Source organism: Flavitalea flava, assembly GCF_054461575.1.
Map to the genome: position 1 here is coordinate 57,672 of NZ_JBTLQH010000013.1, position 57,671 is coordinate 115,342.

49 protein-coding genes (2 of these 49 cut by a window edge) are annotated in these 57,671 nt (G+C 45.8%); 13 read left to right on the top strand and 36 right to left on the bottom strand.

Annotated elements, in window-relative coordinates:
* From ACX0G9_RS13995 to ACX0G9_RS14025, 7 genes are all read right to left on the bottom strand, one after another.
* On the bottom strand, nucleotides 1-3,145 hold the 5' portion of the coding sequence (locus ACX0G9_RS13995) for a S41 family peptidase (RefSeq protein ID WP_459065540.1). The gene continues 221 nt to the left of window position 1, outside the view; 3,145 of the gene's 3,366 nt are visible here — the first part of the coding sequence; its start codon is at nucleotides 3,143-3,145; the stop codon falls past the left edge of the window.
* Between the two features lie 161 nt (nucleotides 3,146-3,306).
* The gene (locus ACX0G9_RS14000; protein ID WP_459065541.1) at nucleotides 3,307-3,672 is read right to left on the bottom strand and encodes a Rieske (2Fe-2S) protein; all 366 of its coding nucleotides are present in this window, start codon (nucleotides 3,670-3,672) and stop codon (nucleotides 3,307-3,309) included.
* A gap of 46 nt (nucleotides 3,673-3,718) precedes the next feature.
* A complete protein-coding gene (gene hflX / locus ACX0G9_RS14005; RefSeq protein ID WP_459065542.1) occupies nucleotides 3,719-4,909 on the bottom strand; it encodes a GTPase HflX in 1,191 nt (396 codons plus the stop codon).
* A gap of 40 nt (nucleotides 4,910-4,949) precedes the next feature.
* Nucleotides 4,950-5,846 (bottom strand): outer membrane beta-barrel protein, encoded by an 897-nt coding sequence (locus tag ACX0G9_RS14010; protein ID WP_459065543.1) that lies wholly within the window; start codon nucleotides 5,844-5,846, stop codon nucleotides 4,950-4,952.
* Nucleotides 5,847-6,323: 477 nt separating this feature from the next.
* A complete protein-coding gene (locus tag ACX0G9_RS14015) occupies nucleotides 6,324-7,196 on the bottom strand; it encodes a YihY/virulence factor BrkB family protein (RefSeq protein ID WP_459065544.1) in 873 nt (290 codons plus the stop codon).
* 15 nt (nucleotides 7,197-7,211) lie between these two features.
* Complete coding sequence (locus ACX0G9_RS14020; protein ID WP_459065545.1) at nucleotides 7,212-8,927, bottom strand: hypothetical protein; 1,716 nt, start codon at nucleotides 8,925-8,927, stop codon at nucleotides 7,212-7,214.
* Nucleotides 8,928-9,227: 300 nt separating this feature from the next.
* Nucleotides 9,228-9,497, bottom strand: coding sequence for an HU family DNA-binding protein (locus ACX0G9_RS14025; protein WP_459065546.1), 270 nt, complete (start codon nucleotides 9,495-9,497; stop codon nucleotides 9,228-9,230).
* Nucleotides 9,498-9,757: 260 nt separating this feature from the next.
* Here ACX0G9_RS14025 and ACX0G9_RS14030 point away from each other — a divergent pair, with 260 nt between their 5' ends.
* On the top strand, nucleotides 9,758-10,282 hold the full coding sequence (locus tag ACX0G9_RS14030; protein WP_459065547.1) for an SRPBCC family protein: 525 nt from the start codon (nucleotides 9,758-9,760) through the stop codon (nucleotides 10,280-10,282).
* Between the two features lie 113 nt (nucleotides 10,283-10,395).
* Here ACX0G9_RS14030 and ACX0G9_RS14035 read toward each other — a convergent pair whose 3' ends face one another.
* Both ACX0G9_RS14035 and ACX0G9_RS14040 read right to left on the bottom strand, forming a co-directional pair.
* Nucleotides 10,396-10,665: an HU family DNA-binding protein gene (locus ACX0G9_RS14035; protein WP_459065548.1), complete on the bottom strand. Its 270-nt coding sequence runs from the start codon at nucleotides 10,663-10,665 to the stop codon at nucleotides 10,396-10,398.
* A 16-nt stretch (nucleotides 10,666-10,681) separates the two neighbouring features.
* Nucleotides 10,682-11,155: an NUDIX domain-containing protein gene (locus ACX0G9_RS14040; protein WP_459065549.1), complete on the bottom strand. Its 474-nt coding sequence runs from the start codon at nucleotides 11,153-11,155 to the stop codon at nucleotides 10,682-10,684.
* A gap of 808 nt (nucleotides 11,156-11,963) precedes the next feature.
* Between ACX0G9_RS14040 and ACX0G9_RS14045 the strand changes: the two genes are divergently transcribed.
* Nucleotides 11,964-12,740 (top strand): carboxylesterase family protein, encoded by a 777-nt coding sequence (locus ACX0G9_RS14045; RefSeq protein WP_459065550.1) that lies wholly within the window; start codon nucleotides 11,964-11,966, stop codon nucleotides 12,738-12,740.
* A gap of 16 nt (nucleotides 12,741-12,756) precedes the next feature.
* Here ACX0G9_RS14045 and ACX0G9_RS14050 read toward each other — a convergent pair whose 3' ends face one another.
* From ACX0G9_RS14050 to ACX0G9_RS14075, 6 genes are all read right to left on the bottom strand, one after another.
* Nucleotides 12,757-13,203 carry a ThuA domain-containing protein gene (locus ACX0G9_RS14050; protein WP_459065607.1) on the bottom strand — a complete coding sequence of 149 codons (447 nt, stop codon included), beginning with the start codon at nucleotides 13,201-13,203 and terminating at the stop codon, nucleotides 12,757-12,759.
* An 86-nt stretch (nucleotides 13,204-13,289) separates the two neighbouring features.
* Entirely contained in the window at nucleotides 13,290-13,886 is a 597-nt protein-coding gene (locus ACX0G9_RS14055) for a carbohydrate-binding protein (RefSeq protein WP_459065551.1), read from the bottom strand.
* Nucleotides 13,883-15,001, bottom strand: coding sequence for a glycoside hydrolase family 5 protein (locus ACX0G9_RS14060; RefSeq protein ID WP_459065552.1), 1,119 nt, complete (start codon nucleotides 14,999-15,001; stop codon nucleotides 13,883-13,885). The genes ACX0G9_RS14055 and ACX0G9_RS14060 overlap by 4 nt, the downstream gene beginning before the upstream one ends.
* Nucleotides 15,002-15,134: 133 nt before the next feature.
* Nucleotides 15,135-16,562: a glycoside hydrolase family 30 protein gene (locus tag ACX0G9_RS14065; protein WP_459065553.1), complete on the bottom strand. Its 1,428-nt coding sequence runs from the start codon at nucleotides 16,560-16,562 to the stop codon at nucleotides 15,135-15,137.
* Nucleotides 16,563-16,593: 31 nt separating this feature from the next.
* The gene (locus ACX0G9_RS14070) at nucleotides 16,594-18,021 is read right to left on the bottom strand and encodes a glycoside hydrolase family 30 protein (RefSeq protein WP_459065554.1); all 1,428 of its coding nucleotides are present in this window, start codon (nucleotides 18,019-18,021) and stop codon (nucleotides 16,594-16,596) included.
* Between the two features lie 60 nt (nucleotides 18,022-18,081).
* Complete coding sequence (locus ACX0G9_RS14075) at nucleotides 18,082-19,701, bottom strand: TolB family protein (RefSeq protein WP_459065555.1); 1,620 nt, start codon at nucleotides 19,699-19,701, stop codon at nucleotides 18,082-18,084.
* A gap of 130 nt (nucleotides 19,702-19,831) precedes the next feature.
* Here ACX0G9_RS14075 and ACX0G9_RS14080 point away from each other — a divergent pair, with 130 nt between their 5' ends.
* Entirely contained in the window at nucleotides 19,832-21,277 is a 1,446-nt protein-coding gene (locus tag ACX0G9_RS14080; RefSeq protein ID WP_459065556.1) for a nicotinate phosphoribosyltransferase, read from the top strand.
* A 7-nt stretch (nucleotides 21,278-21,284) separates the two neighbouring features.
* On the opposite strand, the gene ACX0G9_RS14085 is transcribed toward ACX0G9_RS14080, so the two are convergent.
* From ACX0G9_RS14085 to ACX0G9_RS14115, 7 genes are all read right to left on the bottom strand, one after another.
* On the bottom strand, nucleotides 21,285-24,428 hold the full coding sequence (locus ACX0G9_RS14085; protein WP_459065557.1) for an AsmA family protein: 3,144 nt from the start codon (nucleotides 24,426-24,428) through the stop codon (nucleotides 21,285-21,287).
* Nucleotides 24,429-24,619: 191 nt separating this feature from the next.
* Complete coding sequence (locus ACX0G9_RS14090; protein WP_459065558.1) at nucleotides 24,620-25,414, bottom strand: polysaccharide deacetylase family protein; 795 nt, start codon at nucleotides 25,412-25,414, stop codon at nucleotides 24,620-24,622.
* 58 nt (nucleotides 25,415-25,472) lie between these two features.
* Nucleotides 25,473-26,342: a glycosyltransferase family 2 protein gene (locus ACX0G9_RS14095; protein ID WP_459065559.1), complete on the bottom strand. Its 870-nt coding sequence runs from the start codon at nucleotides 26,340-26,342 to the stop codon at nucleotides 25,473-25,475.
* Between the two features lie 196 nt (nucleotides 26,343-26,538).
* Nucleotides 26,539-27,633 carry a DUF4249 domain-containing protein gene (locus ACX0G9_RS14100; RefSeq protein ID WP_459065560.1) on the bottom strand — a complete coding sequence of 365 codons (1,095 nt, stop codon included), beginning with the start codon at nucleotides 27,631-27,633 and terminating at the stop codon, nucleotides 26,539-26,541.
* 6 nt (nucleotides 27,634-27,639) lie between these two features.
* Entirely contained in the window at nucleotides 27,640-30,252 is a 2,613-nt protein-coding gene (locus tag ACX0G9_RS14105) for a TonB-dependent receptor (protein WP_459065561.1), read from the bottom strand.
* On the bottom strand, nucleotides 30,249-31,295 hold the full coding sequence (locus ACX0G9_RS14110; protein WP_459065562.1) for a FecR family protein: 1,047 nt from the start codon (nucleotides 31,293-31,295) through the stop codon (nucleotides 30,249-30,251). Before ACX0G9_RS14110 ends, ACX0G9_RS14105 begins: the two co-directional genes overlap by 4 nt.
* A gap of 54 nt (nucleotides 31,296-31,349) precedes the next feature.
* On the bottom strand, nucleotides 31,350-31,901 hold the full coding sequence (locus tag ACX0G9_RS14115) for an RNA polymerase sigma-70 factor (protein WP_459065563.1): 552 nt from the start codon (nucleotides 31,899-31,901) through the stop codon (nucleotides 31,350-31,352).
* A gap of 148 nt (nucleotides 31,902-32,049) precedes the next feature.
* On the opposite strand from ACX0G9_RS14115, the gene ACX0G9_RS14120 reads away from it, so the two are divergent.
* Together ACX0G9_RS14120 and ACX0G9_RS14125 are read left to right on the top strand one after the other, a co-directional pair.
* Nucleotides 32,050-33,453 (top strand): MATE family efflux transporter, encoded by a 1,404-nt coding sequence (locus tag ACX0G9_RS14120; RefSeq protein WP_459065564.1) that lies wholly within the window; start codon nucleotides 32,050-32,052, stop codon nucleotides 33,451-33,453.
* A gap of 162 nt (nucleotides 33,454-33,615) precedes the next feature.
* Complete coding sequence (locus ACX0G9_RS14125) at nucleotides 33,616-34,347, top strand: murein L,D-transpeptidase catalytic domain family protein (protein ID WP_459065565.1); 732 nt, start codon at nucleotides 33,616-33,618, stop codon at nucleotides 34,345-34,347.
* A gap of 233 nt (nucleotides 34,348-34,580) precedes the next feature.
* Here the strand turns inward: ACX0G9_RS14125 and ACX0G9_RS14130 are convergent, their stop codons facing one another.
* Both ACX0G9_RS14130 and rpoN read right to left on the bottom strand, forming a co-directional pair.
* A complete protein-coding gene (locus ACX0G9_RS14130; protein ID WP_459065566.1) occupies nucleotides 34,581-35,243 on the bottom strand; it encodes a hypothetical protein in 663 nt (220 codons plus the stop codon).
* A gap of 80 nt (nucleotides 35,244-35,323) precedes the next feature.
* Nucleotides 35,324-36,811, bottom strand: coding sequence for an RNA polymerase factor sigma-54 (gene rpoN, locus ACX0G9_RS14135; RefSeq protein WP_459065567.1), 1,488 nt, complete (start codon nucleotides 36,809-36,811; stop codon nucleotides 35,324-35,326).
* A 100-nt stretch (nucleotides 36,812-36,911) separates the two neighbouring features.
* Between rpoN and ACX0G9_RS14140 the strand changes: the two genes are divergently transcribed.
* Nucleotides 36,912-37,382: a hypothetical protein gene (locus tag ACX0G9_RS14140; RefSeq protein WP_459065568.1), complete on the top strand. Its 471-nt coding sequence runs from the start codon at nucleotides 36,912-36,914 to the stop codon at nucleotides 37,380-37,382.
* 20 nt (nucleotides 37,383-37,402) lie between these two features.
* Here ACX0G9_RS14140 and ACX0G9_RS14145 read toward each other — a convergent pair whose 3' ends face one another.
* From ACX0G9_RS14145 to ACX0G9_RS14165, 5 genes are all read right to left on the bottom strand, one after another.
* Nucleotides 37,403-38,620, bottom strand: coding sequence for a DegT/DnrJ/EryC1/StrS family aminotransferase (locus ACX0G9_RS14145; RefSeq protein WP_459065569.1), 1,218 nt, complete (start codon nucleotides 38,618-38,620; stop codon nucleotides 37,403-37,405).
* A gap of 69 nt (nucleotides 38,621-38,689) precedes the next feature.
* Nucleotides 38,690-40,228 (bottom strand): glycoside hydrolase family 10 protein, encoded by a 1,539-nt coding sequence (locus tag ACX0G9_RS14150; RefSeq protein ID WP_459065570.1) that lies wholly within the window; start codon nucleotides 40,226-40,228, stop codon nucleotides 38,690-38,692.
* Nucleotides 40,229-40,267: 39 nt separating this feature from the next.
* Nucleotides 40,268-40,738 carry a MarR family winged helix-turn-helix transcriptional regulator gene (locus ACX0G9_RS14155; RefSeq protein ID WP_459065571.1) on the bottom strand — a complete coding sequence of 157 codons (471 nt, stop codon included), beginning with the start codon at nucleotides 40,736-40,738 and terminating at the stop codon, nucleotides 40,268-40,270.
* 276 nt (nucleotides 40,739-41,014) lie between these two features.
* Nucleotides 41,015-41,491 carry a DinB family protein gene (locus ACX0G9_RS14160; protein WP_459065572.1) on the bottom strand — a complete coding sequence of 159 codons (477 nt, stop codon included), beginning with the start codon at nucleotides 41,489-41,491 and terminating at the stop codon, nucleotides 41,015-41,017.
* A 157-nt stretch (nucleotides 41,492-41,648) separates the two neighbouring features.
* Nucleotides 41,649-42,680: a radical SAM/SPASM domain-containing protein gene (locus ACX0G9_RS14165; RefSeq protein WP_459065573.1), complete on the bottom strand. Its 1,032-nt coding sequence runs from the start codon at nucleotides 42,678-42,680 to the stop codon at nucleotides 41,649-41,651.
* 103 nt (nucleotides 42,681-42,783) lie between these two features.
* Here ACX0G9_RS14165 and ACX0G9_RS14170 point away from each other — a divergent pair, with 103 nt between their 5' ends.
* Both ACX0G9_RS14170 and ACX0G9_RS14175 read left to right on the top strand, forming a co-directional pair.
* Nucleotides 42,784-43,593 (top strand): glycoside hydrolase family 25 protein, encoded by an 810-nt coding sequence (locus ACX0G9_RS14170; RefSeq protein ID WP_459065574.1) that lies wholly within the window; start codon nucleotides 42,784-42,786, stop codon nucleotides 43,591-43,593.
* 63 nt (nucleotides 43,594-43,656) lie between these two features.
* On the top strand, nucleotides 43,657-43,893 hold the full coding sequence (locus ACX0G9_RS14175) for a hypothetical protein (protein ID WP_459065575.1): 237 nt from the start codon (nucleotides 43,657-43,659) through the stop codon (nucleotides 43,891-43,893).
* A 24-nt stretch (nucleotides 43,894-43,917) separates the two neighbouring features.
* Here ACX0G9_RS14175 and ACX0G9_RS14180 read toward each other — a convergent pair whose 3' ends face one another.
* Genes ACX0G9_RS14180 through ACX0G9_RS14190 form a run of 3 tightly spaced genes read right to left on the bottom strand, consistent with a single transcriptional unit; the run spans nucleotide 43,918 to nucleotide 45,579 of the window.
* Nucleotides 43,918-44,394 carry a YybH family protein gene (locus ACX0G9_RS14180; RefSeq protein ID WP_459065576.1) on the bottom strand — a complete coding sequence of 159 codons (477 nt, stop codon included), beginning with the start codon at nucleotides 44,392-44,394 and terminating at the stop codon, nucleotides 43,918-43,920.
* Between the two features lie 35 nt (nucleotides 44,395-44,429).
* The gene (locus ACX0G9_RS14185) at nucleotides 44,430-45,065 is read right to left on the bottom strand and encodes a hypothetical protein (RefSeq protein WP_459065577.1); all 636 of its coding nucleotides are present in this window, start codon (nucleotides 45,063-45,065) and stop codon (nucleotides 44,430-44,432) included.
* A complete protein-coding gene (locus ACX0G9_RS14190; RefSeq protein WP_459065578.1) occupies nucleotides 45,052-45,579 on the bottom strand; it encodes an RNA polymerase sigma factor in 528 nt (175 codons plus the stop codon). The genes ACX0G9_RS14185 and ACX0G9_RS14190 overlap by 14 nt, the downstream gene beginning before the upstream one ends.
* A 149-nt stretch (nucleotides 45,580-45,728) precedes the next feature.
* On the opposite strand from ACX0G9_RS14190, the gene ACX0G9_RS14195 reads away from it, so the two are divergent.
* Nucleotides 45,729-46,088 (top strand): arsenate reductase family protein, encoded by a 360-nt coding sequence (locus tag ACX0G9_RS14195; protein WP_459065579.1) that lies wholly within the window; start codon nucleotides 45,729-45,731, stop codon nucleotides 46,086-46,088.
* Nucleotides 46,089-46,123: 35 nt separating this feature from the next.
* Here ACX0G9_RS14195 and ACX0G9_RS14200 read toward each other — a convergent pair whose 3' ends face one another.
* Together ACX0G9_RS14200 and ACX0G9_RS14205 are read right to left on the bottom strand one after the other, a co-directional pair.
* Nucleotides 46,124-46,660 (bottom strand): transposase, encoded by a 537-nt coding sequence (locus ACX0G9_RS14200; protein WP_459065580.1) that lies wholly within the window; start codon nucleotides 46,658-46,660, stop codon nucleotides 46,124-46,126.
* 89 nt (nucleotides 46,661-46,749) lie between these two features.
* Nucleotides 46,750-49,107, bottom strand: coding sequence for an ATP-dependent helicase (locus ACX0G9_RS14205; RefSeq protein ID WP_459065581.1), 2,358 nt, complete (start codon nucleotides 49,105-49,107; stop codon nucleotides 46,750-46,752).
* 218 nt (nucleotides 49,108-49,325) lie between these two features.
* Between ACX0G9_RS14205 and ACX0G9_RS14210 the strand changes: the two genes are divergently transcribed.
* A complete protein-coding gene (locus tag ACX0G9_RS14210; protein ID WP_459065582.1) occupies nucleotides 49,326-50,519 on the top strand; it encodes a M48 family metalloprotease in 1,194 nt (397 codons plus the stop codon).
* 13 nt (nucleotides 50,520-50,532) lie between these two features.
* The gene (locus tag ACX0G9_RS14215; RefSeq protein ID WP_459065583.1) at nucleotides 50,533-56,052 is read left to right on the top strand and encodes an AAA domain-containing protein; all 5,520 of its coding nucleotides are present in this window, start codon (nucleotides 50,533-50,535) and stop codon (nucleotides 56,050-56,052) included.
* A gap of 6 nt (nucleotides 56,053-56,058) precedes the next feature.
* Here the strand turns inward: ACX0G9_RS14215 and ACX0G9_RS14220 are convergent, their stop codons facing one another.
* Entirely contained in the window at nucleotides 56,059-56,241 is a 183-nt protein-coding gene (locus ACX0G9_RS14220) for a hypothetical protein (protein ID WP_459065584.1), read from the bottom strand.
* A 76-nt stretch (nucleotides 56,242-56,317) separates the two neighbouring features.
* On the opposite strand from ACX0G9_RS14220, the gene ACX0G9_RS14225 reads away from it, so the two are divergent.
* Nucleotides 56,318-56,695 (top strand): hypothetical protein, encoded by a 378-nt coding sequence (locus ACX0G9_RS14225; RefSeq protein WP_459065585.1) that lies wholly within the window; start codon nucleotides 56,318-56,320, stop codon nucleotides 56,693-56,695.
* Between the two features lie 174 nt (nucleotides 56,696-56,869).
* Entirely contained in the window at nucleotides 56,870-57,577 is a 708-nt protein-coding gene (locus ACX0G9_RS14230) for a 3-keto-disaccharide hydrolase (protein ID WP_459065586.1), read from the top strand.
* Between the two features lie 8 nt (nucleotides 57,578-57,585).
* On the opposite strand, the gene ACX0G9_RS14235 is transcribed toward ACX0G9_RS14230, so the two are convergent.
* Nucleotides 57,586-57,671, bottom strand: partial view of an META domain-containing protein gene (locus tag ACX0G9_RS14235; protein WP_459065587.1) — the final stretch only. Its footprint extends 421 nt past the window's final position; only the last 86 of its 507 coding nucleotides appear in the window; its start codon lies beyond the right edge, outside the window; it ends in the stop codon at nucleotides 57,586-57,588.

Consider the following 57,671-nt stretch of genomic DNA (forward strand, 5'->3'; position numbering starts at 1 on the left):
CGGTTAGCGCACCGCCATCAACCAAGGCATAATGGACCGAGGACTTCACAAGACCACCCCAGGTCCTTGAACCGATCAGGGGCCCAACTTTTTGATGCCTGAAAACCCAGGGGAAGAAGTCGCCGCCGGAACCAGACAGTTCATTGATCAGCAATACTTTGGGCCCCAGAATGCCTGCCGGGAGACGCATGGGCCTTCCATCGGGTACTTCATTGGTAAGGGAAGCCCGTAATCGACGGACCATCAGATCGACCATATAATCGTCCAGTAATCCGCCTCCGTTAAACCTTTCATCGATCACGGCCCCTGCCTTATCCTGTTGGGCGAAATAATACCGGTTAAAAGAAATGAAACCCGGGCCTCCGGTATTCGGCACCCAGACATAACCCAGTTTCCCTTGGGATAATTCGTCTACTTTTCGCCGGTTATCCTCCACCCAGGCCCGTTGACGCAGCGCATTCTCATTTCCGGTGGGCTCGATGCGAATTTCACGGGCGCCTTCCAGAGAAGGTTTCGAGTTGATAGATAGAACGGTTTGCTGACCGGCCTTCCCATCCATTAGGGCATAGGGATCCGTATCAGCATTCAGATCGACACCATCGATACTCAGGATATAATCTCCTTCGTTCACCTTCAGTCCAGGTTTGGCCAGGGGAGCAGACAAACCCGGATTCCAGCTCTCCGTCGTCAGGATCCTTTTGATCTGCCATCGGCCTCCGTTCTGAACCAGATCGGCTCCCAATACCCCGACCCGGATTGTATCCAAGGCAGGAAAATCACCGCCGAAAACAAAACTATGACCCACGGATAACTCTCCTCCCAACTGATCCAACAGATAGGTAAGATCACTGCGATGCCGGATAAAGGGGATCTGCGGAGAATAATATTTCCAGACCTCATCCCAATCGCGGCCATGATGATCGCGGTCATAAAAATAATCCCGCTCGTATCTCCATGCCTCTGTATAAATCTGTTTCCATTCTTCGACCCGATTCAATTCCATCCGAAGGGTCATGGCCACAACTCCTTCGGCAGTCCCGGGTGGTTTGGCCGTGCTGACGACTCTCCAGCTTCCGGACGATTTAAACAATAGTTTTTCTCCATTGGCTGAAACAACGGCATCGGAGGCGTTTTTGACAAATTCATCCAGTTTTTTACCTTCCAGGGTGAATTTGCTAATAGTTTGACCGGACCCGATGAATATGGAACCTTTGGGCCCGCTGATCATTTGATCATATTCGCCAACGGGAATGGGCAGGGCCAGGGTTCTCCGGTCCATGTTCTCCCAATCAATCTTAACGGCCTTGAAATCCGTACTGTCCTTCGTCTTACCATCACCCGTTTTTCCGGCAGTAGTCTTGGAATCAGTTTTATTGTCCGAATTGCTTTCTGATTTTGCGACCGATTTGCTGCCTGTTTTATTTTCAGCCTTGGTTGAATCAGGCTCTTCGTCGCTCTTCAGCGGAAAGGGGGTCGGATCATCTTTGCGAAGGACCGTCACATAGGCGGCAAAACTAGGTTGCGCCTGAATGGCACTCGTATTAGCCCAGCCCGAGCCAAGCGCTACATCCGTACTGGCTAAAAAATAAAGATGCCGTCCATCCCGGTCCCAGGCAGGTTCGATGGCATCTGCCATAGGATCGCTCAGGGGTGCTGCTTTGCCTGTTGCCAATGACCAAATGGTGATCCTTCTGAAATTATTCGGTGCCGTTTTGGAATAAGCCATCCATTTCGAATCCGGTGACCAGCTAAGGGACATCCTTCCCCGCTCTATGTTCAGCCCACCGACATCAGCCTGGGTCATTTTTCCCGTGGTAAGTTCAACGACCTGTATCCTTACTTCGTTATCTTCAAAAGCAATATATTTTCCATCGGGTGACCAGGTCGGTTCCCAGGCCAGTTTGGAATCCCCGATGGAAATTTTGCGGGGTTCCGTTTTTCCCTCCTGGTCGCTGAGATACAGGGCGTATCCGGCCCCTCCTTTGTCGGAGAACCAGGCAATTTGTTTGCCATCGGGCGACCATATGGGCCGACGATCGGCAGCATCGGAGCTATGGGTAAGATCCCTGGCATTACCGTTCTCCACCGGCACGGTAAAAATATCACCCCTGGATTCCAGAACAATTCGTTTACCCGTCGGCGATAAAGATGCATTCTCCGCGCGGCTGGTTACATTTTCCCAGCGGGTCTCGGACCAGGGGAAGTCTCCATGGACATTAATGTCGAGCTGTTTGCCCTTACCGGTTCCCTGGTCCAGCATAAACAAATAACCACCTTGCTCATATACCAGTTCTTTACCATTTCCGGCCAGCCATTTAATATCTCCGTTCTTTAACGAGGTGATTGGGCGAAGGGAAGAGGTCCCTGGATTAAAAGCCCACACATTCATGATAAAATCCCTGTCAGATAAAAAATAGACCTCTTCTCCCAACCATAAAGGATGTTGGTCCATCGTTCGTTCATTAGGGATAGATTGTTCGGCAAGCGTATGAAGATCCAAAATCTGTAAAGCCGTATTTTGCCCTCCCCGGTAATGCCGCCACTCGACATCCCAGCGGCTCACTCTGTCTACTACCAGTTTTTTCCCATCCGGTGATACCGCCCCATCAAAACCCCAGGGGGCCGGCAGTAAGACAGAAGGCCCTCCTTTTAGCGATACTGTCCATAATCGTCCATGCGGGACCGGTGCCGTCTCGCGTCCGGAAGTATAGATCACTTTAGATCCGTCCGGCGTCCAGCCCCTTGCCGATGCAGGCGCCGGGTACCAGGTGAGCCGGGTTGGAACTCCACCTTCCGACGAGACGACATAAACGGCAGGTAGCCCTGACCGGTTGGATGTAAAGGCGATCCAATGACCGTCCGGGGAAAAATGTGGGTCACTCTCTGTAGCAGCCGTACTGGTTATCCGGTGAGCCTCCCCTCCTGCTTTTGCGGTAACCCATATATCCCCGCCATAGACAAAGGCAAGTTCCGTAGCGCTCAAAGAGGGCTGACGCAACAGGCGGGTACCTTGTGCCATCCCTTGTAGCTGGAAAACAACCAACAAAAAGAGGCAGGCAATCTTTAAACGACTTGGGGAAGGCAGACCTTGTGAAGCCATACTTCGTGATGCCAGCTTATGGAAAGGCAGGTTTTGGGAATGCATAAAAAGGTAAATTTTTAAAAATGGAAGGTGGGCAGGACGATTCTATAAAATCTTCCTTTAAAATACCAAAAAAATCACATCCGATCCCGGAAAAAATTACTTAGTACGAGGGTATACATTCAGGATGGATCCACGAAACAAGAAGGAACAAGAACAAATGCTCAGAACCATTTTTTAAAGAAACCGCCGCCGGCTTCTTCAAGACCGACAAAGATTCCGTCAGCCCGGCGTTCTACCGGATAGGTCTTGAGGGAATAACCTTCTCCGTTGACATCGCGGCCGTTTTTCAGATTGAATTTCAAGTGGTGGACAGGGCAGATCACGTGGCAGGCGCCATCCAGATATCCGTCCGTCATGGGGGCACCGGCATGTGGGCAGGTGTGAGCAAAACCATACCAATCCTCCTTAACACGGGCGATGCAGATTTTTTTACCCTCAAGCTCCACTTCGGCAATTTCACTACCGAACCATTGAATGTCCGCTTCCGATCCGGCGACCTTATGCCATTTATATTTTTTAGCGCTCATTTCAGGCTTTTTTAAAGAATTCAGGGGGTAAATAGAATTCCGGCTTTTAATAGAAAAATTCAGATTTGTAGGGATAACGGATCCGGTACATTTCCCGGACCTTTTCCAGGATCGTACTGCGGAGACCATCCATATTGCGTTTCTCGGTAGCCGAGACGAAAACACACTGACCATTCGTTTCGCGTTCCCAACGCTCTTTTAGCTCGCTCATGAGTTCCTGCTTCACACCTTCTTCCAACCAGGGATCGAAGTTCTTTTGCTCATATTGATCGATCTTGTTAAAGATGACCAAAATGGGTTTCTCAAAAGCTTCCAATTCCTGAAGGGTCTTGTTCACTACCCCTAGTTGTTCCTCATAACCGGAATGGGAAACATCGACGACATGTAATAAAATATCCGCTTCCCGGACTTCGTCCAGGGTGCTTTTAAAACTTTCAATAAGATGATGGGGAAGTTTGCGGATAAATCCGACGGTGTCGCTGAGCAGAAAAGGAACCGTTTCAAAAACCACTTTTCGGGTGGTGGTATCGAGGGTGGCGAAAAGTTTGTTTTCCGCAAAAACTTCGCTTTTGCTTAAAGCGGTCATCAGTGTTGATTTCCCAACGTTGGTATACCCTACCAGAGCAACCCGGATAAATTCTCCGCGATCCTTACGCTGCGTGAACGCCTGTTTGTCAATCTCCAATAACCGCCTGCGCAATAAGGCGATCTTATCTTTAATGATACGGCGGTCCGTTTCAATCTCCGTTTCTCCGGGTCCGCGGGTACCAATACCCCCTCCCAGCCTTTCCAGGTGCGTCCACATCCCACGCAAACGAGGAAGTATATATTGATATTGGGCTAATTCCACCTGTAGTTTGGCCTGGGCCGTCTTGGCCCGGCTGGCGAAAATGTCCAGAATCAGATCTGAACGATCGATTGTCTTAGTATCCAGGACCTTTTCGATATTAGAGATCTGGGAACCGGACAATTCGTCGTCGAAAATGACCAGGGTGATCTCTTTTAAGGTGATATAGGTCTTGATCTCCTCTAACTTCCCTTTCCCGACAAAGGTCTTGCTATCAGGGTGTTGCAATTTCTGGGTAAAACGCTTCAATGTGATCGCTCCGGCGGTTTCAGCCAGAAAAGCCAGTTCATCCAGATAATCTTTGGATTGCTCTTCCGTCTGGGTCTTATGTATCAAACCGACCAGGATGGCCTTTTCTTCCTTTTGTAATTTATTTTTCTTATCTATCAAACTATTGCCTTTTGGAGGGCAAAGGTAAGTATTGTTATGGTTAAAGACCGCTCACCATGAAACCAAAGGAAAAGGGATAAACTGCTGGTCCGGCATTGGACTTGATCAGCGCATTTAACTGATATTGACCAAACACGCCAAATACACCTTTGCTTATGCGGGCTGTTGCCGCCAGTTTGGTGGAGTTGAAAAATTGTTTGTCGCTGAATTTAACAGTATAATTCCCGGTAGTCTGATTGGCGCCGTTCTGATAGGTCTTTCCTTTCGAATAGGCACTGAGCATCAGGCCGACTTTGGCTCCGACGGCGAACTTCCAGGATTTATTGGTGTTTTCCGGATCCAGGGCAAACCGTAGTTCGAGGGGAGCTTCAAAATAAGTGGTCACCAATTTATTCTTCTTGAAATGGTCTCCTGTCGGCGTATAAGGGAATCCCAGGGTCGGACTGTTGTCTGCCACCCTTACCTGTTGTTTATCAAAAAATACATTGCTGCATCCAAAGCCCAAACCGGCTCCAATGCTGAAACGGGGATCGGTCTTAAAGGGGAAATCAAACATGAAATAGACATTCACACTGCGGTTAAATCCTTTAATATGAATACTATCCGGCTTGCCCGCCCAGTTATCATACCCTAACTGGAACATAAAATGGTCGTTTGGCCGTTTGCTGAGATTTATCTTACTCCAATCTTTGACCTTGGGTTTGACGGGAGCAGAAGTTACGGGAGCTGCTGCAACAACAGCTTTTGGAGCAGCATCTTTGGCAGCAGCCTTATCCTTATGCTTGCCTTTATGGGATTTTTTACCAGTAACGGCACTGGGGGTACCCACGGTATCCTTTGCAACAGCGATGTCCTTTGTAGCGACGGAATCCTTTGATTGAGCGAAAGCAGTAGTCGTGGCCAAAAAAGCCATTGCAATAACGAAAAGCTTCTTCATAATTTCACTTGTAAATGAATGTCTTTTTTTGATCAATCTGAACCAGTAGGCACCCCTGTTTTCCCCCTTTCGGCTTATCAGTCAGGTGCGTTTCAATCGATTGACAAATGTATTCCCCTTCGGGTTAATAAAAGGTTAAAGAAAACAATATAAAAAAGCCCACAGTTTCTACTATGGACACGCAATCCTGTTTTTCTTCCCGATTAGGCCGCAAGATATTACTTTTTGCTTTACCGGATGTTAATTTGCTTTTACCACATATAAAATTACCGGGTTTGCCTTTTATTCATAAAAAATTGATATGAAATGAGTTATGGTGGATTTGAGAAAAATGCCCCTTTTTTGTCTTCAAGGTGAAGTTGTACCAGTTATAACTTTTCGATAAGTTCAGAACCAGGTTCCCCTTATTCTCATATTGTCCTTTGTATGCCTGGCAGGAGCATTACCTTGAGGCAGAGCGTCGTTAACGGCTCAATTTTAGGCTTTTTCTTCTTTTTCTTCTTTTTCTTCCCCATCCCATTCGATGCTTTTTAAAGTATAGCGGGTGGCATTACGGGTCGGAAGGATAGGTTGGTTGATAAGGCTGGCTAATACTTTGGTAAAGCAGGCGCCGTAATAAAAAATAAAAGCCGAGTAGAAAACGAACAACAAAAGCAAAACAAGGGAGGCAGTGGCCCCATAAATAGTCTTCACCTTGTTGTAAGAAAGAAGAAAATGCAGCATGGCTTCGCCGACAGCGAACAAAAGGCCAGTAAATATTCCTCCGGCGATAGCTACCTTCCATGAAGGCCGTCCATCGGCCAGAAACTTTAAGAGCAATATGAACCATGCAGGCGCTGCCAAGGCAGAAAACGCAGGAAAAATAAAACCGATAAAAAACAGTACTCCTGCCAGGATAATGACTCCGATCGATTTGCCCCGGTACAATAGCTCAAAAACAAATCCGCGGTCTTTCTTCAGCCTTATTCTCCATAATTGGTTCAGGGAATTTTTTATCACGGTGAAGAGGGTCGTGGCGACAAACAGCAAAAAAATAAAGCCGCCGATCTTCAAACCCGGACTAAGTGATAAATGATGTACGTTCCTTAACGTATCCCTGATCTGCACTTCCGTGTTTTTGCCCAACGCTATGCTCAGCCGGTCCAATAATCCGTGTCGGATAAATACCGAATTTCCAAAAATACTGAACACTTCGATAAGAATGATGAGGATCGGCGGCAGGGCAAAACTTGTAAAAAAAGAAGTGGCGGCCGCCATGCGTAAGGGATCGTTCTGCTGCAACTCCCGGAAGGCATCCTGTAATAACAAAAATACCATTTTCCCGCTCCCTAAAATTTTCCATTGAGGCATCGGAGCTGATTTAGACTATTTAATTCCGACACTTTCTTTTACCCCTGTTAAAATGGATTTCCAGATCATGTTAAAGAATGATTTATTGAGCGCCCGGTTATAGTGGACCTCCGCTATCCTTACCTTCCCATTTTTCCCGGGGTTGTCATTTTTTATCAGGATATTGGCCGCAAGGCTGGCCAAGCCCTTTTTATCGTATTTGTTTTCTTCTTTATCTTTTTTCAGGAGTGAAATCTTAAGGTCATCATATAACATGGTCAACTTTCCTGAACTGGAGGAATCGGTTCCTTCAAAATTAAAAGCAATATTCCTTATGGTTCCTGTTTCCATTCGCGCCAGGCCCATCGGCTGTGTGAGCGGGTTAAGGTTTGGAGCTTTGATCGTTCCTATATTTCCTTCAATAAAAAAATTTCCTCTTGGATCCTTTAAGATCATAGTCAATTTTGCTTTTACGGGTGCCTGGTTAAGAAAGGAGGCATTAAAGAACAAGATACATTTATTGTTCCGGGCAATGGCTTCTTTCTCATTGGTTACATTTGTAATAGTTGCGTGCGCATTGAATAATTGCATTTTACCCGCACTATCGCTTTTGCCATTTTTTTCTTTGTATTCAATAAAAGAGTTTTCAATTTTCACTGTTTTTATGAGAAAAGGAACCGGCAAATGCATCAGTTGCTGTTGGGGGAATTTTCCAACCTTGCTAATAGTATCTCGGGGGTAAGAAAGATCACGATATATTTTAAAGGAGCTTTTTTGAATAAGCAAACTTTCGGCTTCCAGTTTTTTATGCCATAAACTTCCCCGGTCGATTTCATGCAAGGCAATCCCCTCAAGGGTAAAATCATAACGATCCTTTTGTTTGGGAAAAGAGCGGGCAAACTCTTCTTCCGGCAATTGCGGAATCAGCCTGAGTTGTCCTATATAAAAAGAATTGTCCCGGCTAACGAAACGAAGTTTCTCCACCATCAACCGGTATTTTTTATTCTTCGAAGGCAGGACAAATTCATCACAGGTCATTCCGAGTTCCTTTGAAAATAAGATCCGGGAATTATCCTTATCTGTTGTACTGTCGATCAACAGATCAGTCAGCAGACAGGAAACATTTTCTCCCTTGAACAAAAAATCTTCTGCGTTTTTATCCGCTCCTGTTTCCGACAATTTATTTCTAACCACAACCTTGGCGTTATGAACCGATATACTATCCAGTTTAATCTTCAGCAACTTGCCCAATAATGTTTTATATAGATCCTTACCGGGGTTAAATAATGTGGAATCTTTAGCAATGCCTGTTAGTATTACTTCGAGAGCAGGATTAAAAAGTTCGACTTTCCCTCCTTCGATTTCTTTATTGAGCAGGGCCTTGGGCGTTTTAATTCCGGCAATATCCAATGCAGGAATATTTAGCCTGATAATGACCGGCGGGGCATTTCCCTCCTTAACCATCCGGTTAAAAACAGTTGTATCGGGTGAAATTTCTATATGCTTTACATGTAATTGTCCAGCTACCTCGTCAATAACAAGGTCGTCATAATGAATGGTGTATAGTCCGTAACTCTTTTCTGAAATGCCTTTATGAATTCCTTTTTCAGCAATCCTGTACTTAAAGAATTGCCATAAGGCCACTGCTGCGATTAATCCGCCAATGACCGCCAGCACATAGGGAGACCGGAAACCCCTCCCCTTTTTTGGACTATTGTTGCTTGTCGATTTATTGTTGTTTGTTCCAGCCATGGCGATTCATTATTAATATTCTAAACCTGTTAAAGTAAAATATAGTGCCAACTATCTCCTTTTCTCAAATATGAGCAGTAGGGTTAAATTGAGGCTAATGAAGGGCATTTCAGGTATTATGGGGCGGTAAAATTGGGCCAAACTCGCGTCAGGCCCTCTAATCGTTCCCGCAGTTGACCTTGTATTGGTGAGAAAGGGGAATTTATTACTCAGTTGAGCATGTTGCGGGCACAAAGAGGCACACCACAGAAAAAGGCCGGTTTTTCAACCGGCCTTTGTAAAATACTTCCATTGGAAAAACTATATTTTTTCCGATAATTCCTTTCCAGCCTTGAATTTGGCCACTTTCTTTGCCTTGATCTTAATAGTAGCTCCTGTTTGAGGATTACGGCCATTACGGGCAGCGCGTTTGGAAACGGAGAAAGTACCAAAACCTACCAACGTAACCTTATCTCCCTTTTTCAATGCCTTAGTAACGGTATCGGTAAAGGAATCCAGGGCTGCACCAGCATCCTTTTTAGAAATTTCTGCGTCCGCGGCGATCTTTTCGATCAATTCAGCTTTGTTCATGGAAATATATTAATGGTTATAAAATGGCAAAATAAAGAAAATATAATTAATCCACATACGATTCCTTTTTAAATGGTTCCTTAAGGGAGGCAGAATGCCTTCTCCAGCCATATCGGGCGATCGCTTTTGTCAGATTCACCCCCTCAGAATGTCGGATTCGCACTGTTTCGTTATCTGCGGAGTTTAGGGCCTTTTCCGTATGAAAACAGGAACGGGGAGATGGAGTTTTCCTATATTTATTATCACAAAACAAATTTCTTATGCTTGCACTGTACATTATCGGAGGAATTGTAGTCCTGATCCTGCTTATGGCTGCGGTTACAGGGACCGGCTGGACCTATGAAAAATCCATTTCTGTCAAGGCCCCTCTTTCCAGGGTATGGGAAAAAACCAACTCTCTGAAAGCCCTTAATAGCTGGAATCCCTGGGTGGGCAGAGATCCGGACATCCGGATAGAATTTTCCGGAACCGACGGCACTCCTGGCGCCAAATACTCCTGGGACAGCGCCATAAAAAATGTAGGCGCAGGAATTCAGACCATCCTTTCGGTAACTGACAGGTCCGAATTGGTTTCGCGTGTAGATTTTATCCGTCCTTTTAAAGGCACAGGCCAGGCTTACATCCAGGTCCGGGAAGAAACAGGTGCTACCCGGGTAACCTGGAAGATCGTCAGCAGCACCCCCTACCCCATGAATATCATAAAGCTTTTCGGGGTCATAGAAAAAAATATGGAGAAGGATTTCGGAGAAGGGCTGAATAAACTGAAGAATATTTGTGAGCGTTAAAACAGACCAATAACAAGCGGGCAAAGGCTATGGGCAATGGTTCCCGGCTTGTAAAAATAATAACCCCCTGATGGAAGATCCAAAAGGGGGTTAATTTTTTTAAGCGGCAGTCGTTAGACTTTGCTTGCCAGAACCGCGCCAGCCTTGAACTTAGCCACTTTTTTGGCTTTGATCTTGATAGCTGCTCCGGTCTGAGGATTGCGTCCTGTGCGTGCGGCTCTTTTGGAAACCGAGAACGTACCAAAACCAACGAGGATCACTTTATCCCCTTTCTTTAAGGTCTTGGCAACTGCTTCTGTAAAGGAATCCAGGGCGGCTGCAGCCTGCTTTTTAGAGATACCGGCGTCTCCGGAAATCTTTTCAACTAATTCTGCTTTGTTCATTGTATTTATTTGTGGGTTAGTCAATCGGGGGTAAAAGTACACTTTTCAATTCATCCAGGAAAGCAATCTGTGCAGGATTGATTTTTATCCTGGAAGCCTCCAGCGTGAACCAATCCCCTTTGTCCACCTCGGAAAAGGTTATTTTCCGTCCGGAGCGGGGAGGCCACTCCAAAGTAACCGTATTGCTTTTGATCAAAGCCGGTACGATATTACCGGTAGCAGCCCATGCATAAACCTGCTTTCCAGCCTTTTGCCGGATGGGCGTCAACGGGATAAAGGGACCCGAAGGAGTAAAGCCCGTTTCTTCCCTGAATTCCCGGAGAGCCGCGGGAAGGGCGCCTTCCTCATCCCTGAACTCTCCCTTGGGGATCGTCCAGCTGGCGGCATCTTTTTTCTTCCAGAAGGGCCCTCCCGGATGGACCAGGAATATCTCCAGACCCAAATCGGTTAACCGGTATAAAAGAATACCGGCACTTTGCTTTTTTGGCATAAAACAAATTATTGCAAAAAACCGGCCACGGTATTTTGAAGGTTTTTCCGTGGGTATATGGGGGTATTATCCAGGTATTATGGAATTGACCCAAAAATGCCCTTTGCCATATGGCTTCGCCATATCCCTACAAATTTAGTCGATTAATCGCAGTCCGTTAAAATTTACAACATTAAAATTGAATATTTCAAGCGCACAATTTCCAGGAACATACATTAAAATTGTATTTCCAAAAAACGTAAATATTAATCACAAATCCTAATGGAACCAATAGTAAAAAATGAATGTTTTTGAAAAGGGAATCCCAAGGCGAAAAACCTTAAAAAAACAATTGTCTTCATAAAAGGGGGATTCCCAAGGGGCTCCCCCTTGGGCGCGACGCATTGATTTTGTTTTGCCCGAATGCCCGGGGCGGCATGTTTACCCAAGAGAGCCCCGGGCATGGGCAAAACAAAAGCCCCTGTGGAAACAGGGGCCGTAACCAAAACTAACTGCTTATGAGAAACTTTAAGAAAGTGCTTTTTTAAAATTTTTGCACTTTTTTTATAATGAGGTAATCTATTCGTTCTTTATTTTTCCAGGTTCACTATCTCTTCCCTTTCTTTGTCAAAATTAAGTATAACTATGTTAAGCCCATTGTTAAAATATTGTATAAGAGATAAATCAGGCATGATTTAATGCGCTTTTAATACTGCCCAACTAAACAAATTGCTAAAAGGTATTTAACTGAAAAGCAGATTTTTATGTCATCTTTGTGCCAGGTTATTTTGCTCCAAAACGCTTAACAGGCCTATTTTTCCCATTTTCTATGATAAAAAAAAATTTACTGTTTACGATTCTGCCGGTTGCCGTTATCTTTTTTTTGGCCGTACAACCATCGCTAGCACAAAACGTTTCTTCTTCCCCCGCCGCTAAAGGTTATGCGCCACATAAACCTAAAACAAAATACCCTTACCTTCTTTATTTGCCGGAGCAATATGCAAAAAATACCAAACAATATCCCTTGGTGATTTATCTGCATGGTGGTTCGCAAAGAGGGAATGAACTCAATAAATTGAAGGGATATGGGCTTCCTTCGTTGGTTGCGAGGGGCAAAAAATTCGATTTTATTATTGCCTCTCCACAATGCCCTTCCGACAGGTATTGGTCTGCGGAGAACTGGTTTGATTCGTTGTATCTTGAGCTAAGGGAAAAATACCGGATCGATACCGACCGGGTATATATGACCGGGATCAGTATAGGGGGTTTCGGAACGTTTATTACTGCCATGGATCATCCTTCCGTATTTGCCGCCCTTGTTCCTCTTTGCGGCGGTTGTAATGATTCGGATACGTCAAGGATCTGTAACCTCAGGAATATTCCCATATGGGCCTTCCATGGTACAGCCGATGATAAAATTCTTATTTCGGAAACCGAACGCATTGTCAGCCGGTTACAAAACTGCCGGGGAAATATCCGGTTCACCCGATTGCCCGGAGCCGGCCATGGGATAGAGGGCCTTTACGAAACCATTCCTGACATGTATACCTGGATGTTGAAACAAAACCGGAGGAAGCAGGCCCGGAAAAGGGCCAAAATTCAGTAAGCAGAAGAGGCGGTCATTATTCCCGCATTCCACCCTTTCGAGCGGCCCAAAAAATGGCGTTCCGGAAAATAGTGGCATAGACCGGATTTTCGAAAAGGTCCGGGGAATGCCCCATAAAAATATAAATGTTCCTCGCCGCATAATGGCCGTTCATCCATATTACCGTATGATCCCCCATAAAGGTCGAGAACCATTGCCACATCGGATACCCGTCGAACTCGCCAAGCAAACTGGCATGATGAAAACCGATCCATCCGCCCCTCCCTTGTTCAATATATTGCCGGAAGGCTTTCATGGCTGTATCCCCCCAGGCATAAGGGGCATAATCGAGCTGAATAAACAGCTGATATTTCTCCAGGAAGGAGCTGTCAATGACATGGGGATCCTGGATATAGTCAATGGAAAAGCCACTGTCAACGGCTAATTTGTCCAGCCAGACCCTGGCCGCCCTGGAATAAAGAATGCGCCATAGCGGTAACCGTCAGAAGGAACCAGGCGGTGTGGGGTATCCATTGTTCCGTCCTACGCCATTGGATAAAAGCCATCCGTTTACTCTCTTGAAAATTGAATGGATACAAAATTAAATCCTCCTTTGTCCGCCATTACTTTCAGCTTATTGCTGCCGTTTTCCAGGGAAACATGCTGAACCGAAATCGTTTGCCAGTTTAACGGTTCTTCGACATCCTTCTCTTCCCTATCCGGAGGTCTAGCAACTGGTTGGCGGATATTCATGGCCCCGGAGCCCGGAACCTGTAGTCCATTCACCAATAAAACATTATTGGAAAAAAGGGAAAGCCGTCCGGTATCCGAAGCGGCTGATACAATAAAACTGACGGTATACTTCGCTTTCTTCTCCACCTCAATGGTGTATTGAAGCCATTCGCCATTCTCAATACTAAACACATAATATCCCTTAATATCCCTCCGGATATCGACCCCATCATTGCGGTAAGCGTAACCACGGTTACCGGTCGTCTTTACCCCAGGCGTATAATGATAGCTGGCAGAATCCCGGTCAAAATATGCCACTCCCTGTCTGCCCATGTCATAATCCACGGAAGGGACGGACAATCGATCACCGAGGCGATATCCATTAAAAGGAATCGTTTCTGCGGACCGGACCTGTCTGAACATAGCATCCGTCACGTCCCTGTGATAATTATTCCTTTCCCGTTCCAATAATCCAGCAATCGCTGGTATCCGGGTGTTATTCTGATCTCCAGGGGGTTGTTGATTCCCATTTTTTTTAATTGCCACCAGGCCCAGCCTATATCATTCCTTTCCACCAATTGAATGGCCTCCGTAAACCAGGTATTTGAATTTTCTCCGGACTCTCCCATCCATAACGGCATATTATATTTCTCCCTCAGGTCCAGAAAACGCCGGATGTCTTTTTCCGTATTAAAATTGCCGTATTTATGAAAACTAAGGACCATATTCGGATCCCATGCCGGTAATATGCCGTTATAATTATTACCGAATCCATTGCCTTCAATAATGATGATATGCTTTTTATCAACTGAGCGGATGGCTGCTGTAATATCCATCATCAGTTTCCGCAGGGGCTCATTTTTTTTCTCGCCAGTCCCCCGGATATCCTTAGGGTCTTCAAACCCCCAGTTCGGTTCATTAATAATATCGTAGCCACCGACCCAGGGTTCGCCTGCATACCGCTCCGCCAGTTTTTTCCAAAGTGCGATCGTTTTTTGTTGGTTGGCTTCGTTTTGCCAAAGAGATGGCCTGGCAGGATCCCGGTCAGAAATAGGCAAATCGTTTCCCTGTCCCCCAGGCGCAGCATGCAGGTCGAGGATCAGGTAAATATAATTCGCCTTACACCAGCCGAGCAGGCTGTCAGTCATCGCAAACCCTTTATCAAGCCAGGTATTCCGGCCCGCTACCGGCTCCTCTTCGATTGCCCTGGTAAATAAACGATAGTGCATGGGCAAGCGGACTGAATTAAACCCCCAGGAAGCCATCGAGTCCACATCTGCCTTTTGGGTATGGTAAGCCAGCCAGTCCCCATAGAAAGCATTCGCTTTTTCAGGGCCTATCAGCTCCGCGATCTTAGCTTTTATCTTGTACTGCTGGCCGATATTGCCCAGGCGGAACATATACCCTTCCTGCAACATCCATCCACCTAATCCCATTCCCCGCAGGATTACTTTTTCTCCTTTTTCATTCACGATCAGTTTTCCCTCTGCTCTCAAATAGCCCTGGCTACTGGCATCCACAGGCGTAAAAAGAAGGGCCGGGATCAGCATACAAGGGATCAACATGCACGGAATCCGCGTGCACGAAATAAACATGCGGAAGAAAAAAGTCAATTTAAAATGATTTTGATTTTTATTGGAAAACATATGTTTTGCTTTATAACGGCCTTAGTAAAGCCGGATTCTACCATACATAAGTTGCCACGGCACCCGCCTGTAAAGTAGCTACCGCCGTCCGGTCCTCATCACGGATCGTGAAGCTTTGCAGGGATGGGCCGGTATTGGCAACGATCAATACCTTTTTCCCGTCCGGCGTTTGGAAGGCCACATTGGCCAGATCACCCGTCCCATTAGAGGATATTCTTACCGAGCCAGGGCGAACGAATTTAGAAGCATGCGCCATGGCATAATAAGCCAGGTTACGGGTTACGGCATTTTTGTCAATTGTCACTGCACCCTGACACATAGGACATCCTCCCCTGTCGGTAAAGGGTTTAAACTGCGGGTCTGCCGCCAGGTTCCATTCCAATACATTTTTACACCAGTTGCGGGTAGCGCCGATAAAAAGCCGGCTCACAGGTTGAGCGATTCGGATCCTGCCTTTCTGACTATCTTCCTGGTCATCCACTACCATCTGTTCGGTAAAGTATAGGTTTTTATCCGGGTGCGCATTATGGACATCCATCAATGCTTCTATCTTGCCGTTATATAAATGAAAGCCTGAGCCGTCTATAAATTTATTAGCTCCTGGATCGTCCAGGATAGACATAGGATAATCGGGTCTGTCCGCATTATGATCGTAAATTATTATTTTGGTATCCAGGTTAGCGGCTTTGAATGCCGGACCCAAATGGTTTTTTACAAAAATGCCCTGATCCGGAGCCAGCATCAGCAGGCTTGGGTTATTGCCTGGATGAAGGGGTTCGTTCTGGACAGTTATCGCATCGATCCGGATACCGGCCTCCTTCATGTCCTTAATATACCTGACAAAGTATTTTGCATAGGCCGGGTAAAATTCCGGTTTTAAACTACCGCCCCTGGTATCGTTATTGGTTTTCATCCAGACAGGCGCCGACCAGGGAGAACCCAGGATTAAAATATGGGGATTGATGGTAAGGATTTCCTTTAGTACGGGGATTACATCCGCCCGGTCGGGACCCAGGTCAAATTTTGCCATCGCGGTATCCGTTTGGCCCACAGGAAGATCATCATAGGAAAATATCTTTTCATTCAGATCGGAGGCTCCGATACTTAAACGCAAATAACTTATTCCGATATTATTTCCATCGGTTGCAAATAATTCTTTTAAAAGAGCACTGCGGCTTTCCGGGCTCATCCGGATAATATGCATGGCGCTTCCGCCTGTTAACGCAAATCCGAATCCATCCATCGTTTGATACCCCTTTTTAGCATCTACGTCGATCGTTGGTCCATTGGGTTTGTTCTTCTGAAAGGTCAGCGTTTCCCGTTGTTCCTGAAATAAAGCGGACCGGTCGGGATTCGTGAGCCAGACTTTTGCCCCCGGCTGTTCCTGGGCATATCCCGGATTGCAACAGGCGATCAGCATCGCGGCTAAAAAAAACAGTATTTTTCGGATCATTATTGTTTGCATATTTAAATCCTTTTTTATGCGATGATCAGGTTTATTCAACAATCAATGTGGTGAGGGAATGCGGCAAACTTGTTATGGCTGCGGCGTTGCCGTTAATCCACAAGGAATAGGGGATCCTGGCGGAGGTAGTATTCAACACCACGACCGCTATTTTCCCATCCGTGTTCAGAAAAGCTGTTGTCTGTAACAGATCCCTGTTCGGAGAGCTGATGATCCGCCTGGCACCGGGGCGGATAAATTTTGAAAAATGTCCCAGGTAATAATAGCAGTTCGTATAGATGAGCTGGCCGGTTTTGGTATCTGCATGGATCGGAGCAAAACAAAAATTTCCGGCGTGGTTGGGCCCTCCGTTTTCGTCGAGCAATATATTCCAGTCCGTCCAGGCAACCGTTCCGGCATTAAAATCATTGATCATAGAGCGGCCATAACGTTCACCCAACGACCAGTCCTTTACGCGGTTTATGGTGAATTTTTCGATACATCCTTCTGTAAAGACCAGGTTCTTGGATGGGAAGGACTCCGCCACCCGTTTCAGGTTCTCAAACTGCATGTCGCTTCCCGTCCAGGTTTCGTACCAATGAAAACCAATACCCCATACATATTTTGCTGCTTCAGGATCGCTGAAAATGGTAGTGGCCCGTTGGTAGATCAAATCCCGGTTATGATCCCAGACTATTAGTTTTTTCTCTCCAAGGCCTTGTCTTTTTAAGGTGGGTCCCAGATATTGTTTTACAAAATCCCGCTCTTCCCCGGCTGTAAAGTTGCAGGATTCCCATTTTTGTTTGGCCATTGGTTCATTTTGCACAGAAAGCCCCCAAACCGGGATCCCGTCCGCCTCATAGGCCTTGATGAATTTGGCATAGTAGTTCGCCCAGCTTTGCCTGTATGCTGTCTTTAATTTTCCGCCCTGCATCATGTTATTATTATCCTTCATCCAGGCCGGCGGGCTCCATGGTGACACAAACAAAGGAAGCTTGCCACCTGCGGCGCGGATCGCATCTTTTATCAACGGGATCTTATACTTTTTGTCATGGGCGATGGAAAAGGATGTTAATGCAGTATCCTTTTCCTCCACATAGGTATAATTATCACTGCTGAAATCGCAACTATTGATATTCGTCCGCCCAAATGTATAGCCTATGCCCCTGACGCTGTCATAATAAGCCTGCAGGAGTTCGTGCTGCGTTCCGGGCGGTAACCGGGCATAGGTTTCCGCAGCAGCATCTGTTAGCGCTCCACCGATACCAAGAAAGGTTTGGAATTTTTTGGAAGGATCCACAAATACACAAACATCGGTTTCCAATGGCTGGTCCATTTTATTGAACGGCAGCGTATCGGTGGGGCTGATCCGATAAGACGTATTAATGGCCGTAGTAAAAACAATTACCTTTTTTACCCGGTTCTGTCCTGCTGCTGATAGAAAAAACAACAAGTTCAGGCTTACAATTATCGTTTTCATTATACTGATTTTATCAAAAAGCAAATTACAAATCAAGCATCCGGTATATACGCACATTACTCAAGGGAGTACGTGTTCAGGCAATTCATCGGTATTGCCGATAAAGGCGATCCGCTTGCTATCCGGAGACCAGGATGGCGTATTGATCGTACCCTGGCCACCGTATACGTAGGCGATAACGGTTGGCTCGCTTCCGTTAACCGGCATTAGCCTGATATAAACATGTTTATAGGGAGGATGATCCCCTGGTGCCACCTCATCCTTTAAAAATGAAATGAAGACCATCGATTTGCCATCCGGTGAAATATGTGCGAACCAGTTATTGAAATCATCCCGCGTGACTTGCTCCTGCTGTGCCCCATCCGGATTCATCCGCCAGATCTGCATAAGACCGGAACGTACGGAATTAAAATAAATAAATTTCCCGTCCGGACTGTATTCCGGACCATCATCCAATCCTTTTGCATCCGTCAGCCGAACCTCCTGGCCACCGGAGGCCGGGATCTTATAGACATCGAATTCCCCTTCCCGCTGTCCGCAAAAGAGCAGGCTCTTGCCATCGGGCGACCAACCATGCAGATAGGACGGTCCCTTCGGTGTGATCTGTTTGGGAATTCCACCCCCCACCGGCACCGTATAAATAATGGAACCGCCAGATTTTTCCACCCAGCTGCTAAGACCCAGCATTTTTCCGTCGGAAGAAAGGACATGATCATTGTTGTTATTTTTTACCTCTCCCGTATTCACTAAGCTCACCTTCCGGTCCGCCAGATCGAATCGATAGACTAAGCCCTTGCTGCTGTTGAAGATAATCGATTTGCCATCCGGCGTCCAGTTCGGTCCCTGGATGGAATAAGGTACATGATAAACGATTTCCCTTCGGCCCGTAGCGATATCCAACAGTTCCAGGTTGCTACCCAAAATCATTTTTTCCGGGTCGGCCCGGTTCTCTTTGGCTGGTATGGAGATGCGTACATTACTGAAGATCCCGGTTTCCAGTACATCGGGATTATGGGAACCAACGAAAAGCCCGACATATACTTCATCTCCCAGGTCGAGGGTCATCTCTTCTATGGAAAAAGGCTGACCATATTTTGCGACCCTCATGGTAAACGTTTTTCCTTTTCTTTCCAACTGCAGAATATTGGCATGGGTAAGCGCCGAGCGGATCTCCCCTGTACTTTCGCCCTCCTTTCTTCTGAACTGGAGAGAGGTTAATCCATCGCCATGTTCCACCACATTTACATGGGGAGAGTTTCCGTCCAGACTCTTGCGTACCATCCAGCCCACCTTCCTATGATCCTCCACTCCGTTCCAACCTACAAATTCCGCCCTGGCCGAAAGGATAAAGTCTCCTTTTAATTTTTTCCAGACAAACTGAAATTCATCGTGGTCGTTCCAGATATTATACCCTGCACCAGAAATAACATATTGTTGATTATCAGGCAAATAAACTGCCGATCCCTGTTTCACCCCCTTTCCCACATCCCCGTGTCCGTCAAAGATCCCTACCTGTCCTGCTATCGCTGATTTACCTGCGTACACCGGACTGCCCGTTGATCCCTGTTGGGAAAAAGCCGGGCTGATCAGACAGCAAAGATCCCCCATAAGTAAAAAGAGGAATAAGATCCGGAAAGATCTCCCGAAGGAGCTGTTGGCAGTCCGTTGTGTGTTTTTCATTTTTGGGGCAATTTCTCTTAAGATAAAAATTTATTTTAAGACCTTCGCATTAAATTCAGGACACGGCGTTTTATCTTGCTTATAATTCAGCATTCTATGAAGATTTTCCAAAAACCCTTTAATGGATCGTATGCAATCACGTGAAAACATTTTATTACTGGCCGACGCGTATAAGTATTCCCATCATAAATTATACTATCCGGGTACCACAAGGATCTATTCTTACATGGAAAGCAGGGGCGGAGAATTCGGCGAAACTGTTTTTTTCGGGCTGCAGTATATCCTGAAAGCCTACCTCGAAGGGATGGTTATTACGAAAGAAAAGATAGATGAGGCCGAAGCGCTGCTGGAGCAGGTCTTTGGACGCAAGGATGTGTTCAACCGAAGCAGGTTCGATCATATCCTGAAAAAGCATGGGGGGAAACTTCCCGTGAGGATCAAGGCCGTACCCGAGGGTACCGTCGTTCCGGTGGGTAATGTGTTGATGACCATCGAAAATACAGATCCTGAATGTTTCTGGCTCAGCAATTTCCTGGAAACACTCCTGATGCAGGTTTGGTATCCCAATACCGTTGCCACCTTATCGAGAGAAGTGAAGAAAATCATTTCCTCCTATTATGCAGAAACTGCATCCCCGAAGGCAATGGAAGGTATCGACCTTGTCCTTAACGATTTCGGTTTCAGGGGAGTCAGCTCTGTAGAAAGTGCAGGTTTGGGCGGAGCGGCGCATCTGGTTAATTTCAGAGGAAGTGACAACATTGCCGGAAGCGTATTGGCAAAAAAATATTATCAAACAGAAATTATTTATGGCCTTTCGGTCCCCGCAACCGAGCATTCTGTTTGCACTTTGCTGGGAGAAGAAGGCGAACTGGAGGTTTTCCGGCATGTGCTCCGGACTTTTCCAACAGGCATTGTAGCCTGTGTATCGGACTCCTACGATATTCTCCGGGCTTGCAGCGAATATTGGGGAGCCGAACTGAAAGAACTGGTATTAAGCAGGGAAGGGGTGCTGGTGATCCGACCGGATAGCGGCGATCCCTTGTTCACACTTTTAAAAGTCTTCGCCATCCTTATGAATAAATTCGGGTATTCCATCAATGAAAAAGGGTATAAGGTTCTTCCCCCGCAAGTGAGGGTCCTTCAGGGAGACGGGGTCAACCCATCCAGCATCCGGGCCATCTATGGCGCTTTAAAGGTTAACGGCATCAGTGCTGAGAATCTGCTGCTGGGTATGGGTGGTGCGCTACTTCAAAAAGTAGACAGAGATACCCAGAAATTTGCCTTCAAATGTTCTTACGCAGAAATCGGAGGTATTGGCACCGACATACAAAAACACCCGCTTGAGATCGACGATCATGGCCGGCTGATCCCTTCGTTTAAAAGATCCAAAGCCGGACGGCTTAAATTGGTGCAAACATCTGCGGGATATCAAACGGTACGGGAAGAGCAAATGCCGGAAGAGGCTGATCAATTGGTAACTGTCTTTGAGAATGGGGAATTGTTCAATACCGTGAATTTCGAAACCGTCAGGGAAAGAGCAGGGTTAGCCATTCAAAAACCGGTGGGTTCCCTATAATCCGGCTTTAATTCTCCTTCCCTTCTTCTTCCTTGTCCTCCGTCTCCTCCAATTCATCCTTTTTACTTCCCCGGCCCCCTTTCACTTTTGGATCGTCCTGGGTGCCTGTAATCTTTAACGGGATACCAATCACGCCAAAAGGCGGCAGACCGACGCGGAACTTAAGGTTGAGCTTACCATCAAAACTGGCTTGCCCCTCCATACGCAATTTAAATGCCGACACCTTCATCTTCGTGCGTTCGATCGTAATGATATTATTGTTGATCGAAGATTTGATATCCACCTTCGACAGGTCAGGGTCATTCACATCCCGGTTCGATTCCCTGCTCACCGCACTGAATAATTTAAGCCCTTTTATTTTTACCTTACTAACGGATAGTACTCCGCCTCCTTTTAAAGAAGGATAGACCGGATGCATATTTCCATCCAGCTTGCCCCCCAGTTGATAGTCCAGAGAGATAATTCCTTCTGCCTTGGAGGCCGAGCTGGCCAGATCATGAAACAATTTTATTTCGTTATAGGCTCTTTTCACACTGAACTCTTTCGCATGGATACGGTAATCGAACTGCGCCCTGTCCGGCGAAAGACTTTTATAACCGGCATCCATTTCAACAGGCGCTCCGATCAGGATAAATCCAGTTTTGTTCAATTTTATCTTCCCGCTGTCGATGACCAGCTGCCCTCTAAAACTATCGATGCCCATTCCATTATACTGCACTTTTTTGGCGGTGGCATTAAAGCTGATAGACAGGTTACCCGGGACCAGGATTACGCCTGTCTCCCCTTTCTTAACTCCGGGGACCGGGCTGGCAGAAGCAAAAGCCATGAATTCGTCAACGAAAATGGCATTGCTGGTCAGATCGAAACTCCCTTTCAACGGTGCCTTTTGGTTCATCATATAATCGGTCACGTTGGAAAGCCATCCGTTGAGCGTTAAATTCGTCTTGCCGTAACTGGCGTTGAACGCATCGAACCACATCTTATCCTGATCGAAGCGGAAAAGGCCATTGCGTATCCAGAAAGGCATAGGAAAGAGTTCGGAACGGACCAGTACATCCTTTACCTTCATCGTTCCCGAATTAAAGAGCAGATCATAACGCCCTGCCACCGCATCACTCTGGCGTCCCCTGAGAGAAAGATCGGTCTCCACGTATCCTTTTACATCATAACCTTGTTGGGCAAATACCCGGTAGATCTTCCCGATGTCCAGGATTCCGCGGGAAACAATATTGTATTTCAGATTTTCGAAATTCTGCAGATCTGCTTTTACTATAAACGGCTGTCCTTCGAAAAGGAAAGAAACCGGGGTAAGATTCACTTCCAGGTCCTTCATCGAACCGTTACGGCTGATAATGCGTGCGCTGACCTGTATTTTTTCCAGGGGATGCGGATAATATTTCGTTTGGACTCTTCCATTTTCCAGTTTCAGGTTGGCCTCTGTAACAGGGAAACGTTTTTTTGCCGGAAGATAATCCCCTTTCGTTTGAATCTTAACATTAAGATCACCTGCCAGGTCCAGGCTATCCATAGGATAAACTTTTTGGATATCCGCTAAATGAAACACAGTCTCCAGTTTTGCATCCACCGGGAAATCTTTGGCATTGCCTAATTTTAAAAACCCCTTAATATAGTTGCTCAGTACGTTTGCATTGATGTTCTCCAGGGATACCCGGGTATTTTTATAGTCATGATCAGCACAGGAAGCATCCAGGTTAAAACTTATATTCTTCACTGCCTCCGGCCGGCTGGCATATTTAAAATATCCATTGGTCATGGATGATCTCAGGTCAAACCGGGGAATGCTGGCAATAACAGTATCGACGGTCGTCTTCCTCAGGGTGCTGGTACGAATAATCCGGGTTGCGTATTTGCCCTCAGCCTTAAAATGGAGGGAATACCTGCCTTTCAGATCAACGGTACCAATACCAAAAGCCTTATTCCATTTTTCCAGGTCCATTTCTGAATTGATGTTGGCTGTCACATAAGGTTCTTTCAGCCCCTTTGTATTCAGTATGGCACTAAAATAGTCTTTATCAATATTAAAATAAATGGAATCCACGGAAACTGACAGGCTATCGGGATTCAACCCCGGTAACCGGGATTGGAAATTCAGATAAAGATTTTTAACCGGCGAAGGAGCCTGGGCATTGGAGATATAACCATTCCTGATTTTCATGTTCAGGGTCATATCAGGCATCGTATTGGTACTGACGATATATTTTCCAATCAGAGAGGCGTCGATATCACCAAATCCTTTGACTTCCGTTTTATTAAGCCAGTCCAGCATATCAGGAGGCATAGCCGTAAAAATATCATGCAGATCGGAATCGGTCGATTTGAGTTTAAAATCCATATTATACCCGTTTTTCAGGAACTCGAAACGTCCCTGGAATGCAACGGGTAATTGGTTGATGGTCAGGTCGTTCTTCTCAAAAAAAAGAGCCAGGGAATTTGTATTGATCTGAGTGATCAGGTCGGCATTTATTTTTTTGGATATTAAATAGGCCTGCCGGTTATAATACATGTCCATAGATCCGATCTCCACATGACTGCTTAGATCAAAAACAGCCTGGCTGAGATCACCGCTGCCTTCATATTGAAAGTCTCTCGCGTTGATCAACAGCGGCAAGGATCGGTCGTTATATACGAGTTTGCTTTTTTCGATCTTAATTTTTTCAATTTTCAGTGATGCGCTGCCCGTATCGGAGGCATCGGCCGGTTGTTCCTTCTTTTTGGAGGCATAAATATCGTAGTTCGCATGCCCGGAGGTATCCACCTGTATATTAATAAATGCATCGTTCAGGAATATTTTATCAATATTGATCTCCCTTTCAAACAGGCTGCGAAGATCAACCCCCAGCCCAATCTCGCCGGCCTCCACCAATGTCTCTTTTGCAAAGGGAGCAGAGCCGTTCAATTTTAAATCATACAAGGTCAGGGTGAGCGAAGGGAAATGTTTAAAAAAAGATAATCTGGCCGTAGAGAAATTCAATTCACTCCGGATGCTTCCCTTTGCCCATTGCCTGATCTTATCGGAGACAAACCCCGGAAACAGGTATGGCAAAAGGAACATCAGTAAAAGCAGGGCCGCAAGAGTGATTCCGCTTATTTTCAAGATTTTACGAATGGTCCCTGACAAGGTTGCTCGCATAAAGTGGGCTATTGTTCTGCTTGGTAGATATAATTACGGGCAAATTTACTAACATTATAAAAATTAACCATTTTTATCGGAGGCCCAGACCTCAACTATGAGAGGGGAAGAGGAAGGAGGAAGAAGGAATGTGGGAAGGAGGAAGAGGGAAAGAGTGGAAAGGGAGGAGGGAGAGTGGAATAGCGGTATTATTATACAGGCTGGATCATACGAAGGATCAAAAGGAAAAAGATCATCCCCAGAATAAAGGCAGTTGCGATTTTAAGAAATCTCCTGGCCCCGGGGGAGAAAGATGACCTCAACCGGTCATTCCAGGCAAAAACAGCAATAAACAGCCTGTTCATTCCGAACAATTTTCGCCCGAAAGCGAGACTTACCCGAAATGCATCAAATGATTCATCCCCCCTGATATCCAGGCGCTGAATGAGGTATTGCCGCCGGAGGGGCATGCGGTTGATCCGGTTGCCGATCCGGAAGGCCAACCTGATATTTCTTTCCTCCAATATTTCGAACAAACGATCCTGGTCATACCCTTTACGCCGGGGATAGGCGCCAAAAGGATAAGCCAGGCAGGGTTGATAAGTGATCCCCAATTCTTCCATCGCCAGTTTGCAAATATCCAGATCGGTTCCGATCCTGGAAGGGACCATTTCCTCATAACTCTGGTGATCGTAGGAATGGAGACCGAATTCCACCACAGATGGATCCATTTTTTGCATTTCGCCTGTCCGCATACAAGGCTTTTCCCTGTATAGGCCGCGCCTGATAAAATCGGGGACCACGAAAAAATTAAGCTTGACCTCGTATTTTACCGCCAGGGGATAGGCGATCTCAAAATTATCCAGGAAACCATCATCAAAAGAAATAAGGACAGGCTTTTCAGGAAGTGGGCGTTGCTGATCATTGCAGGCAATAAGATCGCTGAGCAGGATCGTTGAATATCCTTCCGATTGCAGGAACTGAAAATGCTGTTCCAGCTGCTCCATGTTAACAGTAAGGGAATCACGCCGCCCCTCGCCGGATACACTATGGTACATTAAAACCCTAAGGCTTCCACCCCGGAAGAATATCTTTTGAAACCGCCTGAGCAAACTGTAGCTCCCTGATCTTTGCATACTTGGTGAAATGATACTGCGAATTAAAAACGGACCAATAAAAACCTTTCTGTCCATTGAGAAAGTTCAACTCAATGAGGTAATATCTTACAAAATAGTAGGGCAGAGCGAACAGAATGGAAAGGAGGGATCTTTTTTTCCCTTTTTTAACCGCTTCTTCGGCAGCCAGCGTCGTGTACCGGTTGCATTTATCATACCACTGGTCCAGGCTACTATAGCTGTAATGCAGCATTTTATGCTCAAGCCTTTTCATTTTTCCCCTGAGCTCAATTTTTTCGTGTACCGGAGCTTCGTTAAAGTTGCCCATGTTTTTATTGAAAAGACGCAGGAAATACCGTTGGCTTTCTTTTCCATATCGAAATTCCTTACCCAGAAAAACCAGGTTCATAGGCATTTCATATCCCGAAAAAGAGGGATTGTTTCCAAGTTCTGTAATGATCTCCGAAACGAGCGCATCTGACATTACTTCATCGGCATCCAGGCAGAGAACCCAATCGTTCTTTGCTTTGGAAACCGCATATTTTTTTTGTGCTCCATAGCCCTGAAAAGTTTTAAAAAACAATCTGCATCCGAATTCCTGGCAAATTGCGACCGTATCATCGGTACTGTAACTATCCAAAATGACAATTTCATCGCACCAATACAGCTTGGAGAGGGTCCTGCGGATATTCTTACTTTCGTTGCGCGTAATAATCACGGCACTTACTTTAATACCTCCAGGCTTATAATAAGCTGGAAGAGCCCTGTTTCCTTTTACGTACTCCAGGGGCTTTCCGGATGTTTGTTCAATAGTTAGCATAAAACCAGTTTGACAATAATTCTTTTCCGACCGTTGCCTTGCCTTCACCGGTATATTAAAAATATATGACGGCACGACTCTCTTCGATCCCTAAAACGATTTATTATAAAGACGTCAAACTCCTGGTATACCCCTACTCAGGAATAAAATATATTCATGGGTCCGAACTATTGAAAAAGGAGTTATCAGGTTTCACTTACTGAAGCGTATCAAAATAAAAGACCCACTGCCGTTTGCTGCTGCCTCCGAAAATGCCAAGGCCATTCTGAATATTTCCCGGGGGGGAATAAAGCTGACCCGGAGGCACCGAACCAATATCAGACTTGTATTTTTCGTACCAGAACAGGTAATTGTATAATTCCGGACTTACCGATTTGATCTGCACCAATACCCTTCCCGGATCCTGGCCGCTCTCCGCTGTGAAATATTTACGATCTATTGAAACAGAGGTTGTATAGGCCTGTCCGCTGACAAAACGCCCTGGAAGGAATATTCTTCTGAATGGACTGTCCAGACTGGTTGATTGGGTATTATCCACATTGCTGTCATCAGTATAGATGGCCAGCCGTTTGAAAACATTTGTTGGAATAGTGTCCGGTAAAAGTTTAACGCCGGGCGAGTTTTTGACCTGTTCATACAATTTTTTGCCACTTGCCTTTTCATAATCATAACGGGTTCCCTGCCAGAAAAAATAATGGCAAACCCGGACTATTTGTTTGACCGCCTCAAAAACGTAAGAATGCTCTACTCCGGGAGAATCTTTGAGTGTGAACCGGCAATTCAGGACCGGTATTCCGGACCTGATCCTTCCGGTCGTATCAAAACCACTGATACGGACCGGACCGGGAATGGTTGTTTCCGCGGTGACCGTTCCCGACAAAGGATCCTGCACCTGTAAATGGTAGGTGGTATTATAATGCGGTTTTTGGGGGCTGGTATAGACGGAGGCCGGGTTTCCGGAAAAACCCACGGATGTATTCAATTTGAGTGCCCAGGATCTGCCATCAGACCGGGAGACCTGCACGCTGGCCGAGTTCACTTCCTCAAAGGAAATAATCCCTCCGCTACCTACCAGGATGCTCTTGCTTACCGGGATTTTCATAGAATCACCGGCTGTGATCTCCGCCAGTATAACCAATTCGTTATTTAAATTCTGTTCCGGGTAAAGATTCTTTTTGCAGGAAAAAATAAACAAAACCAGGCATAAGCACCCAAAACCAGCGGGTCGGGCAAGCCGGTTACCTGAACGGTTTTTGTTGGCAAAGATGCGTAAGGATTCAGGTAATTGCATAGGGACTCAAAAGTCAACGGTGGATGAAAGATAAGGCGTGATATTAAACAATTTATTCTTCATGACGATCACAATGGATTTTCCCCGGAGGCTTCCCTGCAGACCATAGCTGTATTGACTGGGAGAACCATATACATTATAAATACCGGCTGTCCAGTTGAACCGGAATTTTTTCTTATGCGCAGGAACCGGGTGATAACTGGCAGAAAGATCAAGCCTGTGATAAGGAAGAGTTCGATATTGATTAACCCCTGAAAAATGATAAATAAAACGATAATTCCGTAAGGGATCTTCCGGATTGAAAATTTGCTGCGCATTGTCATAATCGGGGTAGATCCGTTCCGGCAGGGAAAAAACATCCCCGGACGCAATCATCCATAACAGGGAAATATCCTTGGTCTTATTTACTTTATAGGTCATGGCGATATTAAGATTATGGCGGCGGTCATACTTAAAAGGAAACCGTCTGCCCTGGTTGATCTGATCGAACTTCCTCCAATTCCACGATAAGGTATAGGCAATATGTACATTCAGTTTTTCACTCGTTCGTTCGGCCATTAATTCCAATCCATAACTCCAGCCTTTGCCTGTCTCCACATTACCTTCCCAGGCAGAATCGGTATTAATAAAGAAACTTTTCCCTTCCGCATAATTGGTGACCTTATCCATTCGTTTCCAATAGGTTCCAGCCGTAAAGGAAAATTTTTGAGCAGTAGTATAGGTATATCCCAGATCGATCGCCCTGCTTTCTTCAGGCTTAAGCAATGCGGTGGCTGGCACCCAGGTATCACTGTTGATACCCAGGGAAGGGTTGCTCAATAAATGTAAATACTGGACCATCCGGCCATAAGAAAGGTAGACCTGGTGTTTATTGTTAAATTTGTAGGCAGCAAACAAACGCGGCTGAAGGGCGGTATAATGAAACTGCCTGAACCGGTATGCAGAAAGATGAATCCCGGGTCTCAGCAGCAAATGTTTGCCTATATTCATTTCAGTTTCCCCATAGACCGTGTTTTCCCTGAAAGGTAAGGCGGCGAAGGATTGGAAGGCTGCAGGATCGATCGTGATCGAGGAATCGATCTTACTTTCAAATGGTTTTATCCGGGTATAGGCGACCTCACCCCCGAAATTAACCTTAAGGGTATTGGTCACACGCATTTCGACCTGGGTTTTCAAGGTATAATGCGCTATGGAAGAATACGTATTAAAGGAACGATTCATTACCGGCTGACCGGTTGAATCATTGTAAATGGTATAGATAAATCCTGCCAGGTTATAATAATTACTTGTGTTCAGCGAGGTGGTGATAAAAGAATTTGAGCCCAGCAAATGCGTCCATCCCACAGAAGCCACCCGGTTGCCCCATCGCTGCCGGTTATTCAGGTTATTATCATTGACCTGCAGATTCAGGTTATCCTCGCCGGAATAAAGATTCATCATCAGTTTATTATTCCTGTCGAGCAAATGGGTCAGCTTCACATGGAGATCATAAAAATTATTGGAATAATCCTTTTGAAAAAGGTTCAGCGCAGGAGATATCATGCTATGCCGGAAGGACAGCATCATGGCCGTTTTGTTTTTTTTCAAAGGGCCTTCCAGGGTAACAGATCCGGCAAGCAGGTTAAGATTCGCTTCCCCGCTCCATTTTTGCATGTTCCCGTCTTTGGTATTCACATCGATTACTGAGGAAAGGCGCCCTCCGAAGCGGGAGGGAAAATCGCTTTTAAATAAATGCATGGACTTCAGGGAAGTCTTATTGACAATGGACAATGCGCCCAGCATATGTGAAGGATTAAAGACCGGGTTGCCATCCAGAAGGAACAGATTGCCATCCTGTTCCCCGCCCCTTACCAGCAATCCGTTCGCCGCATCCGTGACATTCATAACGCCTGGCAACAGATACAAAGATCGAAGCATATCGTTTTCGCCCAAAAAGACATTATAAGCATCATAGTCACCGGGAACGATCTTATCACCGCCATTTTTCTTTATTCCATCCCCGGCCGAAACGATAACTTCCGGGATTGCTTCTTTGAGACTTAACGAAACATCCGAACGGAGGTCCCAATGCAGGTCTATCTCGACGATCCTGGATTTATATCCGGCGTAGGTAATTTCCAGACGATGTTTTCCCTCCGGAAGTAACAAGGTAAAATATCCGTGCGCATTACAAAGCGTCCCTTTCCGGGTGGCCGGTTCCCAGACTCCTGCATCATTGAGCGGTTCCCTGCTGCCCTCCTCACTGACGATCCCAAAAAAGGAATAAAGGGGTAATAAAGCATCCTCTTTAAGGGGAAATGGGGCCGCCAGTAAAATGATCTTATCGTTTTTTTCAATCGCCCTCACCTTCTCTCCAGCCAGGATTTCCTGTAACAAAGCTCCCAAAGTCAGGGAATTGCCGCTAACCACAACCATTTTGCCAGACTGTACCACATTGGACGCATACTCAACTATTACCCCACTCCTGGAATTTATCTCCTCGAGGAATTCCTGGATCGTCGCTTTCTGCAGCTGGGAATGAAAGGGCCTGTACAGGCTGTTTTTTTTCTGCGCCTGAAGTTTGTACCCGCAAAGACAGGAAAGCAGGAAGAGAACAGGATATGGAAAACAAATCCTCATCGGTGATGAAGGAATAAGGTATCCTTATTCAGCCTTATCCCGGAGCCCGTCGTTAATTTGATTTCTTCGAGCGCCTCTGTTATGGGTTGTTTTTCGAAACGGGCGGTGAGGCGTATAAGTCGCGCTTCCGCCTTGAGAGCTTCGGGGATTATCACCACCACCCTGTAATAATCACCAATTTCCTCCAGGGCAAGATCCAAAGGAGTATCCCTGAAATCCAGTTTGCCAGTCTTCCAGGCAAAAACGTTCGGACCTTTCGCAGCAGATCTGATGAAACGGTCTTCTTTCAGCAGGGCCTTCTCTCCTTCGGCAAGGACGAGGGTATTGGATGTTTGTCTCATATCTGTGATCCTTACCTTTCCTGTGGCAACGATTACTTCGTCAAAAGATTCCCTTCCTTTAACCAGGAAAGAGGTACCTATATCTTCGATAAGGGCATGAGGGGTCTTTACAGAAAAAGGAAGGCCCGCATCATGAATCACTTCAAAAAAAATCTCTCCGGTCATTTCCACCTGTCTTCCCTTTTTGTTAAAGGCTGGCGAATAGTGCAGGGTAGCGCCTCTGCGCAGCCAGGCCTGAGAGCCATCCGGCAAACGGACTTGCTGATCCGCATTTTCTGCATGGATGACGCTGAAATCCTGCTTATCTCTTTTTGAAAAAAACCACCACCCGGAAGAAAGGGCGATCAAAAGAACAGAAGCAGCGGCAACTCTGTATTTTATCCGTAACCAAGGTACTACAACGACAGGCGGAATTGATTTGCCCAAAGGCCGCGTTGCCGGCTGTATGGGTGGATGCATCGGTAGATGCATAGCCGGCTGCATTTTTTCCCAGGCCGCCACTTTATCGAAAAACTGTTGCTGCAAAGCAGGAGCGCTGTCCTTCCAGATCTTTTCCAGGGCAAGGTACTCCTGCCGGTGCAATGGGTCCGTATCCATCCATATTTGCAGTTCCGCCTGCTCGGATGCTGTAGCTTCCTTATCCAGGTGCTTTATAATCAGCGATTCAAAATATTCATTGTCATCCATAAATTTGTCACCCATAAGTACAGGCGTCTTACACTTAAAACGCGAAAAGGCCCGGAGACCCCCACTTCCTCAGGAAAAAAAGCCGGCAATCAAAAATGCCATATAAATGCCTTTTTCCTTTAAGAACTGGCGCATCATTTTTAATGCTTTACTCATCTGATTTTCTACCGTTTTTACTGAAATATCCAGGTTGACGGCAATTTGTTTGTACGTCAATTTTCCAATCCTGCTTAAAAGAAATACTTCCCTGCATTTTGGGGGTAACCGGTCGATAGCCTTATTCAATAACCATTCGTATTCTTCCTGGCTTTCTACTTCTCCCCTTCTTACCGGCTCGGCACTGATATCCTGCCCGCCCCACGGCAGCAGACCTGTATTTTTTTCCTGTCGTAAATAAGTGATCGAATTATTGCGGACCGCCGTAAAAAGATAATACCGGATAGTGTCGGATAAGATAAGTTCCCTGCGGTCCTGCCAGATCTTCAGAAATGTTTCCTGTACAAGATCCTCGCTGGTATCCGCATTCTTTACGTAGTGGAAAGCATAATTACAAAGGGAATTGTAATAGGCATTAAAGACAGCCTGAAACTGCCGGTTTAGGTGTTCCTGCGAGATCATCATAGTTAGCGCGACTCAAAATAGGAAAACGATCGTTTTGACCAATGTCAGCTTTGGCAAGATAACTTAAAAAATAGTTTGCCTGTTTACCGTAAAACATTTCTTTCTGTTAAAAAAAATTTTGAGCTTCAGGAACTATTAAATGGGTTTTATGTCCTCTAATCAACCAGCCCCAAAAGGCCATACTATACAATCTCTTTATTTCCTGATCAGGCAGGCACTTTCAGGAGCGCACCAGGACTATACCGCCGGAAGCATCCGAAAGGCAGTATTCCTGTTATCCATTCCCATGGTCCTGGAAATGTGTATGGAATCCATCTTTGCTGTGGTAGATATTTTTTTTGTCGGCCGGATAGGTAAGGAGGCCGTAGCCACTGTAGGATTGACCGAATCCGTACTTACCCTGGTCTATTCGGTGGCCATCGGGTTAAGTATGGCGGCAACGGCCATGGTCGCACGCCGGATAGGGGAGAAAAACCCTCTTGAAGCCGCCCGTTCCGCCGCACAAGCTATCAATCTCTCCCTTGTCATTACGCTGGCAGTCAGCCTGACCGGAACTTATCTTGCACCCCAGATATTGAAATGGATGGGAGCATCCGCAGAAGTAGTGGAGACCGGATCCGCCTATACCCGCATTATGTTCGGCGGTAGCCTGGTCATTATGCTTCTTTATCTTATTAATGGTATTTTTCGCGGAGCAGGAAATGCGGCTATCGCCATGTGGTCCTTATGGATCGCTAACGGATGCAATATTATTTTGTGCCCTATCCTTATTCATTATTACGGTTTATCCGGAGCAGCCATCGCCACTACGATCGGAAGAGGGCTGGGCGTTTGTTTCCAGCTCTATCATTTATTCAGGGGTCCCGGCACCATTCGCCTGCTCCGTAAGTATTTTATACCCGACTTTACCCTGATGAAAGCATTGGCTAAGATCGCTTCAACCGGGGCCATGCAGTTTCTTATTGGTTCAGCCAGCTGGATCTTCATGGCAAGGATCGTCGCCCGTTTTGGCGATACTCCCATCGCCGGCTACCAGGTAGCTATCCGCATCTGGCTTTTTTTCCTGCTCCCGGCCTGGGGGGTAAGTAATGCCGTAGCGACCCTGGTTGGTCAGAATTTAGGGGCAAAACAACCGGAACGCGCAGAACAATCAGTCTTCACAGCCGTCCGGTACAATGCTTTGTTCATGTTGTTCGTCTCCTTACTTTTTCTTTTCGGAGCAGGTCCGATGGTCAGGTTCATGAACCGGGATCCGGGTGTCCAGCTGGTAGCTATCCGTGTCTTACACATTGTTTGCCTGGGAAACATCTTTAATGGTATCGGCATGGTCCTGACCAATGCCTTCAATGGGGCCGGAGATACCCGGACTCCGACCATTCTCAACGTTTTTTGTTACTGGGTTTTCCAGGTTCCCGCAGCGTATCTCCTATCCATAGTATGGGGGCTTGGACCAACTGGGGTATTCCTGGCCATCCTTTTGGCGGAAACGGGGATCTGTATCCTTAGTTTTTTTGTTTTTCGGAAAGGAAGATGGAAAAAAATAATGATCTAAGGCAAAAAATGACCAAAAATTGGCTTCTGGGAGTACAATAAAAAGAATTGCCAAAGAGACTTGCACATTTGCAAATAAGATAATATTTTACCTTCCCTTCCGTTTATGGTGTACGGCTGAATGGTTGGGCTGGAAGCTGTTAACTTTAAAACCTGTAAAGCAATGTGTCGTTACCTCTTAAAACCAGTGTTCTGGTGTGTTTTAGTCGCTTTCCTGGGTTCTGCTATGGAAGGGAAAGCCCTTGGAACGGGTCCGCTGGCCGGCGGTCACAAAAATGCAGAAAAAGCCGCCTTTGCCGAAGAAGTCACTTTATTATATGATCAGATCAATTTAAAAGATTTAGGCCTTACAAAAAAAGCCTTTGAATATGCTCTCCGGGGGTATAATTACATGTTGGAACATCATTGGCTTAATAAGACCAATCTTCTTTCCATCTGCGATTTGAGCCAATCTTCCTGTAATAAACGCCTTTATGTGGTAGACCTTGAAAAAAGGGAAGTAATTGTAAACACTTATGTGGCGCATGGACGTAACTCCGGCTCCGAATTTGCCCATTCCTTTTCCAACAACCCTTCCTCTCATAAGACAAGCTTAGGTTTTTATGTGACTCAGGGAACCTATTATGGGAACAATGGCCTTTCGCTTAAGATCCGCGGTCTTGAAAGGGGATTTAACGATAGAGCGAACGGAAGAAATATTGTCATTCATGGTTCCGAATATGTAGGTTCCGATTTTTTACAAATGAACCGTTTTTGCGGAAGAAGTTATGGCTGCCCGGCTATACCTTCGGATGAAACCGAAAAAGTGATCGATCTAATCAAGGAAGGATCCTGTCTGTTCATTTACCACCCGAACAAAAAATATATAAGCCGGTCGAAGATACTTAACAGCTAGCATGGACGCACTTCAGATGGTTTGAAGGTGAAAAAGCTCAATATAGGTTCGTACCCTAAGATTGGGCTTTTCTTTTTCCTACCTAAGATTGGGCTTTTCTTTTTCCCCCAAACTCCCTAAAGGGGGAGTTAAGCAGGCTGGTGCTAATTTTGTATCCTGCACTAATGTTGGTCTATTTTATTAATTTAAATTCTTCCGGAATTTTATTCCCCCTTTAGGGGGCGAGGGGGTGGTCAAAACTGCCAGGCTATCCACTGTGCTAAAAAGCCAATAACCAAACCGGAATAAAGCTCAAAGGAAGTATGGTCGGAGCAGAGGAAACGGGCGGTACATACCAGGCCCGTGACCAGGAAGGCCACTGACAGATAAAGGCCGGAGGCATAGTTGTCCGCAAAAGAATACAAAAAGAAAAACATCAGCGCGCCGCCTACAGCGATCGCGTGCATACTGATCTTATAATAAATATTGCAAAACCAGGCACCGCATACAGCCAGGAATGCGCCCAATAAAAAGTGAACCGCTACCGGCGGGCTGTCCGGAAGATTTTTATATACATTCCATGTCCACCAATAAAAGATCATGGCGATCAGATAAAGCCAGATCCGTTCCTTGGAAGTGCGCAGGAAAACTGAGTCTATAAATTGTAATCTCCAAAGAAGAAAGACAGCAAACAAAGGGAACAGCGCGTTAAAGAAAAAAATGTTGATGAAACGGAACACTTTTACCTTATGCTCGAAACCGGCGAATGCATAAGGATGAAAAAAGATCAGAAAACCCATCACATAGCTGGAGATAAATAGCGGATGGAACAGAAAAGAAACCACCTGGGCCAAAAATCGCAGGACAGGATGGAAATTCTGCGCAAGGGGCGGCGGTGCGGTCAGGGTCCTGTTCATCTCATTCATTTTATTAAGTTGAGCGTTTTACGCCAATACCTTTATTTACCTTATTTTTTCAGGTTCGCTCACCATTCTGGTCAAAGTTCTTTTCGAAGCCTGGCAACAGGGATGTTCAATTGCTCCCTGTATTTCGCTACCGTCCGGCGGGCAATGTTATACCCTTTCTCCTGGAGCATTTCGGTCAGTTTTTCATCGCTGAGGGGCTTCTTCTTGCTTTCCCCTTCGATCATGTTGCTCAGGATCTTTTTCACCTCCCGAGTAGATACTTCTTCGCCACTATCCGTACTCAGGGATTCACTGAAAAAGAATTTAAGCCGGTAGGTGCCGAATTCGGTCTGCACGAATTTACTATTGGCTACCCGGCTTACCGTGGAAATATCAAGGGAGGTCCTCTCAGCAATATCTTTCAGGATCATCGGCCTTAAAGACGTCTCATCACCGGTCATGAAAAATTCTTCCTGGTAATCCATGATCGTATGCATGGTATTATAGAGAGTCTGTTGTCTTTGTTTGATCGCGTCTATAAACCATTTGGCTGCGTCTATCTTTTGTTTGATGAATAAGACGGCCTCTTTCTGACGTTTGTCTTTTTTGCTTCCCCGGTCGTACTCCTTGAGCATTTCCTTGTAACCCTCACTGATCCGTAAATCGGGAGCATTCCGGGAGTTTAGGGTCAGTTCCAGTTTGCCTGCATTATTGGTGATAAAGAAGTCGGGAATGACATAGGTCTCGCCCTTGCTTTTTTCACTGATATCGCCTCCGGGTTTGGGATTGAGCTTAATGATCTGATTGATCACCTCTTTCAGCTGATCATCGCTCAGGTTCAATCCCCGTTGTATCTTGTCGTAGTGCTTTTTGGTAAACTCATCAAAATAATACGTCAATACTTCGATAGCCATCTCCACACTTTTACCATTCCCTTTTTTCCGGTTCAATTGGATAAGCAGGCATTCCTGCAAATCCCTGGCAGCCACACCGGGAGGATCGAACCGCTGGATCTGCTTAATGAGTGTTTCGATCTCCTGATCCGTCGTTTCGATATTCTGGCGGAAAGCCAGGTCATCGGCAATGGAAGCGGTTTCCCTGCGTAAATATCCGTCGTCGTCGATACTACCCACGATCTGTTCGGCGATCCTGCGGGTACGGTCATCAAGGATCAACATGCCCAGCTGATCCAATAAAAGTTCATGGAAAGAAGTCTCTACCTTATGGGGCATAACCCTGTCTTCATCCGCATCCGGGTAATTATCATCCCGAAGCTTATAATCAGCTACATCATCATCATACTCATTTACATATTCACTGATGTCGATATTTTCATACTCATCCTCGCTGCCATCCTTTTCCTCGAATTCCTCCGTGGTTTCAAATTCATCCTTGCTGTCATCGGTCAACCCGTCATCATGATCATCTTCGGTTGCCTCCAGGGCAGGATTCTCCTCCAGCTCTTCCTTGATACGTTCCTCCAGGTTGGCCGTAGGCACCTGCAACAATTTCATCAATTGAATTTGCTGTGGCGACAGTTTTTGTAGTAACTTCTGCTGTAAAGATTGACTTAACGACATGTATTTCAGGGGTTTTGGCCGGGCTTTTTCCTATTATTTAAAAAAAGGGCGCGGACCACAAAAATCAGGCCGTAATTTACATAAAAAGGAGGGATACTTCATGCAACGATTAAAAACTTTTCTTGTTGTATGTGTTTCAATACTTATTACAGAAAAAATTTGTGGACAATTCATCCTGCCGGATAGGCAAAAGGATAGGACGGCTCATTGGGTATTGAGGGAGAATCTGAAGCAGAACCGCCTTGAACTATCCATTAACCTCGTTCCTTTTCCCCTGATTTTCTGGCAGAATATGCCTCAGGCCATCGAGGCAGGTTTATTACTGCGATATCCGCTTAAACCAACTGCCTTTTCAGCAGCTTCCTCTTCTGCCGCTTCCTTTTCAGGGGCAATCTTTTCACCGGATTTACCTCAACTGCCTTTTTCAGTACTGGGCAGCGACTATTATACCCGGCATTTTGGGTTCTTTTGCAAAGGAGAATGGGAGTTTGAAAAAACAACCCGCATCCCACTCCGATTCAGATTGGGCTCGCTGGAGCAATGCAACCAGATGGAACATGGTATGAAGTAGCCGGCCGTCGACCCTGCTTTTTAAGCAGTCACTTTCTCCTTGCTCAGCACCTTTTTTATGGCTGCGACGATCTTTTCTCCTTTTTCCCGGGTCTGTTCTTCTGTCCATAATAACCCGATAGCCGTAGAAACACCCCGGCTAATGATCCGGTCACTTTCAGGGAATTCCGTTTGGGATAGTTTTTTTAAGGCCTCCTTTTGAGGTTCATTAAGATTATTCAGTGTGGCCGCATTGCGAAGATGGTCCCACTTACGGATATAATGCCAGTTGTTCTCGAAGTAATAGAAATTGCCCCCCATGATCCCCTGTTGTTTCATTTCTTCAACAACCGCCTTGGTTATCTCTTCGGTAGGCAGGAACCAGCTAAGGAAGGTACAGCTGTCACCAGCAGCGTCGTGAATGACCCGGAAACTAATCTCTGGCAGGGCCGACAGGATGGCTTTTAATTCAGTGTGATTTTTCCGCTGGATAGCCAGGAATTGATCCAGCTTGCGGATCTGTGCCAGCCCTACAGCAGCATGCAGTTCGGAAATCCGGAAATTATACCCGACAAAAGGGTGGAGATCTGCTCCACGGTCGACTCCCTTATGATCGTGGCCATGATCAGTATAACTATCGCATTTGATATACGTTTCTTCTTTATTCGTCAGAACAGCTCCGCCTTCCGCACAGGTGATCGTCTTAACAAAATCAAAGGAAAAGGTACCGGCATCCCCGATGGTACCCACATGTTTCCCTTTATAGGTTGCGCCAATGCTCTGGCATGCATCCTCCAGCAGGATCAGTTTATGCTCACGGCAGATCGCCTGCAACGCGTCGAGATTGGCCATGCTGCCGCACATATGAACAGGCATGACACATTTGGTCCTGGAAGTGATCGCCTGACGAACCGAAGCCGGATTCAGAGTAAGGGATTCATCCACATCGACCAATACCGGAACAGCTCCTACGCTCAGCACCGCTTCAAAACTGGCCACGAAGGTAAATGTGGGCATAATAACTTCATCCCCGGCCCCGATCCCCAGAACGGCAAGAGCCGTTGTCAGGGCGGTGGTACCACTGGAGGTCAGCTGGGCATATTTACTGCCAAAAGTCTGGCAGATCGCCTCTTCCAATTCCCTGGATTTCCAGATCCCTTTTCGGGGGCCATCAAATCCATAACGCATGAAGATTCCGGTGTTCAGAACATCGTTCACTTCCTTGCGTTCTTCAGGGCCAAATAGTTCAAAACCAGGCATGATTATATAGGATTTAAAATGAATTGATCAGTTGTTCAATTTTAGCATGCAAAGGTAAAAAAATGGCAGTTATTTGGCCGATGTATCTTTTGGGGCCGGATCTTTATCAAATAAAGGTGTTGGGCTGCTTTCAACATTGGTCTTACTGATTGCCGTTACGAAATAATACATTTTTTTATCCCTGCTCCCTGCATCGTCTTTAACCTGGAATTCTGCTACCGGATCGTAAGGGATGAACTTAAACGCGCTGGTGGAATCCGGATTGAAGAAAGGGGTTTCCGCCCGGTAAATGGCATATCCTCTCAACGTATCGTCTACCGATCCCTTTGCCAGCCACGCCGTCATGACAGGATCTTTTTTATCGTATTCACTATGGATTAGCGGCTCGTGGGGCCTGGCCGTGTCAATCCAGTTCATCGGCGAGATCAGTGCAGGATAATTATAATAGTTTTGCTGAAGGCTATCGCTCCATCCATTCGGATTTTTTTCAAAGGACTTGCTGCTGAAGTAAATAGCTCCTCCTACCAATGGATAATTTCTTAATGCCTGTATCTGACGGGTCAGCAAAGTTCTGTCTCTCCAGGCAGGATTACTTCCGGCCCGGTAAATACCCAAACCGATATAACATTGTCTTCCATAGGAATGCCGGCTCCACCAATCAAGAAGGACGGCATAATCTGCCCGTTTAAATCCGATTTCCCAATAAAGCTGGGGTGCCACATAATCTATCCAGCCATTTTTAAGCCATAACAGGATATCCGCATAGAGGTCGTCATAATTGGTCTGGCCTGCCTGGGTATCGCTCCCTTCCATATCCCTGCTTTTATTCCGCCATACTCCAAAGGGGCTGACCCCGAATTTGCAATATTTCTTTTCTTCCTTGATGACCATTCCCAATTGCAATATGATCGAATCTACATTACTCCTTCTCCAGTCCTCTTTGGTCAACCCATTTCCATTTTTGCGATAACTGGCCTCATCCGGAAATTCCTTTCCGGGAATACGGTAAGGATAAAAATAGTCATCGAAATGAACCGCATCGATATCATAACGCCGTACGATATCCCGGATGACCTGCGTTACATATTGTTGAACCTCTTTATTGCCCGGATCGAAATAGGCTGTCCCTCCGTAAGAAACGAACCAATCGGGACGCAAACGGGTGATATGGGTCGGAGCGATAGAAGATTTACCAATGCTGAAGGTGGCCCGGTAAGGATTACACCAGGCATGGAATTCCATTCCCCGTTTGTGTGTTTCCTCGATCATGAATTGCAGGGGATCGTAATAGGGAGAAGGCGGTCTCCCCTGAACTCCGGTCAGCCATTCACTCCAGGGCTCATAGGGTGAGGGATAAAATGCGTCCGTACAAGGCCGTATCTGAACGACTACCGCATTTAATCCGTTGCGGCGGTGCATATCCAGCAACCGGATGAATTCTATTTTCTGACTGTCCGTACTAAGTCCTTTTTTTGAAGGCCAGTCAATATTTTCCACCGTTGCCACCCAGGCCGCCCTGAATTCATATTTTGGCTGGCTAAACCCGGAAGCCGGGATCACCAGGAAGCAAGTGCAAAAAAGGCAGGCAGCAAAAAACAGCTTCTTCATTTGATCTAAAGGGTAGTTCATCATTTGATCTAAATCTGATTAATCGTGAACCGGCTCCTGACCGGAGTTACGGACTTTATCCAACAGGGTGTTCAGCGTCTTTGCTTCTCCGTCTGTAAGACTCCGCATGATATCGTCCATTTGCCCGTTATAAGCGTCGATCTTTTCCAGCAATCCCTGTCCATTCCCCGTTATCGTTACATCCACCAGGCGCCGGTCTGTCTTACTGGTGCTTTTTGTAACCAACCCTTTTTTCACCAGACGATCCACGATCCGGCTGGTATCGCTCATTTTATCCAGCATCCGCTGCCTGATCTGCAAGGTGGATAAGGGTGTTCCCGCGCCCCTGAGGATCCGCAGGATATTGAATTGCTGAGAAGTGATCTGTGCCTCCTCAAAAATCCGGTTCATTTTTTCCGTTAGCCAATTAAACGTGTAAATGATATTGATCGCAGATTTCTGATGTTCATTGCGGTATTTATGCTGATTGATATCATTTTCTAATGCCATAGGCCCCGGTTCGTTTGGTCCTTTATAATATTATTTGCAAATATTATCTGTAAAATTAAAGAAATTTTATGGTGGAATACGTTAAAATGGGTCTAAACAATTGGAAATGAAAGGTCTTTTGGGACAAATCTTCTTCAAAAAGTGGATTTGAAAGTGGGGGGTACCGGGGGGGAACTTCTGCCTCAACACTGTTGAGGCCTCGTTCGTAACCTTCGCAAGGCTCGGTTACACCGGTCGCGACGCATAGATGGGAAATCAGGGCCGGATTATTTTTTATTATAATCCGGCCCTGATTTCCTGAACGAGTATAAATATAGTATACAGATGATGGGATTCATGTAAAAGAAAAAATTCGGCCCAAAGGCTGGTGGAAAATAGCCCATATTTAGGATGACGCCCCATCCGCTCAAGTTCTGCATCATTCAACCCCGTCAAGCGATCCAGGATCAGGGTACGTTTGTCCTGAATATCAGCGATCAACTCTTCAAGTGATTTTTCCAGATAAGCAGGGAACAAGGGGTCTTTTTCTGCCACATAACGTTCGAACAATGGGGATTGCTCACAGCTGATCCTTTCCATACGCCTGATAAAGACGGGCTGATAGGCTGCCAGGTGGGCAATATTTTCAAAAGTGCTCCACTTCTCCGGATTGACCCGTTTTTTCAATTGTGTTTCGTTCAGGTCACCGATCAGGGAAAAAATAGTCTGCTGCTGGTATTGCAAACGGGTGAGTATAGCGGGTGATAATGGCATTTTCTGCGGTGTTAGGTGTTTTCCGGAACAAATCTTCTTTTAAAAATCTTTTTCAAAAAGTGGATTTGAAAGAGGGGGGTACCGGGGGGAATGGCCCCCGGTCGCGACGCATAAATGGATTGACGGGGCCGGTTTTTTTTAAAAGTAACCGGCCCCGTCAATCGTCCCAGACTTTTGTCCCTTCGCTGCAGTTGGCACAGATATCAATATTTTTACGGCTTTGCAGGACCTTCCGCCGGAAATCCACATATCGTTCATTCTGCCAGATCTCTTTAAACGGTTTTCCCTTCAGGTCTCCAAGCTGATGCTGTGCATCCTTATCGAAACAGCAGGGAACAACCAACCCATCCCAGGTGATCACCGTAGCATGCCAAAGACGCCAGCAATGGTTTTCCAGGTTGTTTTTGAACTGATTTTCCCCGTTCTCATCTTTCCGGTAACGGCTGTATTTTTTATTTTCCGGGATCAGGGCATTGGGATCCTTCTTAAAGTCATATACCTGGGCTGTTTTAAAACGGACCTCATCCACACCGATCTCTTTGGCCAGTTTGCGGATATCCTCCAATTGATGTTCATTGGGTTTGACAACCAGGAACTGAAAGAAGACGAAAGGAGTTTTGCTTTTCAGTTCCCTCTTCCATTTAACGATATTGCGGGCACCCTCCAGCACCTTTTCCAATTTACCTCCTACCCTGTATTGCTGATAAACGTCTTGTGTAGTACCGTCGATAGAAATAATCAGGCGGTCAAGTCCGCTCTCTACCGTTTTTTTTGCATTTTGGTCGTTAAGGTAATGAGCATTGGTGGAGGTGGCTGTATAGATGCCTTTCCCGGAGGCATAGGCTACCATCTCCAAAAAGGAAGGGTTCAGATAAGGTTCTCCCTGGAAATAAAAGATCAGGTAGAGCAATTCTTTGGATAATTGATCGATCGTGTCGCGGAAAAAATCCTTTTGCAGCATTCCGGTAGGACGGGTAAAGGCCCGCAGGCCGCTTGGGCATTCCGGGCAACGAAGATTACAGGAGGTGGTCGGCTCGAAGGAAATAGAAACCGGGTAGCCCCACTGGATAGCCTTTTTGGTCCATTTGCTCAGGTAATAACTACTCAATACCTGCATGCCGTTCCAAAGACGTCTTGCGGTGAGTTTGGATATAAGATTTATGGTATCGTTCCTGTTAAAAGCGGGCATCGAAGTATAAAAGTAAACTTTAATCAATTATTACGTCATTATTCCCGGGAATTGGTTGGTACTAAATTTATATTTGCACCCGGGTATACTTAAGCGCCTTGGTGTGCCGGCCGGAAGAATGGACCGGACTTCCTTTATTATGACGAATAAAAAAAGAAAAATCTCTGCCTGGAAGGTAATTTTGTTTTCATTAAGCGTTGCGATGATCGTCATGGCCTGTTTTGCCCTGTATGACTGGTGGATGGAAAGAAAGGCTCATTTTGTCCATTACCCCGAATTCGGCATTGAAGTTCCTGTAAACTACTCCATTCACGGCATTGACGTATCCAAGTACCAGAGCATCATTGACTGGGAATCGGTAAGGGACATGAAAGTCGGCAATGTGCAAATGGGTTTTGCTTTCATAAAAGCTACGGAGGGGTTGGGGAATGAGGATGCTTATTTTCATCGCAACTGGAAAAAGGCAAAAAACGCAGGTCTGGTCCGGGGAGCCTATCATTTTTTCCTGGCCACGAAGAGCGGAAAGGCCCAGGCGGAAAATTTCATCAATTCGGTTGACCTGATGCCCGGGGATCTGCCGCCAGTGCTGGACATTGAACAGGCTTACGGGGTACCGGCCGGGAAAATCAGGGAAAGGGCCAAAGAATGGCTGGAAACCATACATGATTATTACCATGTAGTTCCCATCCTTTATACTAATGTAGATTTTTACAAACAATACCTGAAAGACGATTTTGATCAATATCCTTTATGGGTAGCACATTATCTGCAAAAAGAAAGGCCCAGGATTTACAGGGAATGGTTATTCTGGCAGCATAGTGAAGGCGGTAGGGTAAATGGCATTTTATCCAGGGTGGATTTCGATGTTTTTAACGGCGATTCGGCCGATTTCAGGAAATTATTGATTCAGTAGCGGATCACGGATGAACTTCGTTCTGAACAGAGGTTGGAAACCGTTCATAACCTTTAATTTTTTATGAGTAATATAGAACCTGATATCCAGGATTTCCTAAAAAAAATAGTCTCCTCCATTTTCCTCAGCCTGATCTGGATGATGGTAAATATGACCCTGGGGATCTATTTCGGGCTTTTTTTTCCCGATGGAAAATTCGGAATAGGCAACCTGCTGTTCTATATTTTTCTTTTGGGCACCTTTTTCTTTTTACTTCGTTTCTTATACCGTACCTGGAAAAAAAAGTTTCCCCATGGGTGAAAATATTCCCTTCCGGGGGCGTGGTTAACTGGAATGATCGGCGATGATCTGCCAGCGGCCATCGATCTTGCGGAGCAAAAGGGAATAATGACCGCCAATATCTCCCACTGTTCTCTTTAAAAACCATTTGCCGATCACAAAACAATAATCGGGAGAAAGTTTATCTATCCTGAGCAGGGTAAAAAATAGCTTTCCCATTTTTTCCTGATCGGGATAATTCTTCTTATAATTATTCAAGGCATTCCTATACCCGTAGGAAAGACCCGACTGGCCGATGAATAGAAGGGAATCATTATGCCAGTAACCGGCCATAAATTCGTCAAGGTTTCCCTGGTTCCAGGCCAGCGTCTGTTCTGCCATTATTTTACGGATGGCCGCATCGTCGTTGGTCGTTAGCTGATTCTGCGGAAGGTTACCGGGATTTGCCTGGGCGTAAGTCCTGGTTATACCAGAAAAAGAAAGGATAAAAAGCAGGAAGGGTGAAAAAAAAGGCATGCGCATGGGTTCTTATTTTTTTGTAAGATAAGAAAGCCGGCTTATCCTTCATCCATTTCCTGCAGTAATTGCTGAAGCTTTTTTATATGCCGGCCGTACAATTTATTCACATACCATTCATTGACATAATAGATCCCAATAGTCAGGGGCGCCAGAACGATTAAGCCTAATAACGAGGTTTCCCGCCAGGGGAGGCTGCTTATCCGGTAAAAAATTCCGGAACCCGGCAAGGGTGGAAATTTCCAGCGGATGATCATAAAACAGAGGATGGTGAGTACCGGGATCATCAGTGTGCCTGCAATAACATAAAACCTGACGTATTTTTTCAGGGTTCCCACCTGTAGTTCCAGGTTAGCCCGGATCTGACAACTTACACATTCCATTTCCGTCAGCAATTTGTACTTCCTGTAGAAATAGGCGGCAAATAAAAATAGCACGATCACGAACAACCCGGCAATTTCTGACAGTTTGCCACCAAATTCCAGCAAATAAAAAAGGATAGCAGGCGTATAGGTAATCCCTACGAGGAGCAGTTCCCGAAATAAGTTGCGCTTCATCCTGTTGACGGGTCCACGAGATCTTTTAAGCATCAGCATACGCAACTGCTCGCTGGTCGGCCCTGCTCCCGGTTTGGCTTCCAGCGTTCGCCACATATATTTAAGGTTATCTAATTCCATAGGCAGCCTCCTTTGTTATTTTGCGTAATTTTTCTTTGATCCTGTTCATTTTTACCCGGAGATTATTTTGATTGATCCCCAGAATCTCTTCCATCTCATCATAACTTTTGTCTTCCAGGTAAAGCATGACCAATGCCTTCTCTACTTCTGTCAGCTGATCGATCGCTGCATATAATTGTTCCAGTTTTTCTTCCTCCTCTCTCGGATAAGGAGTATCCAGCCATTCCAGGTTTCCCGGATCGAGAGTACGGGTATGTTTTTTTTGTTTGCGCAGATCGGATATGGCGGTGTTGAGGGCAATCCGGTAGAGCCAGGTGCTGAATTTCGACTCTCCTCTGAACTTGGGATAGGCCTTCCACAATTGAACCAGGATTTCCTGGAAAAGATCCTGGCGGTCCTGTTCTGCAAAACAATACAGTCGGCACACTTTATATAGCATGGCGCGGTATTCGTGTACCAATTCTAAAAAAGCCGGTTGTCCGGGAGGCTCCTGCAAGGAAAATGATTTTAGCAATAATACTATTCGTCGGGCGTATGACGAAAATATTACGCAGGCTATCCTGCTAATACCCGGTGGGTTAGGTTTATCTTTGCGGGCAAACGAAATTTTTTAGTAAACTCCTGATCAAACAGGTGTTATACGCATTCATTATCCCGGTTATTATGTCAAAAAAAATCTACTTCCTTTCTTCCTGCAGTACCTGCGGCAAGATCATGAAGGAAATACAAGCGGAAAAAAAGGGTTTTATCCTTCAGGATATCAAAACGGATAAGATAACTCCTGCCCAGTTGGACGAACTAAAAGAAAAAGCCGGAACATATGAAGCGCTGTTCAGCAGAAGAGCTATAAAATACAAGGAAATGGGCCTGAAAGACCTGCCCCTTGCCGAAAAGGATTATCGCCGGCTAATTTTGGAAGAATACACTTTTCTTAAACGACCCGTAGCCCTTATTGATGGGAAGATATTTGCAGGCAGCGAAAAAACCACCGTGGAATCCTTGAGGCTGGCTGCTGGAAAGTAACCTAACCGGAAAGGCAGGTTGTCCGGAAAATCAGGCTAAAGCTTTTGAAGAATTACCCGCTGACCGGGGAAGGCACTGCAAAAGATATAATGCCCGGGGTCATCTATCATTTTTTCATTCAACAGCTTTTCCCGGATAGAAGGCATCGGTTGTTCTTTTTTCACCACCTTTTCCAGATCGATGGGCTGGTTCCCGAATTGCCAGAAATGATGTTCGGAATCATGCTGGTAACGATTGGCAAAAAACTGAAATAACCGCAATAACCACTCTTTCCTGATCTCTTCCGGATGCTCCGCTATGGCGCGGAGAATATGTTTGGCGGAATAACTTTTGAAATCCCTCAGGGCCTTGGCCAGATTGCCCTTACCTTGTTCCACACCCACAACCATATAAAGATGGCTGGGCAGGATTGCATATTCGTATACCCGTAACCGCTTGCTTTCTATGCTGTAATTAAGGCTATCCACCAGCAGGTCGCAATATTCATGGCGGGTAAATACGTCTATACCGCCAACTACGGTCAGGGTTACAAAATACAATCCTTTGGGGTGCATCTTGTAGATTTCGGTCATGCGTAAAAGATAGCAAACTTTATGTAAAATCAATAACTCCGGCTTGCATCCAGGTATGCGTAAAAGGGCAAATTTTAAAACAGGGCCTTTTATTCCACTATTCTCAATTTCGCATAATTCAGCATGATCTTTTTGTCGCCATTGTATTGGAATCTTACGGTAGCAATGGGATTATGGGCCGAGCCCTCCATGCTGATCACTTCTCCGAAACCAAATTTCTGATGCTCAACCTTTTGCCCTATCTGCAGGGCAGTGGTATCACTGGCAACAAAATCAGGGCTTGGATTGTGTTCGATCGTTTTCATGTACGGCTTGGGAGGAATATAGGCTGGCTTTACTTCTTTTTTATTGGGGGGGGGGCCATATTTGCGCTCTGCCTGTAAGGTAGCTCTCCCGAATCCATCGCCACCCATCCGGTCTGAGGATACTGAACCTGAATTACCCATCCCGGAAGCGCTCTGGTTGCGTGCTCCGCCGCCTGAAAAAGTACGATCAAGGTAGTCTCCGGGGATTTCATCTATAAAACGGCTGGGTTCGTTCTGGACCAGGGACCCAAAACGATAACGGGTATTGGCATAAGTGATCCACAATTTCTGTTTGGCTCTTGTGATCACCACATAAAACAATCTTCTTTCTTCCTCCAATTCTTCCCGGGTATTGATGGACATGGCATTAGGGAACAACATCTCTTCCAGCCCCGCAGCGAATACACAGGGGAACTCAAGTCCTTTGGCGGCGTGTATGGACATTAGTTTGACCGTATCCGCATTCGGGTCCTTTTCATCGGCGTCGGTCAGCAAGGTGATCTGCTGCAGGTAATTTCCCAGGTTCTTGGTTTCCGATTCCAGAACGCCGTCTTCATCGGGTCTTTCGGTAAACTCTTTGATGGAATTCAGCATTTCCTGTATATTCTCATAACGGGCAAGGCCTTCGGTGGTCTTATCATTAAAAAGCTCTTTGACCAGGCTGGTTTGTTTACCGATATGAACAGCAACTTCATAGGCATTTTTTACAGCCAGCATACTGGTAAAGCTTTGGATCATCAATACAAAATTCTCGATGGCTTCCAGGGTCCCGGCTTTATATCCGAATTCTTTAGCTCTTACAAGAACCTCCCATAAGGAGATATTCTGTTCATTGGCGGCCAGTACAGCACGGTCGATCGAGGTTTTTCCAATGCCTCTTGTCGGATAATTGATGATACGTTTAAGGGATTCTTCATCACGCCCGTTAACAACGATCCGCAGGTAGGCAATAAAATCCTTGATCTCTTTGCGCTGGTAAAAACTAACGCCCCCATACATCGTATAAGGAATCGCCATGCGGCGGAGACTTTCTTCAAAAGCCCGGCTCTGGGCATTGGTCCGGTAAAGAATGGCAAAATCACGATTGTTATAGTGATTGCGCAGTTTCTGCTCCTGAATAGTATCGGCCACGAATTTTCCTTCTTCGTTATCGGTCATCATCCGCACCAGGCGGATCTTTTCACCTACACCATTTTCCGTCCAGAGGTTCTTTGGGATCTGTCCTTTATTATTCTTGATCACTTCATTCGCAACGGTGATAATACTTTGAGAACTCCGGTAGTTCTGTTCCAGTTTTACAACTTTTACATCATCGTAATCTTTCTGGAATTGCAGAATGTTCTCGATCGTTGCACCACGGAAACTGTAAATGCTCTGCGCATCATCACCTACTACGCATACATTTTCATGAGCCGCACCCAGCAACTTGATGATCTCATACTGGGCAGCATTGGTATCCTGATACTCATCGATCAGGATATATTTGAATTTATGCTGGAACTTATGCAGGCTTTCAGGAAAGTTCTTCAGCAACTTATACATATTGACCAGCAGGTCGTCAAAATCCATAGCACCATTCTTTAAACAGCGCTTGGCATAAGCAGCATAGATCTGGCCGATAGCCGGCCGGTTGCTGCGCATATCCTCCTGTTGAATGGCATAATCGGCAGTGTATTCCGCAGGTCCCACCAGTCCGTTCTTTGCACTGGAGATCCGGTTGTATACTACATTCGGCTTATATAATTTATCATCTAAATTTAACTCATTGATCACTGTTTTTACAACGCTTTTGGCATCATCCGTATCATAAATGGTAAAATTCCGCTCATATCCCAGATGGTGCGCTTCCCCCCGCAAAATGCGGGCGAATACGCTATGAAAAGTACCGATAAAAAGATTGCGTGCATCTGAGTTTCCAAGAGTCCTTTCGATCCTTTCCTTCATTTCCTTGGCCGCCTTGTTGGTAAAGGTGAGAGCCAGAATATTGAAGGAGTTCACCCCGCCTGCCATCAGGTGGGCAATGCGGGTAGTGAGAACCTTGGTTTTCCCACTGCCGGCCCCGGCAACGATCATTATAGGGCCGTCCTTATGCATTACCGCTTCTTTCTGAGGTGCATTCAATTCACTGAGATAATCTCGCATACAGCAAAGTTACTTAATTAGCATCAAGAGACAAGGGAAAGGGTCCCGATTTACCTGCAAGCGTTAAGCAGCAGGGTTTAGTCTTCCGGCTGAGGCTCATGGAATTAGAGGTAAGAATAATACTTATACGTTTTTGGCTTGACCCTTGTTGGAAAAAGGTCAGGTTTCTTTGCCACTCAATAAGCGTTTGTTTAGATTTGCTCATCAACTATCCATATATGGTTTTACAGGCTCTCCCCTATCATCTTAAGGTCCGTGACCATTTTAAGGAACAAAAGAAAACCTGGGATTTTTTTGCAGCTTCCCACACCAAAGAAGACCAGATAACCTCTTTCAAGACTGAATTATTAAAAAATACCTATAAATTCCAGCCCGGCACGGATCCGCTTATTTATGAAAAGATCGCCATGGCCAAAGAGAGGCTGGATCTTGGCGCTTTACCGGTAACCGCATACCAGGCACATTTTACGGATGAATCCGACCTCAATGCCAGCATTGTTTACCTTCATAATGAAGCCCATCTCGTCTTTAGCGGAAATCTTCATCAACGGCTCGACGAAGATGAGCTATTGGCCCTGATCGCCCATGAATTGACGCATGTTAAATTATACACCTGCCTGGGCGGGGACCTGGAAATTACCGAGCGGATCATAACATCCATTGCGAATCATAACCGTAGTGAGGCGTCCTATTATGAAACAGCCCGTTTGTTCCGTCTTTATACGGAGATCTATTGCGACAGGGGCGCATACGCAGTGGTGGGAAAGGCAATTCCGGTAATCAATATGCTCCTGAAGATAGCTACCGGTTTAACGGTTGTTCATGCTGAAAACTACAGCAAACAAGCCGAGGAAATTTTTTCGGTTTCTCCGGAAACCCGCTCAGCAACCCAAACCCATCCGGAGAATTTTATCCGGACGCGGGCCCTGGAATTGTGGCATGATCAGCAGGAAGCGGCCGGACCAGCCATCAGCCTAATGATAGAGGGTCTTCCCGACCTGGACCGTCTGGACATTTTTGCCCGGAAAGAGCTGACAAGACTTACCCGTGATTTTCTTCAAAACTATCTTAGGCCCGAATGGTTTCACAGCCCGGCTGTCACAGGACTCGCCCGGCAATATTTTCCGGATTTTTCCTGGGAACCGCCCGCCCCTCTTCCTCTTGCTGAGGAAATCAGCGTACTTCCGGCACCCCTTAAGGAATATCTGGCCTATGTCCTGCTGGATTTTGCCCTGGTCGATCCTTCTTTGGAGGAAATCCCCGCCGGCCGTGCTTTTCATTTTGCCGGAGAAATGCAAATCAGGGAAGTTTACGATCCCGTCGTAAAAAAGGAATTTAAATGGAGCGATAAGAAACTGGATCAACATATACAAAAAGTACTGACCGCTTACCAGGAGGTAAAAGAGGATTAACCGAACCCAAATCATGGAAACAAATAATAAGGAAACCGATCCTGTACTTTTCCCGGCATTTTTGCCTTCAGCCTTCGACAACGGGGATTATGCCACCGATGATATCATCGCCTTTGTAATTCCGCTTTTTAGACAGGTACAGGCTTTTCACGAATCAGGACTCGTGGGTTCTTTTGAAAAAGAAAACTCCCTGTTTCTGAAGGATCATTACCTGCGAATGGGCGAAAATGCGGCTCATTCTCCCAGGGAAGCCCTTCACAAGGTCCTTGCCTTATTTCCCCGGGTGCAATCAAAAAACTTCGAGGTAGTCGGTAAGCTCAGTCTGCTAACAGATGCAGGAGAGGAAAGCTCGGAAATTAAAAACGCCCAGGTCCATGCTGATCCTGACAAACCATTGGAATACCCGGCCTATCTTCCCGGCTATCAGTGTTTTGAATTCTCATTGGGGCATCATGATCCCCAGTCGGATATTTTTTGTCTGGGACTGGTATTGAGCAGTATGGCGCTTAGCCTGGACCTTTACGATACCGGGGACCTGGAATTATTTGCCAGGGTCCGCTCTAATCCTACACTTTATAATGAACGTATTCATCCGACCATTGGACGGCTGATCACAGAAATGACGGAATTAGACCGCAACAAACGTACGCAGGATCTGTATGACGCCATCCTTCGTCTACATCACTACAGGGACTACGATCCCGAAAAACAAACAGATCTCAGCAAGGTTGCGGGATGGATGAACAAAGAGTTAAAGGAAAGAGACGCCTTTATTCTGAACAGGCTCCGTAACCGGCTTTTTGACACCAGCCGTCGTAACCGCCTGCTTTTTTTTAAACCGAATATGCGGTTTGTCAACCTGACTGTAAGCAGCGTGCCCATCGTCTTACATTATCAAAGCATCCGGCCCGAACATCTGTTCACCTGGAACGACGAACTGGCGGATAAGGTTTGCGGCATGAAGGAGATCGTTCTTAACAAATATCTGCGTTTTGAAGATCATGGTTATCTTCCTTCTTCCCTGGACCAGGTTCGCGTGGAGTCTCAACGTTCTTTGCAGGAGTTCGGCCTCAGCCAATTGAAGCTCGTTATCGCTTTTTTGCATTGGCATAATTTAAAAGAAGATAAAAAGGAGCGGATCCAAAGCCCTTTATTGTTGGTACCCGTGAGTCTGAAAAAAAATAAAAAAGTAAAAGAAGATCATTATGTGTTAAAGGCAATGGACAATGCTGCGGAAGTAAATCCGGTCCTGGCAGGTCAATTAAAGGACTTATACGGTATAAAGCTGCCGGATTTTATCGACCTGGATGAAATTAGCCCGAAACAGTTTTATCTGTTGGTCAAAGAGCAGATCGAAGAGGCCAACCAAGGTATCGCACTTCATTATATCGATAAGCCGCGCATCAATCTTATGCATAGCGAAGCAACGCTTACCGTGAACAATTATCGGAAAAGATTACGCAGGCAAGGAGGCTTTACCCAAAACTATCAGTCCATTCCCTACAGTTATGATCAGGAAAATTATAAACCGCTTGGATTAGAGATATTCCGCCAAAGAATCGAACCTAAAAATAGTTTTTTGGAGTTCCTCGTGAACGGAGATCTGAAAATCTTTCCGGAAAATCCGGATAATCTCCTGGATCCGGACATCCGGGAGAAAGAGATCTATACGCTTGCACAAAGCGAAAACAATCCCTACAACTGGGAATTCGACGTCTGCAACATGGTGGTGGGCAATTTCAATTATAAGAAAATGAGCCTGGTGAGAGACTATAATCTGGTCATCGACAACCAGTTGCAACATCATGTTTTCGATGATCTTTTCAGTGATCAGCCCAAAACGTTCCCCCATCATATTTTTGATCTGAACCGAACAGACGACTGGTTCCATGTAATTACCGCCGACCCTTCACAGACCCGGGCCATATTACAAAGCAGGGCAGGGTATAGTTATATTATCCAGGGTCCCCCCGGAACGGGGAAAAGCCAAACGATCACCAACCTGATTGCAGACTTCGTTGCCAGGGGGAAAAACGTTTTGTTCGTCTGTGAGAAAAGGGCCGCTCTGGATGTTGTATATCATCGTTTGAAACAGAACGGGTTGGATGAATTATGCTGTTATATACATGACAGTCAGGGAGATAAACGCGAATTTATCAAAAACCTTAAAAATACCTATGAGGATTTTACCGGAAATAAATGGGATTTAGGAGCTATCCGGACCAAACGAACAGCCCTGCTGGAAAAAATGAACGGGCACCTCGATCTTCTGAAAGAATTTCATTTTACCGGTTCGGCCGAAAGAAAAGAAACAGGGATGCCTGTAAAGCAGTTGATCGACAGGATGATTGCCTTGAGGGAATACCTGGTAAATGTGGATCCCAAAGAAGAAGAATTACTGCCATCGTATATGGAATGGCAGGAGTCCGCGCCGGTTATCAGGGCCCTGGAAGAGTCCCTCGAAGAGTCGGGATCGGACCCTATTTTTTCCGAACACCCCTTCAGCAAAATCAATGACCGGATATTCCTGGCAGATCAACCCTATCGGTTATTGGGCAATCTCCTCGAAGAAACCCAGCGTCTTTTGCAGGAAATCCAAACGGTTTTTCAATCCCAAAGTATCGCAAAGGAGCAGACCGTTTTATTTGACCAGGTAAAAAATCTGATTCATTTTGCCGTTCTGCTGTATCCACTTGCGCTTACCGGCAATCTTTCCCTTGCAGACCCCGGGAAAAAGGAAACGCAGGACCTGGAACGGGAAATGTCTGTGTACCGGCAACAGCAGGAGAAATTCCGGGAAGCAGCCCAAAAGAACATATACTGGAAACAAAAACTCAGCCAGCAGGATACGCTAAATGGATTACCCTTCGCCCTTAAAAATGAACGGTCTTTCCTGGGTATACTGAATGGGAACTGGAAAAAATTGAAAAGGCAAATTCAGGAAAATTATGATTTTTCCGTTCATTCCGTTCGCCCGGATTATAGCAGCCTCCTGGACGAACTGAAAATGGAATATGAAGCATCCGGCCTGGTAAAAGAAACCAGGCAGCGGTTGCAGGAACGATTCGGGCTTGACAACCTCGATTCGGCATGGCTCAGCCTTGAGCTCCTTCATGCACGGCAGTCGGACAAGGGGCTGGCTTATCTTTTGCAGCACCCGGAAGGTGCTTCACTGGCCATTGCCCTCCACAGCCTTCATCAGCCGGTCCTCCGGCTGGAAGCACAGTTGAAACAGTGCCTCGATAACCAGGCTCCGGGAGCTTTATTTTCCCTCCAGGATGAATTGCAAAACATAGAAATGAACCTGGACAGTCTCCGTGAACTTTTACCCGTCCTAAGGTCCTTTACCGGCCTGCCGGTAAATGTCAGGGACACGATCCGCCGTTTGCCGCTGCCCTCTGTTCAGATCGAAGCGTTTGTAGCCCGCAAAACACTCCATGAATTTTACCTGGCTAACAGGGCTTTTGCCAGCATCGACAAACAGGCGCTTGAAAAAGCAGTTCTGGAATTGGGAAGTTGTTATACGGACCTGCAACGAATGAATGCAGAATTTATCAGAGCCTTTATTCGTCAACGTTTTCTTCAACAGATTGATCAGGCAAATATGGCCGGCAGTCAGTTAAATGAAGAACAACGAAAAAATAAAAAGATTTATACGGAAGGCAGAAAGATCCTGGAAAATGAATTCGGGAAAAGCATGCGTTATAAAAGTATCCGGGAATTATCAGCCAAAGAGAGCGGGCGGATATTGAAGGATATTAAACCCGTCTGGCTGATGAGCCCTTATAGTGTAAGCGATAGCCTCCCGCTTGACAGGGATTATTTCGATGTGGTGATTTTTGATGAAGCCAGCCAGATCACCCTGGAAGAAGGAGTTCCCTCATTATACCGTTCCAGGCAAACTATTATTGTCGGCGATGAAAAACAGATGCCTCCTACAGACTTCTTCGGGGCCCGTTCAGGAGAAAACGATCCGGATGACCTGGAGAAACCTGAAGAGGAAGATCCTGAAGAATGGCTGAGCCATGATGCTGACAGCCTCCTTGCCCAGGGAGCCAGGAAACTTACCAGTACTTTACTGAGCTGGCATTACCGGAGTCATTATGAAACCTTGATCAGCTTCAGCAATTATGCTTTCTATGGCGGGGAGTTGCTTACCATACCGGATAAAACCATTCATCACCGGACTAAAGCTGCCATAGAAATAACCTGCAGTGAGGATGCTGTCCGTATGGCGGATTGTTTATCAGACCGCAGCATTAGTTTTCATCTTCATACCGGAACTGTGTATGAAAAAAGAAGCAATGAAGGAGAAGCGGATTATATCGCTCACCTGGTCCGTGAACTTCTTTTCCGAAATACCCGGGAAAGTATCGGCATTGTGGCCTTTAGCCAGGAACAGCAACATACTATCGGTCGTGCCCTGAATGAACTGGGTGAGAAAGATCCCGTTTTCGGTCAGAAACTGGAGGAAATTTATAACCGGACAGAAGATGACCAGTTCACCGGTCTTATCGTCAAAAACCTGGAGAATATCCAGGGCGATGAAAGGGACATCATTATTATGAGTGTCTGTTATGGTATGGACGCCGGAAAGAAGATGCTGATGAATTTCGGACCGGTAAATAAAAAAGGAGGAGAAAAAAGATTGAATGTCCTTTTCAGCCGCGCTAAAAAACATATGGCTGTTGTAAGCAGTATAAGACACACGCAGATTACCAATGAATATAATGAAGGGGCTAATTATTTAAAAAAGTTCCTGTATTATGCTGAACGCATAAGCCTTGGCGATATGAAAGCCTCCAGGACAATCCTGGACGGATTGGCCCTTCACCGGGAAGAGGACCGTTATCCGGGACCTGCCTCTCTTTTGGAACGGCAACTAAAAGAACAGCTCATGCGCCTTGGATATGAAGTAGCAGAGCAGGTAGGCCAGTCCGGGTTTAAATGCTCACTGGCCGTAAAAGTCAGACCGGAAGATGAGCATTATTCAGTAGGCATCCTCATTGACGATGACAGGCATTATCAAAATAAAAACCTGATCGAACAATATTATCAGCGCCCCGCCATTCTCAAAAGCTTTGGCTGGAGAGTGGTTCCGGTATTTGCCAAAGACTGGCTTCATCAACCCCAAAAAGTAATCGAACAGATCCAAAAGGAACTTCGCCTTGCTCTTCTGCAGGAGACGGCGACTATATACAGGGGTGGTTCGGACGGCTCCGGAGATATCAGCACAGGTCAAAAGGTCCTGGCTGAAATAGAATTCCCCGAAAAGATTCACCAGGAAAAAACACCCTTCGTGAGCAGTGCAGGTATTTACGATCACCTTAGCTTTGAGCGCCTCCTTTTCAGGGACAACGTAAGTGATAAATTTTGGGAAGCGGCGACTGATGATAACAAACTGATCGTCCGCTGGGGAAAGGCCGGTTCAAGGGGCCAGATCCAGATAAAAACTTTCCCTGACTTAGACCACGCCAAAAAAGAAAAGGAAAGGCTGATAAAAGAAAAGCGATCAAAGGGGTATTCCGCATAAAAGGATCTAGGATCCTCTTTGTGAACCTCCTGTCAAACGTGCATTTTTTACAACTCCTTTGCTGTTTGATTTGCCCTTTGGTGCTGGGAATGACGGGTTATTGCCTTTTTGATTACCCGCCTGTTTGCCGTCTTTTTTCTTTTTATTATTCGGAATAAGTGCCATAAATCGTCTTTTTTTAGATAACAAAAAATAAGGTTGAAGGTAAACAATTATTTGGTCAAACGTGAATCGTACCTTTCCCTCTTCAATACTTATAATAACTATGGATCGTGAACTTTATTTTGATGTGAGCTCAGAAAAAAGCGGGGGAAGCCTCTTCAGGATCAGACAGGAGGGCGATGTTTCCTTTTATTATAATCACAGTACTTATGATGAAAAACGGGATGAGGTAAAGGTATTTGAAACGAACTACCCGGATTTTTCTGCCTTCTGGACGTTCCTGACGAAAGATACGCATTGGTTTTATCTGCATCCGTTATATGTTCATCCCGAACAAAGAAGTTTCGTGCAGGAACAATTGAAAAAGGTCAACTGGTCGGTTCATCCCAATAAAAAATGGCAGGAAAGCCATCAGCGTCAATGGAAAAAAGTGTTAACGGATCCTGGTGCCTATTATGCAGGGCCGTCCCTGAACTCCTGATCCCCCTGAACTCCTGATCCTCTGAATTCCTGATCCTCTGAATTCCTGATCCTCTGAATTCCTGATCCTCTGAATTCCTGATTCTTTTTAGCAAATTCAAATTTTTTAGCATTGGCAAATGCTTTTTAAGCCATTATCTTTATACTATTTCACTACCTATTTATACGCTTTTCTATGCGAAGGATCTTGTTTTTACCGGTTTTCTATTTTGCCTTTATAAGCCTTTCGTTGCTGGTTAGCCAGCAAACAGCCGCTCAGGACAGCGTGGCTGTAAGCCCCTCTACCGCAGGGGAAGGCTGGTCCCGTCTTTTTAAGGACGACCTCAGCAATGCCATTTATCCAAAAGGGATCTGGGTGGTAACGGAAGGAGTCCTTACGGCAACAAAAGACCAGTCTATATGGAGTGAAAAAGCCTACGATAATTTTATCCTTGACCTGGATTTTAAAAATGCGGATGGCACTAACAGCGGAGTGATCGTTCACGCCAGTGATCTGGATAACTGGATCCCTCATTCGGTCGAAATCCAGATCGCCGATGATTATTCGAAAGAATGGTCAAAAGCCCCTGCCAACTGGCAATGTGCAGCCATATTCGGACACCAGGCTGCCACCAAAAAACTGGTAAAAAAGCCAGGTGAATGGAATCATTATACCATCACCTGCAAAGACCGGAAAATCTGGGTGGCTTTAAACGGAGAACTGGTCAATACCTGCGATATGAGCCTTTATTCTTCTGCGGTCAATAATCCTGACGGTACAAAGGCGCCGGAATGGCTGAGTAACCCAATGGCCACCCTGCCCTTACACGGGCATATCGGGCTGCAAGGCAAACATGCCGGAGCCCCTATATACTTTCGCAATATCATGATAAGGGAGTTGTAAGGAAAGATTTAAATCTTATTTGATTTAGGTACAATCGCACCTTTTCTGGCCCATCTGGACAGTTCGGCATTGTCTGACCACAGCGTAAGGGTTC

Excerpts from the sequence above, each read along its gene's own strand:
- ACX0G9_RS14000 (WP_459065541.1), bottom strand. The coding sequence starts at position 3,672 with ATGAGCGCTAAAAAATATAAATGGCATAAGGTCGCCGGATCGGAAGCG.
- ACX0G9_RS14010 (WP_459065543.1), bottom strand. The coding sequence starts at position 5,846 with ATGAAGAAGCTTTTCGTTATTGCAATGGCTTTTTTGGCCACGACTACT.
- ACX0G9_RS14015 (WP_459065544.1), bottom strand. The coding sequence starts at position 7,196 with ATGCCTCAATGGAAAATTTTAGGGAGCGGGAAAATGGTATTTTTGTTA.
- ACX0G9_RS14020 (WP_459065545.1), bottom strand. The coding sequence starts at position 8,927 with ATGGCTGGAACAAACAACAATAAATCGACAAGCAACAATAGTCCAAAA.
- ACX0G9_RS14025 (WP_459065546.1), bottom strand. The coding sequence starts at position 9,497 with ATGAACAAAGCTGAATTGATCGAAAAGATCGCCGCGGACGCAGAAATT.
- ACX0G9_RS14030 (WP_459065547.1), top strand. The coding sequence starts at position 9,758 with ATGCTTGCACTGTACATTATCGGAGGAATTGTAGTCCTGATCCTGCTT.
- ACX0G9_RS14035 (WP_459065548.1), bottom strand. The coding sequence starts at position 10,665 with ATGAACAAAGCAGAATTAGTTGAAAAGATTTCCGGAGACGCCGGTATC.
- ACX0G9_RS14040 (WP_459065549.1), bottom strand. The coding sequence starts at position 11,155 with ATGCCAAAAAAGCAAAGTGCCGGTATTCTTTTATACCGGTTAACCGAT.
- ACX0G9_RS14045 (WP_459065550.1), top strand. The coding sequence starts at position 11,964 with ATGATAAAAAAAAATTTACTGTTTACGATTCTGCCGGTTGCCGTTATC.
- ACX0G9_RS14060 (WP_459065552.1), bottom strand. The coding sequence starts at position 15,001 with ATGCTGATCCCGGCCCTTCTTTTTACGCCTGTGGATGCCAGTAGCCAG.
- ACX0G9_RS14065 (WP_459065553.1), bottom strand. The coding sequence starts at position 16,562 with ATGCAAACAATAATGATCCGAAAAATACTGTTTTTTTTAGCCGCGATG.
- ACX0G9_RS14070 (WP_459065554.1), bottom strand. The coding sequence starts at position 18,021 with ATGAAAACGATAATTGTAAGCCTGAACTTGTTGTTTTTTCTATCAGCA.
- ACX0G9_RS14075 (WP_459065555.1), bottom strand. The coding sequence starts at position 19,701 with ATGAAAAACACACAACGGACTGCCAACAGCTCCTTCGGGAGATCTTTC.
- ACX0G9_RS14080 (WP_459065556.1), top strand. The coding sequence starts at position 19,832 with ATGCAATCACGTGAAAACATTTTATTACTGGCCGACGCGTATAAGTAT.
- ACX0G9_RS14085 (WP_459065557.1), bottom strand. The coding sequence starts at position 24,428 with ATGCGAGCAACCTTGTCAGGGACCATTCGTAAAATCTTGAAAATAAGC.
- ACX0G9_RS14090 (WP_459065558.1), bottom strand. The coding sequence starts at position 25,414 with ATGGAGCAGCTGGAACAGCATTTTCAGTTCCTGCAATCGGAAGGATAT.
- ACX0G9_RS14095 (WP_459065559.1), bottom strand. The coding sequence starts at position 26,342 with ATGCTAACTATTGAACAAACATCCGGAAAGCCCCTGGAGTACGTAAAA.
- ACX0G9_RS14100 (WP_459065560.1), bottom strand. The coding sequence starts at position 27,633 with ATGCAATTACCTGAATCCTTACGCATCTTTGCCAACAAAAACCGTTCA.
- ACX0G9_RS14105 (WP_459065561.1), bottom strand. The coding sequence starts at position 30,252 with ATGAGGATTTGTTTTCCATATCCTGTTCTCTTCCTGCTTTCCTGTCTT.
- ACX0G9_RS14110 (WP_459065562.1), bottom strand. The coding sequence starts at position 31,295 with ATGGGTGACAAATTTATGGATGACAATGAATATTTTGAATCGCTGATT.
- ACX0G9_RS14115 (WP_459065563.1), bottom strand. The coding sequence starts at position 31,901 with ATGATGATCTCGCAGGAACACCTAAACCGGCAGTTTCAGGCTGTCTTT.
- ACX0G9_RS14120 (WP_459065564.1), top strand. The coding sequence starts at position 32,050 with ATGTCCTCTAATCAACCAGCCCCAAAAGGCCATACTATACAATCTCTT.
- ACX0G9_RS14125 (WP_459065565.1), top strand. The coding sequence starts at position 33,616 with ATGTGTCGTTACCTCTTAAAACCAGTGTTCTGGTGTGTTTTAGTCGCT.
- ACX0G9_RS14130 (WP_459065566.1), bottom strand. The coding sequence starts at position 35,243 with ATGAACAGGACCCTGACCGCACCGCCGCCCCTTGCGCAGAATTTCCAT.
- rpoN (WP_459065567.1), bottom strand. The coding sequence starts at position 36,811 with ATGTCGTTAAGTCAATCTTTACAGCAGAAGTTACTACAAAAACTGTCG.
- ACX0G9_RS14140 (WP_459065568.1), top strand. The coding sequence starts at position 36,912 with ATGCAACGATTAAAAACTTTTCTTGTTGTATGTGTTTCAATACTTATT.
- ACX0G9_RS14145 (WP_459065569.1), bottom strand. The coding sequence starts at position 38,620 with ATGCCTGGTTTTGAACTATTTGGCCCTGAAGAACGCAAGGAAGTGAAC.
- ACX0G9_RS14150 (WP_459065570.1), bottom strand. The coding sequence starts at position 40,228 with ATGAAGAAGCTGTTTTTTGCTGCCTGCCTTTTTTGCACTTGCTTCCTG.
- ACX0G9_RS14155 (WP_459065571.1), bottom strand. The coding sequence starts at position 40,738 with ATGGCATTAGAAAATGATATCAATCAGCATAAATACCGCAATGAACAT.
- ACX0G9_RS14160 (WP_459065572.1), bottom strand. The coding sequence starts at position 41,491 with ATGCCATTATCACCCGCTATACTCACCCGTTTGCAATACCAGCAGCAG.
- ACX0G9_RS14165 (WP_459065573.1), bottom strand. The coding sequence starts at position 42,680 with ATGCCCGCTTTTAACAGGAACGATACCATAAATCTTATATCCAAACTC.
- ACX0G9_RS14175 (WP_459065575.1), top strand. The coding sequence starts at position 43,657 with ATGAGTAATATAGAACCTGATATCCAGGATTTCCTAAAAAAAATAGTC.
- ACX0G9_RS14180 (WP_459065576.1), bottom strand. The coding sequence starts at position 44,394 with ATGCGCATGCCTTTTTTTTCACCCTTCCTGCTTTTTATCCTTTCTTTT.
- ACX0G9_RS14185 (WP_459065577.1), bottom strand. The coding sequence starts at position 45,065 with ATGGAATTAGATAACCTTAAATATATGTGGCGAACGCTGGAAGCCAAA.
- ACX0G9_RS14195 (WP_459065579.1), top strand. The coding sequence starts at position 45,729 with ATGTCAAAAAAAATCTACTTCCTTTCTTCCTGCAGTACCTGCGGCAAG.
- ACX0G9_RS14200 (WP_459065580.1), bottom strand. The coding sequence starts at position 46,660 with ATGACCGAAATCTACAAGATGCACCCCAAAGGATTGTATTTTGTAACC.
- ACX0G9_RS14205 (WP_459065581.1), bottom strand. The coding sequence starts at position 49,107 with ATGCGAGATTATCTCAGTGAATTGAATGCACCTCAGAAAGAAGCGGTA.
- ACX0G9_RS14210 (WP_459065582.1), top strand. The coding sequence starts at position 49,326 with ATGGTTTTACAGGCTCTCCCCTATCATCTTAAGGTCCGTGACCATTTT.
- ACX0G9_RS14215 (WP_459065583.1), top strand. The coding sequence starts at position 50,533 with ATGGAAACAAATAATAAGGAAACCGATCCTGTACTTTTCCCGGCATTT.
- ACX0G9_RS14225 (WP_459065585.1), top strand. The coding sequence starts at position 56,318 with ATGGATCGTGAACTTTATTTTGATGTGAGCTCAGAAAAAAGCGGGGGA.
- ACX0G9_RS14230 (WP_459065586.1), top strand. The coding sequence starts at position 56,870 with ATGCGAAGGATCTTGTTTTTACCGGTTTTCTATTTTGCCTTTATAAGC.